Below are 57,671 nucleotides of genomic sequence, written 5' to 3' on the forward strand. Positions count from 1 at the left end.
TGACAGGACTTTTTACCTTACCTGTCGCTTCGACCTACAATGTCTGGGGGCAGCTGATCTGTATGTTCTTGATTCAGATTGGTGGTTTGGGTCTCATGACCTTTATCGGAATTTTCTATATCCAGGGCAAGCAAAAACTCAGTCTTCGAGGTCGAGAAACGATTCTGGAGAGCTTTAGCTTCGAAGAAACCCAGTCTCTGAGGGATTTTCTACGTTCCATCTTCGTGACGACTTTTCTAGTAGAAGGCTTCGGAGCCTTTCTGCTAAGTTTTCGTTTTGTCCCCGAGTTTGGTTGGGGACGGGGACTTTTTACTTCCATTTTCGTAGCTATTTCAGCTTTCTGTAATGCTGGTTTTGATAATTTTGGAAGTACAAGTTTAGTAGCTTTTCAAACTGATCCTTTGATTAATTTAGTGATTGCAGGATTGATTATTACGGGTGGTCTAGGTTTCATGGTTTGGTTCGACTTGGCTACCCAATTAGGAAAGAAGAAAAAGCGTCGTCTTCGTTTCCATACTAAGCTAGTCCTCTTCTTAACAGCGGGGATTTTATTTGCTGGAACAGTTTCAACCCTCTTGATAGAGTGGAACAATTCGGGAACGATTGGCAATCTCAGCTTCCCTGATAAATTGCTGGTTAGTTTCTTCCAAACTGTCAGCATGAGAACAGCCGGTTTTGCTTCTATTGATTTTACTCAGGCTAGACCTGTTACCTTGATGATCTATATTTTGCAGATGTTTCTGGGTGGGGCACCTGGCGGTACAGCAGGGGGACTAAAAATCACAACCTTCTTTGTCTTGTTGGTATTCGCACGCAGTGAACTTCTAGGGTTACCTCATGCAAATGTGGCTCGGAGAACTATTGAACCTCGGACAGTTCAAAAATCATTCAGTGTGTTTATTGTTTTCTTATTGACTTTTCTGGTTGGCTTGATTTTACTAGGAATAACAGTAGAAGGGAATCCGAAATTTATCTACCTGATGTTTGAAACTATTTCAGCGCTTGCCACGGTTGGAGTAACAGCTAATTTGACACCAGAGTTAGGTAAGCTAGCGCTTAGCGTCATCATGCTATTGATGTTTATTGGGCGAATCGGACCTCTGACGCTATTAGTTAGTTTGGCTGAGTATCGACCAGATAAGAAAGATATGATCCACTATATGAAAGCGGATATTACCATAGGATAAGAAAGGATAAACTATGTCAGATCGGACAATCGGAATTTTAGGCTTGGGTATTTTTGGGAGTAGTGTTCTGGCTGCTCTCGCCAAGCATGATATAAATATTATCGCTATTGACAACCATGAGGAACGAATCAATCAATTTGAACCAGTCTTGGTGCGTGGTGTTGTTGGAGATATCACCGATGAAGAGCTCTTGCTATCAGCTGGAATTGATACCTGCGATACCGTAGTCGTCGCAACTGGTGAAAATCTAGAGTCTAGTGTTCTTGCAGTCATGCATTGCAAGAGTCTGGGTGTACCGACTGTTATTGCTAAGGTTAAAAGCCATACAGCAAAAAAAGTCCTTGAAAAAATCGGTGCAGATTCAGTCATTTCACCAGAGTTTGAGATGGGGCGTTCGTTGGCACAGACGATTCTCTTTAATAACAGTGTGGATGTCTTTCAGTTGGACAAGAATGTCTCGATTGTCGAGATGAAAATTCCACAGTCCTGGGCAGGGCAGAGTCTTAGTCAACTAGACCTTCGAGGACGGTACAATCTCAATATCCTCGGTTTTCGTGACTACGAAAATGCTCCCTTAGATGTACAGTTTGGACCAAATGATTTATTAAAATCGGATACCTATATCATGGCGGTGATTAATAACCAATATTTGGATACCCTAGCAAGCCTTAGTGAGTAAAAGAGGAATGACTATTCTTTTTTTCAACGACTATTGAGTCAATATAAGTATTTTATAAGAGGGATTTAAGAAAAATTTTAACTTTTTCTTAATCCTTTTTAATTTTAGGAGATTATACTAGAGTCATCAAATAAAGAAAAACTCTAAGGAGAATCCTATGAAATTCAATCCAAATCAGAGATATACTCGTTGGTCTATTCGCCGCCTCAGTGTAGGTGTTGCTTCAGTTGTTGTGGCTAGTGGCTTCTTTGTCCTAGTCGGTCAACCAAGTTCTGCACGTGCTGATGTCGTCAATCCGACTCCTGCCCAAGTCGTGCCAGACGCTACTTCGGTGAGTGAAAAGAGCGACTTACCAGCAGAGGTTCTCAAAAAAGCAGTCGATGTAGATCTTTCTTCAGAACAGTCTGCTCCAACACCTAAAGCAAGTGTGGATACGACAAGCTCTCCAGAAAAAGCGGATGTGACTGCTAAAGACCAAGTGGTAGCACCCAAAGAAGAAGTGCAAGCCCGACCAGAATCTAAGAAACAAACAGAAGATGCGGTTAAACCTGCGGCAAGTGAAGCTCAATCAGCAACCACTCCAGCTGAAGTCCAAAAAGGCGTGGCTGACAATACTAAAGACACAGTAGATGTTCCAGCTACTTACTTGGATAAAGCCAACTTCCCAGGTCCATTCACAGCCGGTGTTAACCAAGTTATCCCATATGAATTCTTCGCTGGTGACGGTATGTTGACTCGCCTTATCTTGAAAGCCTCAGACAAGGCCCCATGGTCAGACAACGGTTCAGCTAAAAATCCAGCTCTCCCACCAGTAGAGAAATTGGGCAAAGGTCTTTACTTCTACGAAGTGGACTTGGCAGGTACTCAAGGTAAATCAGATAAAGAGCTGCTTGACCTTTTGAAACAAAATGGTACGAAAAGCTACAAGGCAACCATCAAGGTGTACGGTGCCAAAGATGGCAAAGCTGATTTGAGCAACCTCGTAGCAACTAAAGAATTGACAGTGAACTTGAATGGCTTGACTACTCCAGCTGAAGTGCAAAAGGGCGTGGCTGACAATACCAAAGACACAGTAGATGTTCCAGCTACATACTTGGACAAAGCTAATTTCCCAGGTCCATTCACAGCCGGTGTTAACCAAGTCATTCCATATGAATTCTTCGCCGGTGACGGTATGTTGACACGCCTTATCTTGAAAGCCTCAGACAAGGCTCCATGGTCAGACAATGGTTCGGCTAAAAATCCTGCTCTCCCACCAGTAGAGAAATTGGGCAAAGGTCTTTACTTCTATGAAGTAGATTTGGCAGGAACTCAAGGTAAATCTGATAAAGACTTACTTGATCTCTTGAAACAAAATGGAACTCACAGCTACAAGGCAACTATCAAGGTTTATGGTGCGAAGGACGGCAAGGCAGACTTGAGCAACCTCGTAGCTACAAAAGATTTGACAGTGAACTTGAATGGACATCAGTCTCTTGTTCCGATGCAGTCAGGTTCCGTCCCATCTTCTAATGGTTCAGCTATGACGGCTCCAATGATGAATAGTCATCAAGATGCGTCCAATATGAAATCTCACATGCCAGCTGCTAGTCAGGATAAGATGATGCCTAACAAAGAGCAGGACAAAACCATGAATACCAGACAACCTATGGCAACACCAAGTATGAAACAAGATCAAGTTTCAGCAGCCACAAGCAAAATGCCTGATGAAGGCAAGATGGCATCTAATAACAAGATGTCAAGTCCGATGATGGCTGATCAAATGAAAGGCAAAAAAGACATGCTTCCATATACTGGAGAAGACCAAACATCAATGGCTCCTATTGGCTTCCTTGGACTCGCCTTGGCTGGACTACTAGGTGGCCTCAGTTTGAAAGCTAAAAAAGAGGAAAATGACTAGTCTAGCTACAGACTTTCTATCTAGGATTTGAAAAACCCAGATATAGTTTAGAATGTTCGTAAAGCGATTAAAATAGTGTTATACTATTGTAGTATAGCACTGTTTTTTTCAAAGGAGAGATAGATGGGAAAGACCATTTTACTCGTTGACGACGAGGTAGAAATCACAGATATTCATCAACGCTATCTGGTTCAGGCAGGGTATCAGGTTTTGGTGGCTCATGATGGAGTAGAGGCCTTGGAAATCTTCAAGCGAAAACCGATTGATTTGATTATTACAGATATCATGATGCCTCGGATGGATGGTTATGATTTGATTAGTGAGGTTCAGTATCAATCTCCAGATCAGCCTTTTCTCTTTATCACGGCTAAGACCAGTGAGCAGGACAAGATTTACGGTTTGAGCTTGGGGGCAGATGACTTTATTGCCAAGCCATTTAGCCCTCGTGAGCTGGTTTTACGTGTCCACAATATCTTGCGTCGCCTTCATCGTGGAGGTGAGACAGAGGTCATCAGTCTCGGGGATTTACGGATGAATCACGGTAGTCATGAGGTCTATATCGGAGGTGTATCGCTTGATTTAACAGTCAAATCCTTCGAACTTTTATGGATTTTAGCAAGCAATCCAAAGCGGGTTTTCTCTAAGACAGATCTCTATGAAAAGGTCTGGCAAGAAGACTATGTGGATGATACCAATACCCTGAATGTTCATATTCATGCTCTTCGACAGGAGTTGGCTAAACATGCCAGTGCAGAAACGCCTACCATCAAAACGGTTTGGGGCTTGGGCTACAAAATTGAGAAAGCACGAGGTAGTCAATGAAATTAAAAAGTTATATTCTAGTGGGTTATATCATTTCAACACTCCTAACGATTATCGTAGTTTTTTGGGCAGTCCAGCGAATGCTAATTGACGAAAGAGAAATTTATTTCCTAGTGGGGATGACTCTCGTGGCTAGTTTTGTCGGTGCTGGGATTAGTCTCTTTCTCCTATCACCAGTCTTTACTTCATTGGGCAAACTCAAGGAACATGCCAAGCGAGTAGCGGACAAGGACTTTTCTTCAAATCTGGAGGTTCAAGGGCCTGTGGAATTTCAGCAATTAGGCCAAGCCTTCAATGAAATGTCCCATGATTTGCAGGCGACCTTTGATTCCTTGAAAGAAAGCGAACGAGAAAAGGGCTTGATGATTGCCCAGCTATCGCATGATATCAAGACTCCAATCACTTCAATCCAAGCGACGGTAGAAGGGATTTTGGATGGGGTTATCAAGGAAGGAGAACAAGCACATTATCTAGCAACTGTTGGGCGCCAGACGGAAAGACTCAATAAACTGGTTGAGGAGTTGAATTTTTTGACTCTAAATACAGCTAGAAATCAGGTCGAAACAATCAGCAAGGACAGCATTTTTCTGGACCAACTCTTGATTGAGTGCATGAGTGAATTTCAGTTCTTGATTGAGCAGGAGGAGCGAGATGTCCATTTGCAGGTAATCCCCGAGTCTGCCCGAATTGAGGGAGATTATGCCAAACTTTCTCGTATCTTGGTGAATCTGGTCAATAACGCTTTTAAATACTCTGCTCCAGGAACCAAGCTGGAAGTGGTAGCTAAACTGGAGGATAGCCAGCTTTCAATCAGTGTGACCGATGAGGGACAGGGCATTGCCCCAGAGGATTTAAAAAATATTTTCAAACGCCTTTATCGTGTAGAAACTTCTCGTAACATGAAAACAGGTGGTCATGGCTTAGGTCTTGCGATTGCGCGCGAATTGGCCCATCAATTAGGTGGAGAAATCACAGTTACCAGCCAGTACGGCCTAGGAAGTACCTTTACTCTCCTTCTCAACCTTTCTGCTAGTGAAAATAAAGCTTAACCCCCCCTTTACAAATCTAGCCATTCATGGTAAAATGGATTTTGTGTGAAATATCAGCAGGAAAGCATGAAGCTCGTCAACAGGTGTCTTATAATAAGTAACCTTGGCTGTTTAGGCGAAGGGCATCTGCACGAATCAGGGCTTTCTAAGTGACTATTTCCACCGAAATATTATTTATATCAGGAGGACATTCACATGTCACGTTATACAGGACCATCTTGGAAACAAGCTCGTCGCCTTGGCCTTTCACTTACAGGTACAGGTAAAGAATTGGCACGTCGTAACTACGTACCAGGACAACACGGACCAAACAACCGTTCTAAATTGTCAGAATACGGTTTGCAATTGGCTGAAAAACAAAAACTTCGCTTCACTTACGGTGTAGGTGAAAAACAATTCCGTAACTTGTTCGTACAAGCTACAAAAATCAAAGGCGGAATCCTAGGTTTCAACTTCATGCTTCTTTTGGAACGCCGTTTGGATAACGTTGTTTACCGTCTTGGTCTTGCGACTACTCGTCGTCAAGCTCGTCAATTCGTAAACCACGGTCATATCCTTGTTGACGGAAAACGCGTTGATATCCCATCATACCGCGTAACTCCAGGTCAAGTGATCTCAGTTCGTGAAAAATCATTGAAAGTTCCAGCAATCCTTGAAGCAGTAGAAGCTACTCTTGGACGTCCAGCATTCGTATCATTCGACGCTGAAAAATTGGAAGGTTCATTGACTCGTTTGCCAGAACGTGATGAAATCAACCCAGAAATCAACGAAGCCCTTGTCGTTGAATTCTACAACAAGATGCTTTAATTTTAAGAAATATCTTACTGAAAGCCTACAACAGTGGGCTTTTTGCTTTGTCTTAAAACGTTGATTTCTGGGTTTGTTCAGTTATTTGTTCAGTTATAAACTTTTTAGTGCAGTTTCATAGAATGAGACTGCTTTTTTTGCGTTCTCTTTTGAGAGGTGGCTATAAATGTCCATAGTCATGGATAAAGTGGAATGTCCTAAACGGTGCTGAAGTTCCTTGTAAGGTATTCCAGAGTTAAGCAAGAGACTAGCGTGAGTATGTCTGAAACCATGAAAGCCTATATTAGTTACCTTTGCCCGTTTAAAGTGAGTTCTTAACCGAGTCTGTAAGGTTCGATTATTAGGGTACTCATGAATAAAGTCAGAAAATACCACAGTTTCAGAGCGCCCAAGTTGCCAAGCTTCTTGTACTTGTCTGTGTTTGTACTGCTTCAGCATACTAACAGTCGCTTGATCTATATCTATATCCCTAAGACTTGATTTTGATTTTGGACTATTAGTTTCTTGTTTGTAATTTAAAGTCTTTGTGATATGCACAACGGCATTATCTAAGTCAATATCAGACCAGGAAAGAGCTAAAGCTTCATTGATACGACAACCAGTAGCAAGTAAGAATTTATAAAGTGTATTCTCGTAGTAATAACGAAACTTATTCAAGTTTAAACTATCGAGATAATCAAGAAATTTTTTTAATTCCTGGTTATCAAAGTGCTTTACTTTTTCTCGATTTGCTTTTTGTGTGTTGCGAGGTAATATTACCTCACGAGCAGGATTAAAAGATATAGCTTGCATAACTACACCATACTGTAAAATACGCTTATTTAGAGCGTGTAAGCTATCGTAATATAGAAATGCCCCCTCTTCCCCTTTATTGGTTTTGTCAGCAAGTTTGTTGACTATGCTTTGAATAAGTGGGGTAGTTAGTTTATCCAGCTTGTAAGCACCGAATAAAGGTAAGATATGGTTATCTAGTAACCTTCTAACGTTTAACTGTGTGTTAGGTTTTACTGTATGTTTGTAGCTTTCCCACCAGAGAGCAGCAAGCTCTTTGTAAGTTGTAATGGTTGACGCCTGAAACCTGGTAGATCCATTTTGTAAAAAAGCAATTTCAGCTTCTTTTGTCTTTTGCTTAAGTTCTTTTTTTGTCCTTCCAGTTATGCTTGTTTTTACATCTTTGCCAGTAACTTTATCAATACCAAGATAGACATTAGCACGATATACTATTGAACCGTCTTTTTTTGTGATTTGTTTGATTTGCATTGTATTCCTTTCCATCAGCAGGCAAGCAATTAGAAAAGGTTTTGAGTTTAGTCCATGCGAGGGGCTATGAGAACCTCCTTATTTTCGATTTTAAGCAGTCAGACGGTAAATTGTACCAGAATAAGAAACAAGGCGGATATGGTGCTTATTATTCGCTTTTTTCTTGGTTTGTAAAATGATATTCATCTTTTTCATCTAATGGAAAGGGATATATCTGGTTTACTCCAAAAGTTTCATCAGAAGAGACTAGCAAGTTAAATATTAGGACTAGATTTCTATCCTTTACTTTCATATCTTCGTCTGATACAAATTGGACAAATCTTTTAAAGCGATTTTCTTGTTTTTTGAAATGGAGTTCATCAAATTCTTTTACAGTTGGGAGTTTTCGGTGTAATTCTTGAAGTTTCTCCCACTCTTCTTCCTGATTTAATAAATAAGCAAGAGGTACACCGAAATAATCAGCTAGTTGAGCAGCATTTTTGAGAGTAATTTGACTTTCTCCATTTTCCCACCGAGATATAGTTTTTTCATTTATTTTTAAAAAGTTGGCTATTTCTTTCTGAGACTTCTTTTTTTCTTTTCTTAATTCTTTCAATCTATTCATTATTCATAATACCTTTCGTTGCTAATTATAACATTTATTTTTAAAAAAAGACAAAAATGTCTGTAAAAAATTAAAAAAATGCTTGACGTGGACAAAAATGTCTGATATTATAAAACGTGTAAAGGACAAAAATGTCCGTTCTCTCCAACCTTTTACACTTTCAATCTATTTATGGAGGGATATTTTTAGAGAGGAGGAAACCTATGGGGAAACTAAGAGGTTATCGAGTTATGTTAGGACTGACTCAGCAACAAATGGCGGATAAGCTAAAAATTTCTTTGCAGTCATACAACAACAAAGAATTAGGTAAAACGCTATTCAATGACAAAGAACGCCTAGAGATTAAGTCAATGGTTGCAGAAATCGAACCAGACATAACAATAGACGAACTATTTTATAGTTAGAAAGGAGCGAACTAATGGACAACGATTTTAAGACAGTTACAAATGCCAAGGGGCTAGAAATTCCCAAGTATTTCAAGGATTTTAAAAAGCTAGTTGAGAAAGACAGACAACTAGCCGAGTATCTTTGTATGAACTACGAGGGCTTAGAAAGTGAAGACCTGGGCGCATTTCTTGAAACAGTTGAGCAGGGACTCAGCTGGATTCTTGATCTTATCGAAAGTAAAGACTTGCTATATAAACCCAAGTCAGGGACAAAAGCATGAAACAAGATAACAAAAAAAGTCACTTGCTCAAATTTTGGACGAGGCGAGCAAGCGACGAAATCTAGGGTATAGATATTTTTTCTATACCTTGATTATAGCATAGAAAGACAAGGTACACAATGAGAAAACAACATCAAGCAGTAAAATTCAAGGATATTGCTGAAAAATTGCCTGAACTGGAGGGCAAAAACTTAGAAGAAATCGCAGGAGTGTTAGGCTACCGTAACCTAGATAGTTGCAAGGTTAATCTTTACAATCTCAGACAAAACAAGCGACTAGGTTTTAAAGTAGAAAAAGGAGTTTACACTAAGTTTGAACTCTTGGACGATACTGTAAAAGAAGAACTAGAAGACAAGGAACTTGGGGAACGTGGTCGCTATTTGAAGAGTGTAGACCGCTACAAGGCTATGTTAAATGCCTTTTCTATAGCCTTTGATAGCACAGTTAAGGCAGAAACTAGACAAAAAGCAGAACATGACGGACTGAAAGCCTTGGATAGGATTCCAGATAAATACTATGCCTTACTTTATGACATGATGGAGGGCTAGAAGTGGAAGAAAAAACACATTTTGCTAGATTCATGCGTAGAGCTATGGAGTTAGCAAGGCAATTACATAGTAAAGAAATCCAACGTGATGAATTTGATAGAGCCTGGAAAAGATTAGGCGATCAAATCGAAAACGAAACAAAGAAAAACTAAAAAACCGAAAAGCAGGCAAGCAATTAGAAAAGGTTTTGAAAATCAAGTGCTGACAGGGCGAGTCTAGGCACTTGTTTAGAAAAAATGTGGGTGATTACCCACGAAACACCGCTACAAGCGTACGGCAACATGGGGAAAACGCCCAGCGTTTGGAGTGGTGCTAATCATGTATAGGAAACAGGCAAGAAAAAGGAGTAGTAGACTATGACAGAAACAACATACGATATTATCGCTAAAAACTTGGATAGAATTAGTATGGAATTACACCAAGCAGACGAAAACAATGATTTTTTAAGAATAGGACTCTTATCAGGACAATTAAAAACTATCAAAGAAAATTTACACCGCTTACTTTGGATTGAACTTCCTGAATTGAATGAATGCCATAAAATAGAGGCAGTCTCTAAAAGCACTACGGGAATGTTTTTCCACCCTGGTATTTTTGAAATGGACGCTATGCGACAATCCTTCTTTAAACGTCAAGCTAAGCACTTTTTTGACAACGAAGCAGAGCAACAGGCGTATATAGAACATGCTGAAAAGGAGTATTTAGAGGCTACTGTAACCTTGAAGGATATCATTTTTAAGTCTAAAAATGGGACTCAGAAAGTAAGTAAAGACTGTCTTATAGAGCAGTTTGAGGAGGCGATGAAATGAACGAGCTAGACTTAAGCAACACACAGGCGATTTTTGTTTCCGTGCTATTGATTGGCTTACTGGTTTATCTAAACCGCCGAGACCGTAAAAAAAGCGCCCAAATGGAGCGAGGAAGTACACAGACGATAGAAACACCTAGCGAGGGTTTAAGCCCTTATTATGGGCGATATATTCAACTTGCAGGGGTGAGACCATGGGGGTGATGATATGTTTGAAAAGATGATTGAGGAACTCAAAACAAAAATATTAGAAGCTATCGAACGTTACCTAAAAAGCCGTGAAAAAGTACCGCCGAGACTCACGGGCTTAATTACAGCTCAGGAAACAATGGAAGAGTTAAGCATAAAGTATAAAACACTTCAAAAGTGGGAAGCTGCAGGTTTAAGGCGTTACCAACCTCCACTGGATACCAGAAAAACATACTATAAAGTGACAGATATTCTAAAATTTTTGGGGGTGGATGAATGAGAGTGATGGAGTTGATTTTATCCGCTGATAAATTATCATTATTCGCCTTTCTCAAGTCTAACCCTACCCAAGTATGGAAGAATGGCAACTACTATAAGTTTGTGTACTACGAGCCGATAGGTGAGGGGCTGACGGATTTTCACTACAAAGGCTTATATTTAGCTATCAGAGACGATAAAAACCATAAGGAAGGCTGGGAACTAACTAGATCATTGGAAATTGCTTTGGCTAGTCCTGACTTGCTGACGATCCTGAAAGATTTAGAAGTAAACAAATTGACAGAGCAACGGCAGGGGCTTGGCGTGGAGCTGAAAGGTTGGGTTTTTGACCTGATTTGTAACGGGATTTATACCAGATATGAGACTTCGGTCTTTATTCGTTTACTATTTGTGAATGGCTACAGTTTTAGTCAGCTGGTGGACTTGTTTTCTGCAATCGTCAAACGGAAAGAACTAGCCAGCTATTTCCTAGAAGTAGCAACTAAATTCTATAAGGAGGTAGCTTTTGAATAGTGAAGAAATTGTAAATAAAATCATTGAAGAGAATCAGCCAAGAGCATCGCCTACCGTGGTGGACTTGACCCAAGCAAGGGAGACCAACGAGGAAAACAATAGCCTGAATCTAACACCTAAAACCAAAGGGAAAGGCTTTGCCATAACCTTGGACAATCTCAAGAAGATTTTAAGTGGAGATAGCAAGCTGAAAGGGGCTATACAGTACAACACCTTTACTTATGAAATTGATGTGACAAAACCAACAAAGTTGAACGGTAGAACCTTAAGCGGTACAATCGATGATCTGATTATCAGAGAGATAAGGGCTTATATTGCTACCAAGTATAAGATGGATTATAAAAAAGGGGATATCGCTGATATTTTGGAAGTAGTAGCTGGAGAGCATAGCTACAACCCTTTAAAAGACTACCTGGAATCATGCGAAAGCGAGTATAAAGAACTAGTGAATCAGCGAGATCCGTTTGATATTCTAAGGCATTATCTCAATATCAAGGATGACGAATATAACCGTATTATCATTGACTTGTTTTTTCGTGGAGCAGTTGCAAAGGTGTTTGATCCCACTATTAAGTTTGACTTTGTGCTGGACTTGACCGGAAGGCAGGGAGTGGGAAAGACTCAATTTTTTGAGGGGCTTTTTACTCACAAGTATTTTACAACCGTTGAAACTTTCACAGATAAGGATGACAAGGCTAGGATGGTGAGAAACTGGTGTGTGTTTGATGATGAAATGGTGGCCAGTAAAAAGGCTAGTTTTTCAGAATTAAAGAAATTCATCACAGGAACCAAGCTAGAGTTTAGACCGCCTTACGCTTCAAGCGATAGGCGACGTCCTAAGAGTTTTATTATTGTGAGGGCGACCAATGATCATGATTATTTAAACGACCTGACAGGGGAAAGGCGCTTTCTGGTTGCTGAGGTACACAAAGACACCGCCTATAAGGGCAGGAAGTGGACAGAGAAAGACCGTAGACACTTTTGGGGTGCTATGGTGTTAGCCTGGAGATCTAACCAGGTGTTGAACCTGACAGATGAACAGGAAAAACTAGTAAACGATGTAAGAAGTCGTTACAAGTTTGTAGATGAAACCCTTGAAGATTTGGAGCGTTATTTAGCTTTACCTTTTCCTGAAAAAATGTACCGTTACCCAGTTACAGACAGAACCAGGTATTACTATATTTATGACATGATGAACGAGGGTTATTTTAGAAATAGTAAAGGTGGAACAGTTGAACTTGACACAGACACCTATGGCGAACTAGTAGAACGTGACAAGATGACTATAAACCTATTCTTCCAAGAAGTCTATCTAACTGACAAAGCACCACCAAAGGATAAAGCAAAGGTTAAAAAGTACATGCAAAATAAAGAGGGATGGGAACACAAACGATCTTTAAAATTTGGAAAAAGTGTTAAGCCTGGTTACTCAAAACCTAAAAGGTAGTTAGGGTAGTCACTAACTCAAAAAATGACTACCTTTAAGAGAGTGGCTAGAACCTTTAAACAAAAGGATTTAAAAACAAGGGTAGTTTTTAAGATTTTACTGACTACCCCCTAAACCCTTGATGTGATTGACTTTTATATTAAAAAGTAGTTATTTTAAATTATTTATAAGTATATAGAGTAAATAGAGTTAAGGTGTTTATTATTATTTTTTTGAGCGAGAGGTGACTACCTGACTACGCTTTTTGCAAACCCTTGGGACTGTAAGGAGGAGGTGGTAGTCACTAGATACCCCAAAATGACTACCTTTTTAGAGAAAAGAGGATATATGAACGAATTACATAAAGGTTGGATTTACTTCCTAAATCGTGGTATAATTAAGAGTGTAAAGTTACCAGAATATGGTGACATTCGGTTGATAATTGCAGATGGTATTGTGACCATGGTAGAAACCAAAACACAACAAAAATTTTAAATACTGACTTGAAAACAAGAGGTAGGACATAAGACGTAAATTACGTTTTTTGTTCTACCTTTTTTACTTAAGAATGAAAGGAAATAAAAAATATGACAATGAGACTTAAAGGACAAACAAGAAACGAATATATGCAAGCTAGAGAAGCGTTTATGAATGCAGTAAAAACTAATGCTCCACAAGATCAGCAAACAGAACTTTATGGTGATATGTTAGACAAAATGCAGGAACATATGATCGAAGAAGCTAAAACCGCATCATATTTAGGAGATGGCTTTACATCACAGCCTAATACTTTAAAGGGCAATGAAATGGTATTCTTTAATGAGTTTGATAAGAATATCCCTAAAGGGGTGGAAAAACTTCTCCCAGAGGAGACGATTGACAGAATTTTTGAAGATATAAAATCAGAACACCCTTTACTTGAAAAAATTGGACTAAAAAACCTAGGGATCCGACTGAACTTTTTGACATCAGAGCGTAGCGGTGGAGCAGTCTGGGGTAAGATTTTTGGAGAAATCAAAGGGCAACTAAAGGCCAGCTTTGGAAGCAGACAAGAAACTCAGCATAAATTAACGGCTTTTATCGTGATCCCGAAAGATTTCAAAGAACTCGGGCCAGCTTGGATTGAAAACTTTGTCAGAACACAATTGACAGAATCCTTTGCGGTAGCATTGGAAGAAGGGTTTTTAAATGGTGATGGTGATAATAAACCTCTAGGACTAACAAGAAAATTGACGGGAGTAGCTCAAGGTTCAAATATTACTTACCCTAAAAAAGAAAAACAAGCTTTAAAATTAACTTTTGAAAATCCTAAAGAAACCGTAAACCAGGTATCAGAGATCTTCAAATTTCACTCTGTAAAGGCTGATGGAGTTAGTTTTGTCGATACGACAAATAAGATTGTTCTTGTTGTGAATTCAGAAGAAATTTGGGAGATCGAGAAGAAACTAATTAATTTCACAGACAGCGCAGCATATAACAAAGCGATACCTCTAAATTTACAAATCATTCCTTCAATCTCTCAAGAAAAAGGGAAGGCGACTTCTTTCATTCAAGGACGCTATGATGCGGTTTTAGGTGGAGGCATTAACCTACAACGCTATCAAGATACGTTGGCGCTTGAAGATATGGATCTCTATGTGGCTAAGCAATTTGCTTATGGTAAGGCTCATGATGAAAAGACTGCTGCAGTTTGGGAGCTTGATTTCTCAAAAAATCAAGAGCCAGGTATTGGAGGTTAATCGATGAATAGCATTGATGTTATCAATCTCTTCCTTTTGTATCAGGACTATAATCTAGTTTATGTTAATCCATTTCATGAACTCATGAAGAATCTTTTTCATAAACTGAATGAAGCAGAAGCTACAGAATTCTTCAGTAAGCAAGAGGAAGTTAAAAAAGAAATACTAAACGAAATTGAAGAGTATAAACAAGACTACACTTCGATTTTAAGCGATATGTTTTTGACAACACGTCAAAAAGAAAATCAGTTAGAAAATGAATTTAAACAGCGAGAAAAAGCCATCAGGGAAAAGTCATTAGCATATTTTAAAGATTGGAAGGAGTTTTCTCAGAACAAAATTTCACCTTTAGTTACTGATATGGCATCAACACTACAAGAAGAAAATAGTCTTTATCGTTCTGATATCTTTGAGTTTTTAGATAAGCTAAAGAGCTTTTACACTATCGAATCTCACGAGGTAGCTGCTGATGGATTTTTGAGAAGTAAACTCTTAGAGGAATATCAATTCAAGAATGTTGATAAGAAGTTTAAAGACAAGTACTATTACATTAACAAAGGGCAGCAACGATACTATGAGCAGGCCATTCTTAAAGAAATGGAACACTATAATCTTTCTCCAGATATGATTTTATGGAGTGACTTACTTCTAGAAGAGTTAGTACAAGATGATAAAATCAAGGGACATAGTGTTGAAGAATTTACAGAGTATATCTCTGGAGTGGTAGATGATTTTATAGATCAGAAAGAGCAAGAACTTATTAAACAAAGGGAAGTCTTTAATGATCTACCAGAGAAAAAGAAAAATATTATTTCTAAATTCTTTGGGCAATAAACAAAAAGAAGATGGGTTCGCGCCTATCTTTTTCCTTGTTCTTTTATGAATTCCTTGTTTTAAGGAAACAGTGAATTCATATTACAGTATCTTATAAAACACTTGATAGAGTAAGGAAGTAACTCACTAAGCGAATTCAATAGAATGTGTAAAACAATGAATTGGTAATTAAAATTATAGAAAGAATATGTAAAGAAATTGACTCAAAAGACAAGATTAGACACAGGAAATAAAAAAAGAAGTTTTTAAAGATATTGTGTAATTTTTAAATTTTCTTAAACACCCCCCGGTCAAAAAAATCGGAAATTTTCAAAGACGCGGGTAAGCGGCCTGCACAAGACTGTCCAAATTTTTAACAAAAAATTAAGGGGGTGGGGGGTAGGTCAGAAAAACTTACTTAAAAATAGAAAACCAACAATTTTTTTGTTATACTTGCATCAGGTATTGAAATATAAGATAAAAAAATATAGAATAATTTCCTATATAATGGGCTATAAAAAAAGCACGTCTTAACCGTGCTAGTTTCTTGCCTGCTGAACTCATTAAAAATAGAGTTTCATGTTCAGTGATTTGTGGAGTAAGACAGAAACTCCTAGACATTAAAAAGAAACATGAAAACAACTAGACACCCTAATATCAACCATTAGGAGAATATAAAGCAACTTGCTGAATAGTCAAAAAAGCGATACAACAAAATGCTTTAATTTTAAGAAATATCTTACAGAAAGCCTACAACAGTGGGCTTTTTTCTTTACATGAAAATTAGACTGTGAAAAACTAGTCACCTTTATGTGAATTACAAACTTATAATCCATAACATTACAGACTCAAAAAAACACAAGACAGAAACCAAAGCCCTTCTTTCCCCCTTTCTCTGCTATACTACAAGCAGAGAAAGGGGGAAAGCAAATGCTTGAAAAGTATTATGAGAAGGTAAAAGGAATTGTCCATAGATGTCGAAAAGATTACTATCTCCACCTGTGGGAAAAAGAGGATTGGGACCAAGAAGGACTGATCTGTCTCTATGAACTCCTCGAAGCCCATCCAGAATTAGTGGAAGAGGAAAAGAAACTCTACGTCTACTTCAAAACAAAATTCCGCAATCGAATCCTAGATAGCGTCAGAAAGCAAGAGAGTCAAAAACGTCGCCTAGACCGAATGGCCTACGAAGAAGTAGGGGAGATTAGCCATCGCCTACCAGAAGGAGGATTGTGGCTGGATGATTACTACGCCCTTCATGAATTGTTGAATACTTATAGAAGAAAGTTACCAGAAGATAAGCAAGAAGCCTATGAACGCCTCTGGGCAGACGAACGATTTAAAGGCCGCAAAGCCCTTCTCAGAGAGCTGAAGGAAACATTACAAGACTTCTAAAAAAAATTAAAAAAAGGTGTTGACAAAGTAAGAAAAGTCGGTATAATAGTAAGAGTTGAAAATAACAACTCCGGTCCGTTGGTCAAGGGGTTAAGACACCGCCTTTTCACGGCGGTAACACGGGTTCGAATCCCGTACGGACTATAGTATGAAGCAGATGAAACACTAGATGAAAAAAATTAAAAAAAGTTTCAAAAAAGTGTTGACAAGCGAAAGCGACTGTGATATACTAATATAGTTGTCACTTGAGAGAAGTGAGTGACAAAGACCTTTGAAAACTGAACAAGACGAACCAATGTGCAGGGCACTACAACTAAGGTTGTAGTACTGAACAATGAAAAAAACAATAAATCTGTCAGTGACAGAAATGAGTGAGAACTCAAACTTTTAATGAGAGTTTGATCCTGGCTCAGGACGAACGCTGGCGGCGTGCCTAATACATGCAAGTAGAACGCTGAAGGAGGAGCTTGCTTCTCCGGATGAGTTGCGAACGGGTGAGTAACGCGTAGGTAACCTGCCTGGTAGCGGGGGATAACTATTGGAAACGATAGCTAATACCGCATAATAGTAGATATTGCATGATATCTGCTTGAAAGGTGCAATTGCATCACTACCAGATGGACCTGCGTTGTATTAGCTAGTTGGTGAGGTAACGGCTCACCAAGGCGACGATACATAGCCGACCTGAGAGGGTGATCGGCCACACTGGGACTGAGACACGGCCCAGACTCCTACGGGAGGCAGCAGTAGGGAATCTTCGGCAATGGACGGAAGTCTGACCGAGCAACGCCGCGTGAGTGAAGAAGGTTTTCGGATCGTAAAGCTCTGTTGTAAGAGAAGAACGAGTGTGAGAGTGGAAAGTTCACACTGTGACGGTATCTTACCAGAAAGGGACGGCTAACTACGTGCCAGCAGCCGCGGTAATACGTAGGTCCCGAGCGTTGTCCGGATTTATTGGGCGTAAAGCGAGCGCAGGCGGTTAGATAAGTCTGAAGTTAAAGGCTGTGGCTTAACCATAGTACGCTTTGGAAACTGTTTAACTTGAGTGCAAGAGGGGAGAGTGGAATTCCATGTGTAGCGGTGAAATGCGTAGATATATGGAGGAACACCGGTGGCGAAAGCGGCTCTCTGGCTTGTAACTGACGCTGAGGCTCGAAAGCGTGGGGAGCAAACAGGATTAGATACCCTGGTAGTCCACGCCGTAAACGATGAGTGCTAGGTGTTAGACCCTTTCCGGGGTTTAGTGCCGCAGCTAACGCATTAAGCACTCCGCCTGGGGAGTACGACCGCAAGGTTGAAACTCAAAGGAATTGACGGGGGCCCGCACAAGCGGTGGAGCATGTGGTTTAATTCGAAGCAACGCGAAGAACCTTACCAGGTCTTGACATCCCTCTGACCGCTCTAGAGATAGAGTTTTCCTTCGGGACAGAGGTGACAGGTGGTGCATGGTTGTCGTCAGCTCGTGTCGTGAGATGTTGGGTTAAGTCCCGCAACGAGCGCAACCCCTATTGTTAGTTGCCATCATTCAGTTGGGCACTCTAGCGAGACTGCCGGTAATAAACCGGAGGAAGGTGGGGATGACGTCAAATCATCATGCCCCTTATGACCTGGGCTACACACGTGCTACAATGGCTGGTACAACGAGTCGCAAGTCGGTGACGGCAAGCTAATCTCTTAAAGCCAGTCTCAGTTCGGATTGTAGGCTGCAACTCGCCTACATGAAGTCGGAATCGCTAGTAATCGCGGATCAGCACGCCGCGGTGAATACGTTCCCGGGCCTTGTACACACCGCCCGTCACACCACGAGAGTTTGTAACACCCGAAGTCGGTGAGGTAACCATTTGGAGCCAGCCGCCTAAGGTGGGATAGATGATTGGGGTGAAGTCGTAACAAGGTAGCCGTATCGGAAGGTGCGGCTGGATCACCTCCTTTCTAAGGATAAGGAATGCACATTGGTCTTGTTTAGTCTTGAGAGGTCTTGTGGGGCCTTAGCTCAGCTGGGAGAGCGCCTGCTTTGCACGCAGGAGGTCAGCGGTTCGATCCCGCTAGGCTCCATTGGTGAGAGATCACCAAGTAATGCACATTGAAAATTGAATATCTATATCAAATAGTAACAAGAAAATAAACCGAAAACGCTGTAGTATTAATAAGAGTTTATGACTGAAAGGTCAGAAAAATAAGGTTAAGTTAATAAGGGCGCACGGTGGATGCCTTGGCACTAGGAGCCGAAGAAGGACGTGACAAACGACGATATGCCTTGGGTAGCTGTAAGTAAGCGATGATCCAGGGATTTCCGAATGGGGGAACCCAACAGGTACTACCTGTTACCCATATCTGTTAAGGATATGAGGAGGAAGACGCAGTGAACTGAAACATCTAAGTAGCTGCAGGAAGAGAAAGCAAAAGCGATTGCCTTAGTAGCGGCGAGCGAAACGGCAGGAGGGCAAACCGAAGAGTTTACTCTTCGGGGTTGTAGGACTGCAATGTGGACTCAAAGACTATAGAAGAATGATTTGGGAAGATCAGCCAAAGAGAGTGATAGCCTCGTATTCAAAATAGTCTTTGTACCTAGCAGTATCCTGAGTACGGCGGGACACGTGAAATCCCGTCGGAATCTGGGAGGACCATCTCCCAACCCTAAATACTCCCTAGTGACCGATAGTGAACCAGTACCGTGAGGGAAAGGTGAAAAGCACCCCGGGAGGGGAGTGAAATAGAACCTGAAACCGTGTGCCTACAACAAGTTCGAGCCCGTTAATGGGTGAGAGCGTGCCTTTTGTAGAATGAACCGGCGAGTTACGATATGATGCGAGGTTAAGTTGAAGAGACGGAGCCGTAGGGAAACCGAGTCTGAACAGGGCGAATTAGTATCATGTCGTAGACCCGAAACCATGTGACCTACCCATGAGCAGGTTGAAGGTGCGGTAAGACGCACTGGAGGACCGAACCAGGGCACGTTGAAAAGTGCTTGGATGACTTGTGGGTAGCGGAGAAATTCCAAACGAACTTGGAGATAGCTGGTTCTCTCCGAAATAGCTTTAGGGCTAGCGTCGACATTAGAGATTCTTGGAGGTAGAGCACTGTTTGGGTGAGGGGTCCATCCCGGATTACCAATCTCAGATAAACTCCGAATGCCAATGAATTATGGTCGGCAGTCAGACTGCGAGTGCTAAGATCCGTAGTCGAAAGGGAAACAGCCCAGACCACCAGCTAAGGTCCCAAAATAATTGTTAAGTGGAAAAGGATGTGGGGTTGCACAGACAACTAGGATGTTAGCTTAGAAGCAGCTATTCATTCAAAGAGTGCGTAATAGCTCACTAGTCGAGTGACCCTGCGCCGAAAATGTACCGGGGCTAAAACAATTTACCGAAGCTGTGGATACCTTTATAGGTATGGTAGGAGAGCGTTCTATGTGTGAAGAAGGTGTACCGTGAGGAGTGCTGGAACGCATAGAAGTGAGAATGCCGGTATGAGTAGCGAAAGACAGGTGAGAATCCTGTCCACCGTAAGACTAAGGTTTCCAGGGGAAGGCTCGTCCGCCCTGGGTTAGTCGGGACCTAAGGAGAGACCGAAAGGTGTATCCGATGGACAACAGGTTGATATTCCTGTACTAGAGTATGTAGTGATGGAGGGACGCAGTAGGCTAACTAAAGCAGACGATTGGAAGTGTCTGTCTAAGCAGTGAGGTGTGAATTGAGTTAAATGCTTAGTTCTATAACATTGAGCTGTGATGGGGAGCGAAGTTTAGTAGCGAAGTTAGTGACGTCACACTGCCAAGAAAAGCTTCTAGCGTTTAAACATACTCTACCCGTACCGCAAACCGACACAGGTAGTCGAGGCGAGTAGCCTCAGGTGAGCGAGAGAACTCTCGTTAAGGAACTCGGCAAAATGACCCCGTAACTTCGGGAGAAGGGGTGCTGACTTTAAGTCAGCCGCAGTGAATAGGCCCAAGCAACTGTTTATCAAAAACACAGCTCTCTGCTAAATCGTAAGATGATGTATAGGGGGTGACGCCTGCCCGGTGCTGGAAGGTTAAGAGGAGTGCTTAGCGGAAACGCGAAGGTATGAATTGAAGCCCCAGTAAACGGCGGCCGTAACTATAACGGTCCTAAGGTAGCGAAATTCCTTGTCGGGTAAGTTCCGACCCGCACGAAAGGCGTAATGATTTGGGCACTGTCTCAACGAGAGACTCGGTGAAATTTTAGTACCTGTGAAGATGCAGGTTACCCGCGACAGGACGGAAAGACCCCATGGAGCTTTACTGCAGTTTGATATTGAGTGTCTGTACCACATGTACAGGATAGGTAGGAGTCTAAGAGATCGGGACGCCAGTTTCGAAGGAGACGCTGTTGGGATACTACCCTTGTGTTATGGCCACTCTAACCCAGATAGGTGATCCCTATCGGAGACAGTGTCTGACGGGCAGTTTGACTGGGGCGGTCGCCTCCTAAAAGGTAACGGAGGCGCCCAAAGGTTCCCTCAGAATGGTTGGAAATCATTCGCAGAGTGTAAAGGTATAAGGGAGCTTGACTGCGAGAGCTACAACTCGAGCAGGGACGAAAGTCGGGCTTAGTGATCCGGTGGTTCCGTATGGAAGGGCCATCGCTCAACGGATAAAAGCTACCCTGGGGATAACAGGCTTATCTCCCCCAAGAGTTCACATCGACGGGGAGGTTTGGCACCTCGATGTCGGCTCGTCGCATCCTGGGGCTGTAGTCGGTCCCAAGGGTTGGGCTGTTCGCCCATTAAAGCGGCACGCGAGCTGGGTTCAGAACGTCGTGAGACAGTTCGGTCCCTATCCGTCGCGGGCGTAGGAAATTTGAGAGGATCTGCTCCTAGTACGAGAGGACCAGAGTGGACTTACCGCTGGTGTACCAGTTGTCTTGCCAAAGGCATCGCTGGGTAGCTATGTAGGGAAGGGATAAACGCTGAAAGCATCTAAGTGTGAAACCCACCTCAAGATGAGATTTCCCATGATTTTATATCAGTAAGAGCCCTGAGAGATGATCAGGTAGATAGGTTAGAAGTGGAAGTGTGGCGACACATGTAGCGGACTAATACTAATAGCTCGAGGACTTATCCAAAGTAACTGAGAATACGAAGTGTGAAGGTTTTCTTGGAATTTGATAGATATTCAATTTTGAGTAGGTATTACTCAAAGTTAAGTGACGATAGCCTAGGAGATACACCTGTACCCATGCCGAACACAGAAGTTAAGCCCTAGAACGCCGGAAGTAGTTGGGGGTTGCCCCCTGTGAGATAAGGAAGTCGCTTAGCTAAAGGGAGTTTAGCTCAGCTGGGAGAGCATCTGCCTTACAAGCAGAGGGTCAGCGGTTCGATCCCGTTAACTCCCATTTTAGCGGGTGTAGTTTAGTGGTAAAACTACAGCCTTCCAAGCTGTTGTCGCGAGTTCGATTCTCGTCACCCGCTTTGAACATATAGTTCATTTACCAAGTTGTTTAACTTGGGCGCGTAGCTCAGGTGGTTAGAGCGCACGCCTGATAAGCGTGAGGTCGGTGGTTCGAGTCCACTCGTGCCCATTGAAATATGGTCCGTTGGTCAAGGGGTTAAGACACCGCCTTTTCACGGCGGTAACACGGGTTCGAATCCCGTACGGACTATTTATTGGAGGATTACCCAAGTCCGGCTGAAGGGAACGGTCTTGAAAACCGTCAGGCGTGTAAAAGCGTGCGTGGGTTCGAATCCCACATCCTCCTTTATTATTAACGCGGGATGGAGCAGCTCGGTAGCTCGTCGGGCTCATAACCCGAAGGTCGTAGGTTCAAATCCTGCTCCCGCAATAAGGCTCGGTAGCTCAGTTGGTAGAGCAATGGATTGAAGCTCCATGTGTCGGCGGTTCGATTCCGTCTCGCGCCATTTAAATATTTTGGAAGGGTAGCGAAGAGGCTAAACGCGGCGGACTGTAAATCCGCTCCTTCGGGTTCGGGGGTTCGAATCCCTCCCCTTCCATAACCTTAACTACGGGCATAGTTTAAAGGTAGAACTAAGGTCTCCAAAACCTTCAGTGTGGGTTCAATTCCTACTGCCCGTGTTTTAAAATTATGGCGGGTGTGGTGAAGTGGTTAACACACCAGATTGTGGCTCTGGCATGCGTGGGTTCGATCCCCATCACTCGCCTATTTTATATTATTGGGGTATAGCCAAGCGGTAAGGCAAGGGACTTTGACTCCCTCATGCGTTGGTTCGAATCCAGCTACCCCAGTTACTATTTGCCGGCGTGGCGGAATTGGCAGACGCGCTGGACTCAAAATCCAGTGTCCGCAAGGACGTGCCGGTTCGACCCCGGCCGCCGGTATAGTAATAACGACAAGGTTTTCGAGCCTTGTCTTTTTATTTTTTCTTCCAATTTTTTCTTTCAGAGTTACTTAAAATTACTTAAAATTTTTTTTTTGCTAAATTAGGAAGAAAATATTTAACATATTTTGTATTAAACTTGATTCGTTTTATGTAAAAATATACAATAGGTATATACTATTCAAGGAGAGATATCATGTTATACAATCAAGAAAATTATTCAATGCTCGAAGTTGAACAAGCAAAAAGCGATATTAAATCTCTAGCGAAAGAAAAGTCAAAACTTGTTAAACTTGATTTTAATAATCCAAAAGATGTATCTGAATTTTTCGATAAAGAATAATTTTTACTTTTCGATGTTAGAAGTATTTTTCTAGGTAATAAAGAGGTTCTCGTGGTTTATACAATAGATGAAATTAAGGCTAAGATTGAGCCTATTGCTAAACGATATAACGTATCAAAAGTCTACTTGTTTGGTTCCTATGCAAGAGGAGAAGAAGACGAAAATAGTGATATAGATATTGCTTTAGAATTAGGAGATATAACGAAATTTATGGATGTATACGGGCATCTTTCGACCATCTTTAGTGGAAATGTAGATATTCTTTTAGTTAGTGATTTATTGTCACCTAAAACCAATATTGGCTCATTGGTGAAAAAGAATTTTTTAAATGATAGAGTTCTCATCTATCAAAAATTGGAGGAAGCTATGGTAGAAAATTTAGTTAATAATCCTCGTATGAGAGATATAACCGAGTATAATGAAGTCACTCAGAATGCAATTAAGGAAAGTTTAGAAAAGTATAAAACGGAGGGAATAACTAAAAGTTCCGAAAGTATAGATAATTATTTTGAAAGAATGGTTCGTGAAAATACCAAGTAATTTTTGGTAGAGCTTAGTTATTTTATTTTCAATAAGAAAAAGAACAGCACTTATTTTGTTAGATTGAATTCACTCAAAAGGTAATTAAAGAAAGTGAAAGGAGGAAGGAATCATGATTAAAGAGTTTGGTGTTACAAATTTAGAAGTAACCAAAGAAGATATTTCTAAAAATCCTAACAATCCTATTCTGCGGATGTATGATGATGAAGAGTTGATTGGAACGTTTAGTATTCTTACAGGTGAAATTATAGAAAATTTGGATTTAGCAGATTATGATATACGATTTGCACAAAGACAAATTGAATTAAATCGTGATAACTATCTTGAAATGTGGAAGGACTACGTGGGGATATTACATGCCTAAGTATCCTTTTTTGTAGAACTGAGTTTTTAATATTTTTAATAAGAAAAAGAACAGCACTTATTTTGGCTGTTCTTTTTATAATAGATTATCTAGTTTATCTGCTAAATCTTTTTGTTTACTTGGGTATAAGTGTGAGTAGGTATCAATTGTTGTGGTTATAGAAGCGTGTCCTAATCTCTCTTTTACAATTAAGTAGTCTTCTCCTTGGTTTATTAAAAGAGAAGCGTGAGAGTGTCTAAAATCATGAATCCTTATTTTCTTTAAAGAACTATCTCTAGCTAGAATCTTTTTATATTGTTTTTCAATAGAATTTTTTGTTAGAGTGATTGGACTATCCTGAAAGATTTGGAGTTTTTCAGTATCAGTTGAAAATTCTCTTAGTCTTTCTGTCTGTTCTTGTTTCCATTCTTCTAGTGTTTCTATAAGCTTTTTATTAATAATGATTCTTCTAGTACCGGATTTAGTTTTTGTAGAACTAATGTGTTCTTCACCTTTATTCACGTACATTGACTTACTAACATGTATTGTACTTGTAGAAAACTCTATATCTTTCCAAGTAAGAGCGAGTGCTTCTCCAAGTCGTAAGCCAGTAAAGAAAAGTACTGTAAATAGTAGTTCAAGATTATATTCGTCGTTCTTGAATAGTGAAAGAAAATGTTTAAATTCTTTAACTGTCCAAAATTGCATTTTTCTTTTTTCTATCGGTAATTTTTTCAATAAACCTACTGGATGTTCTTTGTAATATCCTTTTCTTAATCCAACATCTAGTATTTTCTTTAATAGAACAATGATTTTATTAATAGTATTTGGACTCAATTTTTTCTCAGAATTTTTAGCATTCTTTTCTCGTAAATGTTCCCTAAACTGATATATATCTTCATAAGTTAGTTTATCTATATTATCGACTTTTGAAAAATAGTCTTTGATATGTTTATTATAATTGTTTTCTTGAGTATCAATATAGCTCTTTTTTCTATTGTTTATTTCATCCTCTTCTTTTAACAATTGATAAAGCATATCTATTGTTATTTTTGCGCCAAAATTTTTCTCTTTTAGTTCTACGCTTCTTAAGTATCGCTCGGCTTCCAAAGCCTCTTTTTTGGTTTTGAATCCTTTTCTAACAATTCGTCGTTGTATTAGTGTTATAGGGTTCGTTCCACTAGAAACATCAGCAATCCATGTACCATTTTTGCTTTTACGAACGGCCATTTACTATGCTTCTTTCTGTAATTCTATTCCTAGTAGTTCTTCAGCTATGGTTGCAGGAATTGTTCCGATTCGTTTATTGTTATAGATAGCAAAGCCACGATTGACTAATAGTACTTTCCCAGTATGTATAATTTTTCTAGCAGTACCAGGACTAAATCCAAGTTCAATTAAATCATCTTTTGTTACTGTTTTAATCATTGGTTCTCCTTAATTTATTTTATAAACTAAGGGGAGCGACGAACTCCCCTTGATTCAGTAGTTATTTTTGTTTCTTGTCAACTAAGTGAATAGCATCAGCCTTATAATACATCGTTTTGCTAATCATTGAAGCTCGAAGGTTTTCAAATGTAACTGGGACTTCGTCCATTGCTTGAATATAATCATTATCAACTAATGGTTCAGGATTGTCAACGGATACTTGTGTTGATTTCTTTTTAAATGGTCCATCTTTGATAGTGATGTTATATTTCCAACCAATAATATTTTGAGTGTTAAATCGTCTTTCGCTTCCATCACTATTTTTGATAATCTCGCCATTTTCATCGGCTCTGATTTCAGTTTCAAATTTTGGAAGTACCTCATCCAATTCAAATTTAGTTCCAATGTTATTAAAATCCCAATCGTTTTGTGAAAGCATTTTTGCCATAGTTAATTTCTCCTTTTTATGTTCTCTTTAATTTTTGGTATTAAGTCTTCTCTTTTGAAGGATATTGCCCTTTCTATGAGTTGACTTGCTAACTCCGGAGGAAATTCCAAAGTATCCAATTTTTCAAAGTTCTCTTTCTCTAGTTCAAATAGTAATTCATTTTCATAGAGAAACTTATATGCTCTTAGAATGGCTCCAGAACCTTTAAAGACAAGCCACTCTAATTTATTTGACAGTTCTGTTTTTTTATTTGAAATAGTAATAGTCACCGGCTTTGATGCACCTAAAAATTTTTCCCAAGACCTTAGAGGTTTTGTAAAGTGACTATCAGTGTAAAATTTCACTTTATCCTTTAGATATCCTTTTGTAAAGTTTAGAATATCTATTTCTGATTTTAGCCATTCTTGAATGAAGTAGTGAGCTTTTTCTTTACGCAGTTCTAACTCCGTTCTTATCCAATTTTTGATAAATCTCTTGCTAACACCGAGCTTTGAAGCTTGTTCTAAGCGTTTATCATAAATTCTAAGCCGTTCATCATCAGAAGGCCTTCTTAAATATAAGGTCTGCCCTGTTTTCTCATCTCCGTATGTAGTGTAGACGTTGCTCTTACCATATAGGAATCGATTTTTCTTACAAAGTTTAGCAAGCTGATTTGGAGTGAAGTAAGGGACTTCATTAAAATCGTCTATTGCGATATCAATTCTTCTTACTGAAAATGACTTATAATTGGAATATAGATTATCTAAGAAGTGTCGTTCAGAAAGTCCTTTTGGGGTTAAAACCATATCTCGATAGAATTCTAAAGCTTGTCCTGACATGACAAGCATGAAAGAATTTTCTTCATCCCCATAATAGATACGGATATTACCATAGTTTATCTGAGAGTCATATTCATAGTATTTAAGACTGCCTTTATCTATTATAAATAGCTCTGTATCAAGAAATAAGATATCTTCAACTATTTCTTCTAGTGAAAAATCAAATGTATTGAACTGGATTTGAATCCAGTCAAAAACAGAACGTAAATTCTTGTTTTTTGCCATAAATTTTGACTCAACTTTTTGCCTAATTTCACCGCCTTAAAATCCGTGAAAAACCTTGATACTACTGCATTTTCTCAGTAATGCACCTGACTTGCAGAGGGTGGTGTTACTACACACCCTCACCAACCTTGGAAAAAGCTCTTTGTTGTTCGTCTGCACTTACGATTTGTTACGGTCTGCGGTACCATACTCGCCGACCGTAACAAACCTACTTGCCGAACTTCCTACGAGCTTTTTCCCAAGCACCAAATGGAAGTAGTTCAAGTGTTGCGAGAATTTCTTCTTGCTCTTTTTCCAATCGTTGAAATTTCATTTGCAGTTTTTTATTACTAGAATACAAATTCTTAAAATTATCATTCAAGGTAATAAAATCTTCTTTAAGGGTTTCGAGTTGCTGAGTAAGGGTGTACTCCTTATGTTTATGAATATCTCCATAAGTTTCCCTTATAGCATCTTTTAATGGCATCTCGTTTTTCAAATAAGCAATTGTCCTGAAATCCTCAACATCATTATCAGTGAAATTATAAAAACTCACAAACTGCCTACTATTCCTTGCTTGAACTTTTTTAAACTCATGACCACTAATTTCCTTTATCAAGGTTATCCATTTTTTAGCAGTACTGACAGAGTTTAAACCGTCAACCAAGGAAACAAGTTTATTTATATCCATATTCCCCCGTTATAACGGAAAGTGTGGTATAATAGTTATATAGAAATTTGGTAAGTCTTTGATTTTGTAGTGATTATCAAAGACTTTTTAATACAATCATAGGCGGTTACCTCCGATAAAATTTTTATTATTTAGAAATGTCGATTTATCCGACATATTTATAATACACTCGTTTTTAGAAATTGTCAAGAAAAATGTCGTAATTTCCGACATTTTAAATTAATTAGGAGAAAATATGAGCATTTTTGGAGATAATATAAAGAGATTAAGAAAGAATAAGGGGCTGAAACAACAAGAAATAGCCGAATTACTGGGTGTAAAACGAAATACATATAGTGACTGGGAAAATGGAAAGACGGAACCCAAACTGGAAAACGTTGTTAAATTAGCTCAAATTTTTAATACGACTACTGATGAGTTGTTAGGACAAACAATATATTCAAAAGCAAAATTAGTTAGATTTTTAGATGACTATGATGTAAGTGATATAAGAAATTGGTCGAAAGAAGAGAGAGATAGTTTTAAATTTGCCATTCTATTTGAAATAATGCAAAGAAATGATAAAATTGGTTTGCTAAACTTAAAAAATAATTTAATTGTAGAGAATAACTTAGATAAAATTGAACGAGAAGTAATTAACACTATTTTTAAAGAAGTACAATTGGAGTTTCAAGATTTTCCAAATTAATATACAATTTAATTAAAATCTTTGATGAAGTTCAAGCTAAATATGAGTATGTAGAAAATAGTTTATAATGTAATAAAAAAATAGCCTTATCTTTTTGATAAGGCTATTTTCTTTTACTCAACTTAATAGTTCACTAGAATTTAGTATCACTTATAAGAGTGTTTTAAAGTCGTATAGTACTCCAATTCATCATTGATTCTCATCACATAAAAAATGACAATCTGAAGTAACTCTAAATAATTTTGTAAATGTTCTTCTTCTTTTTTATAAACAAATTTACCATGAGAAAATTTATTTCTTATCTTTAATCCGTTACCATATTTTTTATCATCCAAAATATAAGATAAATAATTACTTTCATATTCAGAAAAAAGATTATCTGAATATTCACAATACCCTTTCTTACAAAGGTCTTCTGCAATGTCTAGTATCAATCTATCTTTATAGTATAGGCAATACGTACCTGACTTCCATAATTTATTCAAAATGTTAATTTCTTGGAAATTTGAAAACTTTATTATATCGTTTGATAGTTTTAAAAAATTCTTTTCTATTAGAATATTTATTTGTCTTACCTGATAATCATCAAAATCTGTAATCTTCACACCTTCTTTTATATGTTTGAAGAAGGTTTTATGTTCTTTTTTCGATGAAATTAAGCTAAGTGGACTTTGGTCAGAAAAAAGCGCAGAGAACAAGGCGGAATTATCAGGATTATTGCTCAATTTTAAAAATTTTTTCTCATTGAATGATTTTAATGAAGCATAAGAGGAGGATTTAGATTTAATCTCTAATAAATCTTGGTTGATTTCCCCATTTCTAACAAATAGTTCGTATTGGTCTAAGATACTATCCATTTCACAAATTATCGATTTTCCTCTTTCGTAATAAGAAGATTCTTTATTGGAAGCATGGAAATGAAAACCTTTTATATCTAACTCTGTTTCAAGGTAAATATTGAAATACCATTCTATTATCTCTTCAACATCAATTTCATTTTGTTTTAAGTAATCAAAATATGCCCGAAATAACAAATTGTGACAAAGTTTTAATTGAGGAAAATAAGAATCATAATGAGCGTTTGATTTGTGAGAAAAGTAACGAGTGAAACTGAATGTTTCTTCATTCGCAACTAGCCAAGGCAATCCCGTTTCATGATTAAAGAAGCCAAGTAAATAAATATAATTATTTAATAATGTCGGAAAATCAAGATGTTCATCTAGTATAATTTTATTTAAAAGAATACCATTTTTAATAGGCTCATATAATTTATCAGAATCTAAAGACTCGATACCAACTGATATGGAGTATTGGAACCCTTCATTAGTTTCAAAATGTTTTTCCCAAAATTTATCACTTTTTCTTTTAGCTAAAAGCTTAATTTCATCATCAAACTCATATTTGCTTAATTTTTTATACTCAACAATTGATTGTAAATAGTTGGGGTTAATACTATCTGTCTGACAGTATTCTCTTGCTAGATTATTTATCTCTTCATTTGTGATACCTAATTTAACGTATAAACCATTAGAATCTGTGAATTTTCCTGATTGATGATTCAAGAAAAATTCTATATTTCTGGACAGAGAGAGAAAATTTTCTTTGATAACTTGCGGAAATAGGTCAATCAGTTTTGTAATATTTTTAAGATTTATTGTCTGGATATTATATTTTTTAATGTATGATTCAAACTGACTAACATCATCTTTATTAATTTTTTCTAAGTCTAGTACTAATTCCCAGAAGACATCTTTATAAAAAACATCAATGCTATCATAGTCTATTTCAAAAATGGTAATTGGGAAATTCATAGATAAATCACTTTGAAATTTTTTAATTAGATGTTTGAATTCAGAAAATTCATTTTCTGTTCTTAACAGTTTTAGGATTAAATAGGTTTCAATTAAACTATTAATTTCATCAGAAGGTCTATACGTTTTAATATAGTCCAGAGCCATATCGTATTGATATGGTTCTATTTCAATGTTAGGGGTATGAAATCTTTGGTTTGACATATACGTGGCACTCCTTTCTATTAATTAGGTTTTTATACCATCGAAGTTTTTTGTTAAATCATAATTTCCCATATCTGCTTTAGTATTATAATGATGAGCTTGTAGGATATAGTTACTTAATGTTAGTATACCATTAAATTATTTATTTATAAGATATTTTTAGTGTCATAGAACATCAAATTGAGACTTCTTTTCAGTCACCTAAAAGTTACTAAAATTTAAAAAAAGAATCTATTTTATAAAATTGAAAAGTCCTAAAACATTATTAAATCAAGATTTTAAGTTTCAAAAAATGTGGGAATTGAACCCAAAATTTCTTTCTTCAAAAAAGTATTTTTGATATACTATATTTAATTAGAATACAAAAAATTTTGGAGATTAGGAGATAAATAAGTGGATAAACAAACCATTTTTTACTGCTATAGAATGACTCATGATTATGGAATCAATCCTTGTGTTTTTACAGAAAATTATGATACAACACCCCATCTTCTTACCGAAGGAGGGTGTATGCTTCAGTTAAGAAGGAATATTAAAAAGAACTGGGCTGAAAAAATAAACTCGAAGTCTGTAGATGCTTACATAATGGCTGTAGCAGGGCATTCAAACGATGGGAAACAATGGAGAGATGAGCAAGGAATGTTTATCACTCCAAAATATAATCATCTAATTTTTGTTGCTAAAATTAGTGAAATTTTAACAATGAAAGAATATTTACTATCTCCAAAATCTAATAATAGAAGAGATGCTTATACTTATCAATGGATGATTGAAAAGAATGGATTAAACCAATCAAGTTTTATGAATGAAGTAGTGATTCTTGCAGACCGTTTTAATTATTTTGGTAAGTCTCCACTTAAAATTCCCAAAGAAATTTTAGATTTTTTTCCGATGGGAGAACGAGCGAGAATAAATGGAAAACCATTCCCAAGATGGAATGCCAAAAATGGATTTTATAACTCGGAAGAGAGATTTACTGATGTATTAGAATTAATGGAATTTGCTGAGACTATACTTGGTTCACAAAACAAAGTAATGGATTTGCCTTATCACCCATTCTTTATACGAGGAAAAGAATTTTGAAAATAATTTTATCAAGAAAAGGATTTGATTCATCTAATGGTGGTATCCCTAGTCCTATACTACCTGATGGAACCCTACTTTCATTACCAATACCTGCTAAAATGGACACTATATCTTTTGACGATTTAAACTATAATGGGGTATTATATTCAGATATATTAAAACAATTAAAAGGGAAGGAAGATAAAACAAACCATTTTAATTGCCATCTTGACCCGGACATAAGAGAAAATGTTAGGAATAATTCTGTTTCTAATTGGAGACCAGCATTTGGTCAAATTAAAAGTTCTCAGGGAATATTACGAAATCAGAATGTTTCTATCGGTGACCTTTTTCTATTTTTTGGATGGTTTAGACAAACTGAAGGAGATATTCATAATGGAACATTGCGTTTTAAGAAAAATGCTCCTGATTTAAATATCATTTATGGTTATTTGCAAATTGGTGACATGACGAATGATAAAGAATGTTTGCAGAATATGTACCCATTTCATCCTCATTCTTTAGAACATATGAGTAGTTTGAAATCTAATATGCTATATATACCAAGTGAAAACTTATCGTTTTTACCTCAAAAAAAAGGCTATGGTAATTTTAATTTTCATGATGGTAGAGTATTAACAATGAGTGGTAAATCAAGAAGCATCTGGAAAGAAATACCGGCACTTATGCCTGAGAATATAAATGGTAATCATAAAAATTCTGCTAAAGATTGTGGTTTAAAATATTCTGGTATATGGCAAGAAAAAGTTTTGTTAGAAAACGAACTATCAAATTCTTGGGCTAAAGAGTTATTTATGTTATAATAATAAAAAACACTTACCCTAATTAAAGGAGAAAATAAAATGGTTACATTAACTGTTGAAAAAGATTGGACTGGGAAATACACGTTTACAGTTTCGAATGGATTTGATAGTCAAAGTTTGACACCAGGAACATATGTTTCAGATTTTCAAATTAACCAAGCTAAACAAAACATCCAGTATGCCGGAAGTATTGATGATGGTATTAGAGTAGTAAAAAATGCTTTAGGAATTTTCTAAAAGAAAAATATTAGAGTCATTTATACAAAAATTAGACCTAATTTATGTCTAGTTTATTAACATTCCATATACCTCAAATGAACGTACAACTGTCTTGAGTACCTCTAGATGAATATAACCTGTTTGAACACTTCGTCTATTCTCCGATGATGCTCTTAGAACGATAAGGTATGGGGTGTTACCTAAAAGTTACTGAAATTTGGAAAAAGTGCCTATTTTATAAAATTCAAACGTCTTAAAACCTTATTAAATCAAGGTTGTAAGTTTCAAAAAATGTAGGAATTGAACTCAAAATCCAGTGTCCGCAAGGACGTGCCGGTTCGACCCCGGCCGCCGGTATAGTTTAAAAGACAAGGTTTTCGGATCTTGTCTTTTTTGTTGAATAATTTATTAAAATTTCACTAAAAAAGGTCTATACCATTTACAAATTGTTTTGAAAGGTTTATAATGTAATTGACATAATAAATAGTAGATTATTTCTTAAGGGGGTTATCATTATGCCTAAGTATATTAAAGCTGATCAATTTTTCTATCCACATGGTATTCGTCGTGGAGGTTATTTGGAACTTATTGATGGCAAGTTTGGTAAGCATGTTGAAGAGATTTCTGAGGATGCCGAAATTATCGACTACTCTGGTTACAGCATTGCACCGGGTCTAGTTGATACTCACATTCACGGTTTCGGTGGTGTTGATGTTATGGATAACAATATTGAAGGTACACTTCATACGATGAGTGAAGGTCTTCTTAGTACTGGTGTTACTAGTTTTCTTCCAACTACTCTTACTTCATCATTTGAACAGTTACTAGCGGTTACTGAGAACATTGGTGCACGCTATCAAGAAGCATCTGGTGCTAAGATTCGTGGTATTTATTTTGAAGGACCTTACTTCACCGAAGAATTTAAGGGGGCTCAAAATCCTGCCTATATGAAAGATCCACGTATGGATGAATTCCGCGCTTGGCAAAAGGCTGCTAATGGTCTTCTTAATAAAATTGCTCTTGCACCTGAACGTGATGGTGTTGAGGATTTTGTACGTACAATTACTGGTGAAGGTGTAACTGTTGCTCTTGGTCACTCTAATGCTACCTTTGATGAAGCAAAAAAAGCTGTTGATGCTGGAGCTAGTGTATGGGTTCACGCATATAATGGAATGCGTGGCTTAACACACCGCGAACTTGGTATGGTTGGTGCTATGTATGAGTTACCACACACTTATGCAGAATTGATTTGTGATGGTCATCACGTGGATCCTAAGGCTTGCGAAATTCTTCTTAAACAAAAAGGAACTGAAAATATTGCCCTTATCACTGACTGTATGACAGCAGGTGGTTTGCAAGATGGTGATTATATGTTAGGGGAGTTTCCAGTTGTAGTTGCAAATGGGACTGCTCGCCTTAAATCTACAGGTAACTTGGCAGGTTCCATTCTCAAACTTAAAGATGGTTTGAAAAATGTCGTTGAGTGGGGAATTGCAAATCCTCATGAAGCAGTCATGATGGCTAGTCTGAACCCAGCTAAATCAGTTCATATCGATGACGTCTGTGGACAAATTCGTGAAGGCTACGATGCAGACTTTATCGTGCTAGATAAAGATTTGGAATTAGTAGCAACTTATCTAGATGGAGAAAAACGCTATCAAGCATAATCTAAAAAGTAGAAACGACTTTAGTTTCTACTTTTTTTAATAAATTCGTGAACACTTTCACATATTACTTGATTTTTATATTGAAAAGGCTTACAATTATGATATAAACAATACAAATAAAAAAGCGGAGGATTGCTTATGAAAGCTTATACTTACGTTAAACCAGGCCTTGCGTCATTTGTTGATGTTGACAAACCAGTTATTCGCAAGCCAACAGATGCTATTGTGCGTATCGTTAAGACTACTATTTGTGGTACAGACCTTCATATTATTAAAGGGGATGTTCCTGCTTGTAAGAGTGGAACAATCTTAGGACATGAAGGAATTGGTATTGTAGAGGAAGTTGGAGCAGGAGTTTCAAACTTCAAAAAAGGCGATAAGGTTTTGATTTCTTGTGTTTGTGCATGTGGCAAGTGTTACTATTGTAAAAAAGGAATCTATGCTCACTGTGAAGACGAAGGTGGATGGATTTTTGGACATTTGATTGACGGTATGCAAGCAGAATATCTTCGTGTGCCTCATGCTGATAATACTCTTTATCATACTCCATCTGACTTGTCTGATGAAGCCTTAGTTATGTTATCTGATATCTTGCCAACTGGCTATGAAATTGGTGTCTTAAAAGGGAAAGTTGAGCCTGGCTGTAGTGTAGCTATCGTTGGTTCAGGGCCAGTTGGGTTGGCAGCTCTTTTGACGGCACAATTCTATTCACCAGCTAAATTGATTATGGTGGACCTAGACGATAACCGTTTGGATACTGCAGTTTCTTTCGGTGCTACTCATAAGATTAATTCTTCAGACCCTGAAAAAGCAATACAAGAAATTTATGATTTGACAGATGGTCGAGGTGTAGATGTCGCTATTGAGGCGGTAGGAATTCCTGCAACGTTTGATCTCTGTCAAAAGATTATCGGTGTAGGTGGAACAGTAGCCAACTGTGGTGTGCATGGTAAACCAGTTCAGTTTGATTTGGACACTCTTTGGATTCGTAACATTAATGTTACTACTGGGTTGGTTTCTACCAATACAACTCCTCAGCTTTTGAAAGCCTTAGAAAGTCATAAAATTGAACCTGAAAAATTGGTAACTCATTATTTCAAACTTAGTGAAATAGAAAAGGCCTATGAAGTATTTAGTAAGGCCGCCGATCATCATGCAATTAAAGTGATCATTGAAAACGATATTTCAGAAGGTTAATCTTGTTTTTAAATCCAGTTATTCGTTTTAGAATAGCTGGATTTTTTGAAAATGTTATATAATTCGTGAAAATGAGCAAAATTCTTTCATTGTTCTCAAAATTTCGCTATAATATACGGTACAAAGGAAGTTAATCTATGTATCGAGTTATAAAAATGTACGGAGATTTTGAACCGTGGTGGTTTATAGAAGGCTGGGAAGACGACGTCATTGCGAGCAAAAAATTTGATAACTATTATGACGCCTTGAAATATTATAAGTCTTGTTGGTTTGAGTTAGAAAAGGAGATTCCTCTTTACAAAAGTAGGGGAGACTTGATGACTATTTTTTGGGATCCAGAAGATAAACGCTGGTGTGAAGAATGCGATGAATTTCTTCAGCAATATCATTCCTTGGCTTTACTGGAAGATGGTCAAGTTATACCAGATGAAAAATTCAGACCGGGTTATGAAAAACAAACTGGTTTAGAAATCCACCGGACGTGTCGCATCAAAAAAGATGGAACAACTTTTTAAGGAAGTTGTTCTTTTTTTTGTATTTTCTTCGAATAATTAACTGAGGAGGGAATATGGTACAAGCACTTGCACAAGAATTGATTAGTCTCGCAAAAAAGGATGGAGCTCAGGATATCTATTTTATTCCCAAGGACAAGGGTTATGAGTTGCATATGCGAATAGGTGATGAAAGGCGTTTGATTAATAGCTATGACTTTGAAAAGTTGGGCGCAGTGATTAGTCATTTTAAATTTATTGCGGGGATGAATGTTGGAGAAAAGCGTCGTAGTCAGCTTGGGTCCTGTGATTATCAGCATGATGGCAAGGTTTCTTCACTCCGCTTATCGACGGTAGGAGATTATCGTGGTCATGAGAGTTTAGTTATTCGCCTTTTGCACGATGAAGAACAAGAGTTGCGCTTCTGGTTTCAAGACCTTAAGGAACTAGAAAAGGGCTTTAGGCAACGCGGCCTTTATCTATTTGCAGGACCTGTAGGAAGTGGCAAAACTACCTTAATGCATGAATTAGCTAAGTCATTGTTTAAGGGACAACAAGTCATGTCCATTGAGGATCCAGTCGAGATTAAGCAAGAAGAGATGCTGCAATTACAACTCAATGAAGCTATTGGATTGAGTTATGAAAACTTGATAAAACTTTCTTTGCGACACCGACCAGATCTTTTAATCATTGGAGAAATCCGGGATAGCGAAACAGCCCGTGCTGTTGTAAGAGCGAGCTTAACGGGAGCTACAGTGTTTTCGACCATACATGCAAAGAGTATTCGTGGGGTCTATGAGCGTCTTTTAGAACTTGGTGTTAGTGAAGATGAACTCGCAGTTGTTTTACAAGGTGTTTGCTACCAGAGACTAATCGGGGGAGGAGGAATTATTGATTTTGCAAACCAAAATTATTCAGAACACCAGGCAGAAAAGTGGAATGAGCAAATTGATCAGCTTCTTAAAGACGGACATATCACTGCCCTTCAAGCTGAAACGGAGAAAATTAGCTACCAGTAAGCAGAAGAAAATCATCACTCTCTTTAACAATTTGTTTTCTAGTGGTTTTCACTTGGTAGAAATCATTTCCTTTCTTGATAGAAGTCTTTTGTTGGAGAAGGAATATGTTTCGCAGATGCGCCTAGGACTATCGAAAGGAAAATCTTTCTCGGAAATGATGGGGAATTTAGGTTTTTCGAGTGCGATTGTCACTCAGCTTTCATTGGCTGAAGTTCATGGAAATCTCCATTTGAGTTTGGGGAAAATTGAAGAATATTTGGATAATCTTGCTAAGGTCAAGAAGAAGTTAATTGAAGTTGCGACCTACCCACTTATTTTGCTAGCTTTTTTACTGTTAATTATGCTAGGATTGCGGAATTATCTCTTGCCCCAACTGGATAGTAGTAACATAGCTACCTTAGTGATTAGTAACCTGCCACAGATTTTTCTCGGACTTATTCTGGCACTAAGTCTTGCATCTTTAACAGGACTGATATTCTACAGAAAATCTAAGAAGATACAAGTCTTTTCTTATCTGGCTAGAATCCCCTTTTTAGGTGTGTTTGTTCAGTACTATCTAACTGCTTATTATGCTCGGGAATGGGGAAATATGATTGGACAAGGTTTAGAGTTGGCACAGATTTTCCAGATGATGCAGGAGCAAGGGAATCTTCTTTTTAGGGAAATAGGACACGATTTAGAGCAGACCCTACAAAGTGGGCAGGAATTTTCTAAAGTTGTGCAAGATTATCCTTTCTTTAGAAAGGAGTTGGGATTAATCATTGAATATGGAGAGGTCAAGTCTAAGTTGGGAAGCGAATTGGAAATCTATGCGGAAAAAACTTGGGAGGCATTCTTTACCAGAGTCAATCGTACTATGAATCTAGTACAACCTATGGTTTTTATTTTTGTGGCCCTACTAATCGTTTTATTGTACGCAGCTATGTTGCTGCCCATGTATCAAAATATGGAGGTAAATTTTTAGATGAAAAAGATGATGATGAAATTAAAAGAAGCTAAGGTAAAAGGGTTCACCCTGGTAGAAATGTTGGTGGTGTTGCTTATCATTAGCGTCCTACTCTTACTGTTTGTGCCAAATCTTACTAAGCAAAAGGATGCAGTCAATGATAAGGGGAAAGCAGCTGTCGTCAAGGTGGTAGAAAGCCAAGCTGAACTCTATAGTCTGGATAAAAATGAAGATGCTAGTCTAAGCAAATTACAGGCAGATGGACGTATCACTGCTGAGCAAGCAAAAGCTTACAAAGAGTATCATGATAAACAAAAGACAAGTCAAACAGTTGCGGATTAGGGCTTTTACCATGCTAGAAAGTCTATTGGTTTTAGGGATAGTCAGCATTTTGGCTTTGGGTTTGTCAAGTTCAGTTCAATCCACTTTTGCGGCGGTGGAAGAGCAAATTTTCTTCATGGAGTTTGAGGAACTTTATCGAGAAACCCAGAAACGAAGTCTGGCTAGTCAACAAAAAATGAATTTAATGTTAGAAGAGAGGAGCATTAGTAATGGTTATCAAAAGTTAGCCATTCCTAAAGGGATTCAGCTTCAGTCACATCAGTCAATAACATTTGATAAGGCTGGAGGTAGTTCCTATCTGGTTAGCATCAGATTTCAAACAAGGAAAGAAGTAGTTCGCTATCGACTAAATATAGGAAATGGAAAGATTAAACGTATTCAAGAAGCAAAAAATTAAGGCTGTTATTTTACTAGAGGCAGTGATTTCACTAGCCATTTTTGCAAGTATTACAACCCTCTTGCTGGGACAAATTCAAGAAAGTAGAAAAAGAGAAGCAGAGCTTCTAAAACAGGAAGAAGTTTTGCGAGTGGCTCGTATGGCTTTGCAGACTGGACAAAAGCAGTTGACTGTCAATGGCCTTACGGTTCATGTTGTCTCGAATGAGCAAGGTTTGGAGGTACACCATGGAACGGAGAAATTACTGGAGATTCAAGATAAGTAGAGTCAGAGCGTTTACTCTTTTAGAATCCTTGGTTGCCCTTATCGTTATTAGTGGTAGCTTGCTTCTTTTCCAATCTATGAGCCGACTCTTGGTTTCAGAGGTTCGCTATCAGCAGAGAAGCGAGCAGAAGGAGTGGCTCTTATTTGTGGATCAACTAGAAGCGGAGTTGAATCGAGCCCAGTTTGAAAAAGTTGAGAATGATAGACTTTATCTCAAACAAGATGGTAAACCTATTTCCATGGGTAAATCAAGGTCAGATGATTTTCGGAAAACAGATGCCAGTGGACGTGGCTATCAACCCATGGTTTATGGCCTTAAATCAGCACATATTTACCAAAAAGGGCAAAATGTTCATTTCAATTTTCAGTTTGAAAAGGGACTAGAGAGGGAGTTTATCTATCGTGTTGAAAAAGAAAAAAGTTAGAGCAGGCGTTCTTCTTTATGCCCTTGTAATGGCAGGTATTTTTAGTCTTCTGTTGCAATTTTATCTGAACCGGCAAGTAGCTTATCATCAGGATTATGTCTTAAATAAAGAGAAACTGGTGGCTTATGCTATGGCTAAGAGAACCTATGAAAAAGCTACTTCTGAAAATGGAGAGCAGTCCTTTAATGTAGGGAAGTCAACTTATCGAAATGACGAAAAATTCTTCACAACGACTATTTCTACAGAAAAAAATCAATTTGAATTTCGTTTTCCACCTTTGAAAAAGACCGACGACAAAACGAAGAAAACAGAAAAAAAGTCTAAAGAAGGAAGTGAGGAGAAAAAAGAAGAACAGGTTAAAAAAGAGATGGCTATGTCTTCCAAATTAGCACCTTCAAAGAACGGCACAGAGTAGTTTGGACGAGGTTTTTGCTTGAAATCATGCTATAATAGATACATATGGAGGACGGAAAATGGCAAGTGTAAAATTGTATCTAGTGCGTCATGGGAAAACAATGTTTAATACGATTGGGCGTGCTCAAGGCTGGAGTGATACTCCCCTAACAGCTGAGGGAGAGCGAGGTATTCATGAATTGGGAATTGGCCTGCGTGAGTCTGGCTTAAAGTTTGAGCGTGCTTACTCGAGTGACTCAGGGCGGACCATTCAGACTATGGGAATTATCCTTGAGGAACTTGGTTTAACAGGGCAAATTCCTTATCGTATGGATAAGAGAATCCGTGAGTGGTGCTTTGGTAGCTTTGATGGTGCTTATGATGGGGACCTATTTATGGGCATCATTCCTCGTATCTTTAATGTCGATCATGTGCATCGTTTGTCCTATGCGGAACTAGCTGAAGGCTTGGTAGAAGTGGATACTGCAGGCTGGGCTGAAGGCTGGGAAAAACTAAGTGATCGCATCTGGGAAGGTTTTGAAGCCATTGCCAAGGAAATGGAAGCCAATGGTGGAGGAAGTGCTCTCGTTGTCAGTCATGGAATGACAATTGGAACTATTGTTTACCTCATTAACGGCATGCATCCACATGGTCTGGATAACGGAAGTGTGACGATTCTAGAGTACGAAGATGGTCAGTTCTCAGTCAAGATTGTTGGGGACCGTAGCTACCGTGAAATTGGACGAGCTCAATTAGACGAGCAAGCTAGTTCAGAACAATAAAATTCAGCACTAAATTTAGAAGAATTTTTAAAGGATTGATAGAATGCTAATGTCGTGCTTGCATAAGCTTGCGAGAGCTGAGTGCTTTGACAATAGCATTCTTTTTTGTTAGAATAGCATCAACATGAAAGCATAAGAAGGGACTGACAGAGTTGTCGTTCCCTTTTATCTATCTTAGAAGGGGGAAATATGCTGTTTCAGAAAATAAAAACTTATAAATGGCAGGCACTGGCTTCCTTGGTCATGACAGGATTAATGGTAACGAGTTCACTCTTGCAACCACGTTATTTGCAGGAAGTTTTAGAGGCACTGCTAACAGGTGATAACGAAGCTATTTATCATATTGGTTTTTGGTTAATCCTTGTTGCCTTGATTGGTTTGATTGCAGGTGGCATCAATGTTGTGTTAGCCGCCTACATTGCTCAAGGAGTTTCGTCAGACTTACGGGAGGATGCCTTTCGTAAGATTCAAACTTTTTCATACGCTAATATTGAGGAATTTAACGCAGGGAATCTTGTTGTTCGTATGACCAATGACATCAACCAGATTCAAAACGTAGTCATGATGACCTTCCAAATTCTCTTTCGACTACCACTTTTGTTTATCGGTTCCTTTATTCTAGCAGTTGTCACCCTACCTTCTCTATGGTGGGTGCTAGTTCTCATGGTCGTTCTGATTGTTGTCATAATGGGTTTTATGATGGGAGTGGTGGGACCACGCTTTTCAAAGTTCCAGACCTTACTAGAGCGTATCAATGCCATTGCTAAAGAAAATTTGCGTGGTGTGCGCGTGGTTAAGTCTTTTGTAAGAGAAAAAGATCAGTTTGATAAGTTTACGCAGGTGTCAGATGAATTATTGGGAGAAAACCTTTATATTGGTTATGCCTTTTCTGTTATGCAACCTGCAATGATGTTGATTTCGTATGGGGCTGTTTTTCTCTCAATTTGGCTTGTAGCAGGTATGGCAGAGTCAGATCCATCAGTCGTTGGTTCCATTGCTTCCTTTGTGAACTATCTGAGTCAGATTATCTTTACCATCGTCATGGTTGGATTTTTGGGGAATTCAGTTACTCGTGCCATGATTTCCTTCCGTCGTATTCGTGAAATCCTGGATACAGAACCGGCTATGACCTTCAAGGATGTGGAAGATGAAGAATTGGAAGGAAGTCTCAGTTTTGAAAATGTGACCTTCACCTATCCAAATGATGAAGAACCTATCCTAAAAGATGTATCCTTTGATATCGCAGCTGGTGAGATGGTTGGGGTTGTTGGAGCAACTGGTGCAGGGAAATCAACCTTGGCTCAGTTGATTCCACGACTGTTTGATCCTCAGCAAGGTTCAATCAAAATTGGCGGAAAGGACATTCGTACAGTTAGTGAAGGGACACTTCGCAAAACAGTTTCTATCGTTTTACAGAGAGCCATTCTTTTTAGTGGAACCATTGCAGATAACCTCAGACAAGGAAAGGGAGATGCGACAGTTTCAGAAATGGAACGCGCAGCTCGCATCGCCCAGGCCAGTGAATTTATTAGTCGTATGGACTTGGCCTTTGAAAGTCCAGTTGAGGAACGTGGGACCAACTTTTCTGGTGGTCAAAAACAAAGAATGTCCATTGCGCGTGGGATTGTCAGCAATCCTAAAATCTTGATATTTGATGATTCTACTTCAGCACTGGATGCCAAGTCAGAGCGCTTGGTTCAAGAAGCTCTCAACAAGGATTTGAAGGGGACGACTACGATTATCATAGCGCAAAAAATTAGCTCTGTTGTTCATGCTGATAAAATTTTAGTGCTTGACCAAGGGCGCTTGATTGGTCAAGGCAAGCATGCTGACTTGGTTGCAAAAAACCCAGTTTATCGTGAAATTTACGAAACGCAAAAAGGAAAGGAGGAGTAGGATGAAGACATTTGAATTTTTTTGGAACTATTTTAAAGTTTACAAGATATCCTTTATCGTTGTCATTGCTATGATTATCATTGCAACGATTGCACAAGCCCTCTTTCCAGTTTTTGCAGGTCAAACAGTCACAGAGCTGGCTAATTTGGTTATAGCCTATCAAAATGGAAATCCAGATATGGTTTGGCAAAGTCTATTGGGACTCCTGATTAATCTTGCTTATATTTTGATAGTTTTAGTAGTGTCTAGTCTCATCTATATGGTCTTGATGAGCCGCATTATTGCGGAATCTACAAATGAGATGCGTAAGGGACTTTTTGGCAAGCTTTCTCGCTTGACAGTTTCCTTCTTTGACCGCCATCAAGATGGAGACATCCTGTCTCGTTTTACCAGTGATTTGGATAATATTCTCCAAGCTTTCAACGAAAGTTTAGTGTCTGTCATGACCAATATTGCCCTTTATATTGGCTTGCTGATTGTCATGTTCGCAAAAAATGTCACCTTGGCTTTAATCACAATTGCCAGCACTCCAATAGCTGTTATCATGTTGTTCTTTATCCTGAAGCTAGCGCGGAAATATACCAACCTCCAACAAAAAGAAGTTGGGAAGCTCAATGCTTATATGGATGAGAGTATCTCTGGACAAAAAGCAGTTATCGTTCAAGGGATCCAAGAAGATGTGATTGCTGGTTTTGTCGAGCAGAATGAACGGGTTCGAAAGGCCACTTTCAAGGGAAGAATGTTCTCAGGAATTCTTTTCCCTGTTATGAACGGGATGAGCTTGGTCAATACAGCAGTAGTTATTTTTGTTGGTTCAGCTGTCTTACTGAATGATAAGAACATCGAGACAGCAACTGCTCTGGGTTTGATTGTCATGTTTACTCAGTTTTCGCAACAGTATTACCAGCCCATTATCCAATTAGCGGCGAGCTGGGGAAGTTTGCAATTGGCCTTTACAGGTGCAGACCGTATCCAAGAAATGTTTGATGCAGAGGAAGAAATTCGTCCTCAAGATGCTCCAGCCTTTAGCGAATTAAAAGAGGGTGTGGAGATTCGTAACGTAGACTTCTCCTATCTCCCAGGGAAACCGATTCTAAAAGATGTCAGCATCTCAGCTCCAAAAGGAAAAATGATTGCAGTTGTTGGTCCGACAGGTTCGGGGAAAACAACCATCATGAACTTAATCAATCGCTTTTATGATGTGGATGCAGGTGGTATCAGCTTTGATGGTAGGGATATTCGCGAGTTTGATTTAGACAGTTTGCGAAGTAAGGTAGGAATAGTCCTACAGGATTCTGTTTTGTTCAGTGGAACTATTCGGGACAATATTCGATTTGGAGTACCAGATGCCAGTCAGGAAATGGTCGAAGCAGCTGCTAAGGCTACGCATATCCATGAATATATCGAAAGTCTACCAGACAAGTATGATACATTGATTGATGATGACCAGAGTGTCTTCTCGACCGGTCAAAAGCAGTTGATTTCTATTGCTCGTACCTTGATGACAGATCCACAGGTCTTAATCTTGGATGAGGCAACATCAAACGTTGATACTGTAACAGAAAGTAAGATTCAAAATGCCATGGAGGCAATTGTAGCTGGAAGAACGAGTTTTGTAATTGCTCACCGCCTGAAAACGATTCTCAATGCCGATCAGATTATTGTCCTTAAGGATGGTGAGGTTATCGAACAAGGAAATCATCACGAATTACTCAAGCTCGGAGGATTTTACTCCGAACTGTACCATAATCAATTTGTCTTTGAATAATACTCTTCGAAAATCTCTTCAAACCACGTCAGCGTCCCCTTGCCGTATATGTGTTACTGACTTCGTCAGTTCTATCCACAACCTCAAAACTGTGTTTTGAGCAACCTGCGGCTAGCTTCTAGTTTGCTCTTTGATTTTCATTGAGTATAAGCAAAAAAGTTGTCCTAATTTTGGGCAACTTTTTCTGATAAAAAAATTTTATCACGGACTTAAAAAATACATATTAGACAGGAGTGGGCAAGGATGATAAGATAAGATTATCAATAGAAAAGGAAAGGAAATCAATGATGGCAAGAACAGTTGTTGGAGTAGCGGCAAACCTATGTCCTGTGGACGCAGAAGGAAAAAATATTCATTCATCAGTCTCTTGTAAATTTGCTGAAAGTATTCGTCAGGTTGGCGGACTTCCTTTGGTCATTCCGGTTGGTGATGAGACACTTGTCCATGACTATGTAGAAATGATTGATAAGCTCATCTTGACTGGGGGACAAAATGTTCATCCTCAGTTTTATGGTGAGGAAAAAACAATTGATAGCGACGACTATAACCTAGCTCGCGACGAGTTTGAGCTAGCTCTTCTACAAGAAGCCTTGCGTCAGAACAAACCAATCTTAGCCATTTGCCGTGGCGTTCAGCTTGTCAACGTTGCTTTTGGTGGGACACTCAATCAGGATATTGAAGGTCATTGGCAAGGTCTACCTTTTGGGACTTCACATTCTATTGAGACAGTGGATGGCAGTGTAGTGTCTAAATTATTTGGTAAAGAAAGTCAGGTTAACTCAGTACATCGTCAGAGTATTAAAGACTTGGCACCCAATTTCCGCGTGACGGCTGTGGATCCACGTGATCAAACTGTTGAAGCAATCGAATCTATCGACGAGCACCGTATTATTGGTCTCCAGTGGCATCCAGAATTTTTGGTCAATGAAGAAGATGGCAACTTAGAATTATTTGAGTATTTATTGAATGAATTATAACGACTGGAAACCTAGTCGTTTTTTTGTCTTATTTCGTTCAAATTTTAATATTGTAACATTTTTTACGCAAATGTTTAAATTATGATAAAATTTGGAAAAATTCAGTATAAAAACTTGAAAAAATCTAAGGTAAGGGTTATGATAGAAGAGAAGAAATTTTGGAGGAATATTATGTCACATATTAAATTTGATTATTCAAAAGTATTAGATAAATTTGTTGCACCACATGAACTAGATTATATGCAGCCTCAAGTGACTGCAGCAGATTCTGCTCTGCGAAATGGTACAGGTCCTGGGGCAGAAATGACTGGCTGGTTGAACTTACCTGAAGAATATGACAAAGATGAATTTGCTCGTATTCAAAAGGCTGCTGCTAAAATCCAATCTGATAGTGAGGTATTGATCGTAATCGGTATTGGTGGTTCCTATTTAGGAGCTCGTGCAGCTATTGATTTCTTGAATAATTCATTTGTAAACTTGCAAAGAAAGGAAGAACGCAAGGCACCTCAGATCCTCTATGCTGGAAACTCTATCTCTTCAAGCTATTTGGCTGATTTGGTAGACTATGTATCAGACAAAGATTTCTCAGTAAACGTGATTTCTAAATCAGGTACAACAACTGAACCGGCTATTGCTTTCCGTGTCTTCAAAGAACTCTTGGTTAAGAAGTACGGTCAAGAAGAAGCTAACCAACGTATCTACGCAACTACAGACCGCGCTAAAGGTGCAGTTAAGGTTGAAGCAGATGCTAATGGCTGGGATACTTTTGTAGTGCCTGATAGTGTAGGTGGTCGTTTTACAGTATTGACAGCAGTGGGGCTCTTGCCAATCGCAGCTGCAGGAGCTGATATCAGCAAGTTAATGGAAGGAGCAAATGCTGCTCGCAAGGCTTATGCTTCTGATAAGTTGGCTGAAAATGAAGCATATCAATATGCAGTTGTACGCAATATCTTGTACCGTAAAGGTTATCTGACAGAAGTTCTAGCTAACTATGAACCATCTCTGCAATACTTCTCTGAGTGGTGGAAGCAACTGGCTGGTGAGTCAGAAGGGAAAGACCAAAAAGGGATTTATCCAACTTCAGCTAACTTCTCAACAGACTTGCACTCTCTGGGACAATTTATCCAGGAAGGTACCCGTATCCTCTTTGAAACAGTTATCCGTGTAGATAAACCTCGCAAAAATGTGCTGATTCCTGAATTGGCAGAAGACTTGGACGGTCTTGGCTACTTGCAAGGAAAAGATGTTGACTTTGTCAATAAAAAAGCTACAGATGGAGTGCTGTTAGCACACACTGATGGTGGAGTTCCAAATATGTTTGTGACACTGCCTGAGCAAGATGAGTTCACTTTGGGCTACACTATTTACTTCTTTGAGTTGGCTATTGCTCTTTCTGGCTACCTGAATGGTATCAATCCATTTGACCAGCCTGGAGTTGAAGCTTATAAGAAAAACATGTTTGCTCTTCTTGGGAAACCAGGCTTTGAAGAGCTGGGTGCTGAGTTGAATGCACGCCTTTGATTCTCATATGCTTTGAGTTCATTTAGAATATAAAAAGATCCACAAGTTCATTTCTTGTGGATTTTTAGTACAAGCCTCTTAATTAGTTTATTATTTTTTTTAAAAGTGTAAAAAAGAGTGTCTTAATTCTTTTATGAAAGCGCTGTATAATTGCCTTGTAAATAAAATTTGAGAGGTATCAAAATGAATGATTGGTTAAACATAAAAGGCAAAACAGTTCTTGTGACTGGCGCGTCATCTGGGATCGGTAAGGCAATCGTTGAAGAATTGCTGGAATTAGGAGTCAATGTAGCGAATTTTGATCTTAGCGACAACGATTTGCGTCACCCGAATCTATTATTTGTAAAAGTTGATGTAACTTCTCGCTCTGAAGTAGAAGAGGGTGTTGCCAAAATAGTTGAAAGATTTGGCAATATTGATGCGGTAGTCAATAATGCAGGGATTAATGTTCCCAGATTATTAATTGATGCAGAAAATCCTAAAGGTCCTTACGAGTTAGACGATGAAACGTTTGAAAAAGTAACAATGATTAATCAAAAAGGTTTGTATTTGGTTAGTCAGGCAGTAGGACGTATTTTAGTGAAAAATAGAAAAGGTGTAATTGTGAACATGGCTTCAGAAGCAGGTTTGGAAGGTTCTGAAGGACAAAGTGCCTATGCTGCAACAAAAGCAGCAGTCTATAGTTACACTCGTTCATGGGCGAAAGAGCTGGGTAAGCATGGTGTACGTGTGGTTGGAATTGCTCCAGGAATTATGGAAGCTACGGGGCTTCGAACTCTTTCTTATGAGGAAGCTCTTGCTTATACCCGTGGAAAGACGGTAGAAGATATTCGAGCTGGTTATGCTTCAACTTCAACAACTCCTTTGGGACGAAGTGGTAAACTACGGGAAGTAGCTGATCTTGTAGCATTCTATATTTCAGATCGTTCTAGCTATATAACTGGAGTCACTACAAATATTGCTGGAGGGAAAACTCGCGGTTAAAAAAATGAAGGTGAGGAAGAGAGTTGACCTTAGTAAATCGATGGTATAACATTTTAGAAAAAATGGTCTCACAGCCAACTTATTCCTTGGTAGATATGCGCTCAGAGCTGGATATTAGTATGCAAACCTTGCAAAAGAGTATCCAACAATTAAATGATGTTTTGGCTCCTAATATCCAGATTATCTCACAAGATGATAAGTTAATGTTAGAAGTGTATGACTATACAGAGTTGGAAAGGATTTTATCTGGTAGTTTAAAACAGGAGAGTGACTTCAATTCTTCCAGTAAAAGAATTGCCTATTTACTAAAACGTTTAATTAAGTCAAACTCCCCTCTTCTTATTGACGACTTGGCTGAGGAAGCAGGTGTTAGTAGAAGTACCCTTAATAAGGATTTAAAACAAGTAAAATCTTTGGCAGAGAGTTACTCTATCACTATTTCAGGAAAGCCCAACCGTGGGCTGGAGGTCTTGGGGGACGAGCTGAATTTGCGCTTGCTCTATATTCACCAAGTGGCCCCTTACTTTGAAGGAAGGACACTCACCGAGGCAACATCTTCTTTTCTGGAGACGCTACTCCAGGAGTATAAAATCCCGAAAGAAACAAAGGAACTCCTTCGAAAGACCATTTCAATTATGGTGGAGCGTATTCATGCATCTAGGGTGTTGAGTTGTCCTATTCCTTACTATAGGAATGATTTAACAGAGACCCCTTTGGTTGAGAAATTAATCTATCATATTGTGATGACTTATAAGATTTCCCTCAGTCAGTTTGAAATAGACTTTTTGTGTTTTCCTTTTAATGTCCGTTTTATTGACACTTTAAGCAAGCCGTCTTATCAATCTGAACAGCTTGCAAACATTTTTCAAGGGATTGTCAAGAAAGTCAAAGAAACAATGTTGGTTAACTTTGATGATGAAGAATTATTTGAAGAAATCAAGTCTCATCTAGGCCCCTTAATCAATCGACTGATTTTCCATGTGCAAGCTAATGATATATTTCATGGCGAGGTTCAAACTCAATATCCTTTTGCTTTTGAAATGGCGAAAATTGCTGGAGAAGAACTATCTGCAATTTTTGGTTCTGAATTGGAATTATCTGAAATCGGATATCTGGCTTTGTATTTTGAAATGATTTTAAGAAAGCAAAACTCTGTTGTAAATGGTTCTCGCAAGCAGATAGCAGTAGTTTGCACAACAGGAAGAGGAACTGCTGCGATGATTATTCAGCAACTCAGACGAATCCTTGGAAATGATGTAGACATTACTCAGTATTCTGAAGAGGATTTTAATCTGGATTTGAATCAGGACTATTTCGCGATTTTTACGACAGTTCCTCTAAAATATAAAGATTCTAAATCTCCAGTCATTCAAGTTAATCATCTTTTTGATGATCAATGGCTGCGGGAAGAATGGCAGAGGGCCAATGCTTTTCATCAAAAAAATCTAGAAACAGTCAGCTTACGTTTTCTTCGGTTGAGTCCCCAAAAAACCTATCAGCAATACTTGCTAAATATGGTTGCAGAGTTAGAGAAACTTCAGATGATTGATGAAGGTTTTAGAAATCGGATAATTGATAGGGAGAAAAAACAATCAACCATTTTTGGTGGAGGAATTGCCTTCCCCCATACAATTAACCAGGGTTATGCAAAGACTATTTTAATGTTTGGAAAGCTAGAAGAGCCTTATCAAAAAGGAGATGATTGGATTGAATTTATCTTTCTAGTCGCCATTCCCTCAGAAATTGAAAGCAAAATGGAGAGTGAATTGCTGGAATTGTATGACGATATTTTTCGAATTGCAGGAGAGCCTTCTCTAAAAGAAGCTTTGAGGGCTGTAGAAACAGAGACAGAGTTTCTATCATTTTCTAAGAGCAAAGGAGTATTTTAATGAATTCGCTAATAATTTTCGCTGTATTTGTCATGGCAGCTTATATATTTCAAATGTTCCTCGGCTGGCAGCAACTCAAAGACTTCAATAAGACCTATACGATGCTCCGAAGACTGGGGCGCGTAGCGATTGGCAGGAAGTCCGGAAGAATCAAATCCGGTACGATTGTCATGTTCGCGGTTGATGAAAACGGTCGGGTTCTTAAAGCTAGCAAAATGCAAGGAGTCACAATCTTAGCACGTTTTCAAAATATGGACGATTATGTTGGAGAAGACATCCATTATTTTGACAAGTATAATCCTCTTGTGAGAAAAGAAAATAAGTTGATGCAATCAGCCATAGAAGATGCTAGAAAAGTCTATCTTTGGCATGAGGCAGGTATTGAGAAAGAGACAAGTTCATCTGATTCTTTTCTGGGATTCGGCTTTTATGCGAATTACTTACAATTATCTATTAAACAGTTATTTAAAAAAAATAAGAAAGGGAGTTCCTTATGAATCACATTACAAATTTTGCAGAGAGTTTTATGAAACTCTTCCAATTAGGTGGAGAAACCTTTATTAGCTGGATGACAAATATTGTACCGCTTGTCTTAATGCTATTGATTGCAATGAATACCCTTATCGCTTTCTTGGGAGAAGAGAAGGTCAATTCCCTGGCTAAGATTTCTGCCAAAAATCCTGTTAGCCGGTATATGATTTTACCTTTCATTTCAGCCTTTATGCTGGGGAATCCGATGGCAATCAGTATGGGACGTTTCTTACCAGAATATTATAAACCTAGTTTTGTAGCAGCTCAGATGCAGTTCTGCCATACTTCAAATGGTGTATTTCCGCATATCAATCCTGGGGAATTGTTTGTATGGATGGGAATTGCAACAGGAATTCAAACTTTAGGTTTAAGTCAAATGGACTTAGCCATTCGTTACATGCTTGTTGGGCTTGTCATGAACTTTGTAGGCGGTTGGGTGACCGATTTTACAACTGCTTATGTAGCAAAACAGCAAGGTGTTACCTTGAGTAAAACATTTGATTTATAGAAAGAGTGAAATTATGTCATATAAGAGTATAAAAGTTGTTAAAGGAAATGGCGGTTTCGGAGGACCTTTGGTCATTACACCTAGTGAAGCTAAGCATAAATTCATCTATATTACTGGTGGCGGAGAAAAGCCAGATATTGTAGATAAAATTGCTGATTTGACCGGTATGGAAGCTGTTAATGGGTTTAAAACTTCTATCCCAGATGAGGAAATTGCTTTAGCAATCGTGGATTGTGGCGGTACTCTTCGCTGTGGTATTTATCCTAAAAAGGGAATCCCTACAATAAATATTGTCGCTACAGGGAAAAGTGGGCCTCTAGCTCAATATATAACCGAGGAAATCTATGTGTCAGCAGTTGGCCTTAATCAAATTTCTGCTGCTAATGAAGACGAAAAAGCGACAACTGTGGTAACTGAAAAGCCAACTTACGATACTAGTAAAAAAATTACAGAGCAAAAAGCTGAAACAAGTATTGTAGCACGAATTGGGATGGGGGCTGGTAAGGTCGTTGCAACTTTCAACCAGGCTGCTCGTGAAGCCATCCAAACAATGCTCAATACAATAATTCCTTTCATGGCCTTTGTTTCCTTGCTGATTGGGGTTATTCAAGGATCTGGTGTTGGAAATTGGCTGGCAAAATTAATGGTTCCCCTAGCGGGGAACATCTGGGGACTCGTTTTAATTGGCTTTATCTGTTCCTTACCATTCCTATCTCCTTTGTTAGGTCCCGGAGCTGTTATTAGTCAGATTATTGGAACTTTAATTGGAGTCGAAATCGGAAAAGGGACTATTCCGCCCCAAATGGCTCTGCCAGCTTTATTTGCTATCAACACTCAAAACGGTTGTGATTTCATTCCTGTAGCACTCGGCCTATCTGAAGCCAAGGCTGAAACAGTTGAGGTTGGTGTCCCTTCGGTACTTTATTCACGCTTTCTCAATGGTGTTCCGCGGGTGCTAGTTGCTTGGATAGCTAGTATTGGTCTTTATCAGTAGACCTTTGATAGACGCATGTAAACAGAGTAGCTATATTATGTTAAACTTATCTATAAGCCTAAGTTTATGACAAATTAGAGAAAGTATGAATAGAAATCAGATGAAGAAAATTTTTGAAACTAAAGTAATTCAAGTAGGGTCTGAAGCTCAGAATATGATTCAAGATGCCAATATGCTCATTTTATTTGGAGAAGAAGCACCGGAAGATTTATCAGAGTATTGTTTTAAGATTGATAATAAAAATCTGCTAGGTTCAATACTAGAAGGTGGCAAGCTGGTGGTAGATAATCAGGAATATTCGATTAGTTCCGTAGGAAATGTAGTAGAAAAAAATTTAACTGGACTGGGACATATCACGATTTCTTTTGATGGTTCAAAAGAGGGGAGCCTTCCTGGTACACTCCATGTTGTAGCAGATCAAGCGGTAGTAATTGATAAAGATTCTACCATTCAGATTTTTGAAACTGCTTAACCATAATAAAATTTCAAATCAAGCAATTTAGAAAAATAAAAGTCTAAAAAATTGATTCAGAGCCTGGACAAAAAGTCCAGGCTTCTGGGTCTAAATTAGAAAAAATAGATGACGCAGTGGTTGATTGGCAAGTCAATCAAACTAGCCAGTCAGTGCAAGGGAATTTCCAGCAAATGCATCCACAAGGGGTGCTTGAACAGAAGGGAAAGACCAAAAAGGTATTTACCCAACTTCAGCTAACTTCTCAACAGACTTGCACTCATTGGGTCAATTTATCCAAGAAGGAACTCGTATCATGTTTGAAACCGTTGTCCGTGTTGACAAACCACGTAAGAACGTGATCATTCCTACTTTGGAAGAAGACCTTGACGGACTTGGTTACCTTCAAGGAAAAGACGTTGACTTTGTAAACAAAAAAGCGACTGATGGTGTTCTTCTTGCCCACACTGACGGTGACGTACCAAACATGTACGTGACTCTTCCTGAGCAAGATGCTTTCACTCTTGGCTACACTATCTACTTCTTCGAATTGGCTATCGCCCTTTCAGGTTACTTGAATGCTATCAACCCATTTGACCAACCAGGTGTTGAAGCTTACAAACGTAACATGTTTGCCCTTCTTGGTAAACCAGGATTTGAAGAATTGAGCAAAGAACTCAACGCTCGTCTATAATAGAGCTGAAAAGAGTGGTTTTACCACTCTTTTTGCTTTTTCTTGAAAAGAGAAATTGGACTCTGGCACGACTTGTGATATAATATAGAGAGCAAAAAGGCAGACGCCTAGAGACTATATAGGAGAAGATATGTCAAAAGATATTCGTGTGCGTTATGCACCAAGTCCAACAGGACTACTACACATCGGAAATGCCCGTACAGCATTGTTTAACTACTTGTATGCACGCCACCATGGTGGAACTTTTATCATCCGTATCGAGGATACTGACCGCAAGCGTCACGTCGAAGACGGAGAACGTTCGCAGCTTGAAAACCTTCGTTGGTTGGGCATGGATTGGGATGAAAGTCCAGAGACTCATGAAAACTACCGCCAATCAGAGCGTTTGGAACTCTATCAAAAATATATCGACCAATTGCTTGCTGAAGGGAAAGCCTACAAATCTTACGTCACTGAAGAAGAGTTGGCAGCTGAACGTGAACGCCAAGAAGCAGCTGGTGAAACACCTCGTTACATTAACGAATACCTTGGTATGAGCGAGGAAGAAAAAGCAGCTTATGTTGCAGAACGTGAAGCCGCAGGTATTATCCCAACTGTTCGTTTGGCAGTTAATGAGTCTGGTATCTATAAGTGGCATGATATGGTCAAAGGTGATATCGAATTTGAAGGTGGCAATATCGGTGGGGACTGGGTTATCCAAAAGAAAGATGGCTACCCAACTTACAACTTTGCCGTTGTGATCGATGACCACGATATGCAAATTTCTCATGTTATTCGTGGAGATGACCACATTGCTAATACACCAAAACAACTTATGGTTTATGAGGCACTTGGTTGGGAAGCTCCAGAGTTCGGTCATATGACCTTGATCATCAACTCTGAAACTGGTAAGAAGTTGTCTAAACGTGACACCAACACCCTTCAGTTCATCGAAGATTATCGTAAGAAAGGCTACCTGCCAGAAGCAGTCTTTAACTTTATCGCTCTTCTTGGCTGGAACCCTGGTGGAGAAGACGAGATCTTCTCTCGTGAAGAACTCATTAAGCTCTTTGATGAAAACCGCCTCAGCAAGTCTCCAGCAGCCTTCGACCAGAAGAAAATGGACTGGATGAGCAATGAGTACATTAAGAATGCGGACCTTGAGACTATCTTTGAAATGGCTAAGCTATTCCTCGAAAAAGCAGGACGTTTGACAGACAAGGCTAAAAAATTGGTGGAACTCTACAAACCACAAATGAAGTCAGTTGACGAAATCGTTCCATTGACAGACCTTTTCTTCTCAGACTTCCCAGAATTGACAGAAGCTGAACGAGAAGTCATGGCTGGTGAAACAGTGCCAACGGTACTTGAAGCCTTCAAAGCCAAGCTTGAAGCTATGTCAGATGACGAGTTTGTGGTAGAAAATATCTTCCCACAAATCAAAGCAGTCCAAAAAGAAACAGGTATCAAAGGGAAGAATCTCTTCATGCCAATCCGTATCGCTGTTTCAGGTGAGATGCATGGTCCTGAATTGCCAGATACCATCTACTTGCTTGGACGTGAAAAATCAATCCAACACATTGAAAAAATGTTGGCTGAAATTGCGAAATAATCTGGCGAAATTAAATTTCGTTCTAGATATTTGTAGAAGTAAAAACTGAGAGAATCACATGGTTCTCTCTTTTCTATTGCCAAAGCAGAATCATATTTAATTAATACTCTTCGAAAATCTCTTCAAACCACGTCAGCTTTATCTGCAACCTCAAAGCCGTGCTTTGAGCAACCTGCGGCTAGCTTCCTAGTTTGCTCTTTGATTTTCATTGAGTATAAATTTTTAAGTGACGCTTTAAAAAGAGTTCTTTTTATATGTACTTATTTGAAAATGCAAAAGTTTTAGTGTATAATACTAAGTGACAGGGCAAGGGAAAGAAGTCAGTGATATGGTAAAATTCTTTACAAACAGACTCGAATTAGCCCAGACATCGTCTATGTTGTTTGTTGAGTCGACTTATTTTTTCTTTGCGTTTTGCTGGACACAGGAAGAAATTCATGAGTTCATGCAACTATCATCCATAACGATGCCTTCGTTTTCGATTCGAAGTTTATATGCGAGACTTTAGATTTAGATGTATGTCTTACTAGAGGTGCATATTTTTCTCTTTCTTCTCCCAAAAATAGAAAGAAATCGACCTTGCTCTGTTTACCTTGCGTTAAGCAAGGTTTTTTTGTGGAATAGTAGTGGGCGATTTACGATTTTTCTATCAAGTGGTATAATATTAACTATCCTGATGAATTGAGGAACTCAAATGAAAGAATTTAACAAATCAATCAAATTAGAGCATGTGGCTTATGATATTCGTGGACCAGTTCTTGAGGAAGCCATGCGTATGCGAGCAAATGGAGAAAAAATCCTCCGTTTGAATACAGGGAACCCAGCTGAGTTTGGTTTTACCGCACCAGATGAGGTTATCCATGATTTGATTATGAATGCGCGTGATAGTGAAGGTTATTCAGATTCAAAAGGTATCTTTTCAGCCCGCAAAGCTATTATGCAGTACTGTCAGCTCAAAAAATTCCCAAATGTAGGTATTGATGATATCTATCTTGGAAATGGTGTTAGTGAGCTAATTGTTATGTCCATGCAAGGTCTCTTGGACAATGGCGATGAAGTCTTGGTTCCAATGCCTGACTACCCACTTTGGACAGCTGCAGTTAGCTTGGCTGGAGGAAATGCCGTTCATTACGTCTGTGATGAAGAAGCTGAATGGTATCCAGACCTAGATGACATTAAGTCTAAGATTAGTTCAAATACTAAGGCTATCGTTTTAATCAATCCAAATAATCCAACGGGAGCCCTCTATCCCAAAGAACTCTTGTTAGATATTATTGAGATTGCTCGTCAAAATGACTTGATTATCTTTGCAGATGAAATCTACGACCGTATGGTTATGGATGGCAATGTCCACACACCAGTAGCTAGTTTGGCTCCAGACCTTTTCTGTGTTAGCATGAATGGTCTGTCTAAATCGCACCGTATCGCTGGTTTCCGTGTGGGTTGGATGGTCTTGTCTGGACCTAAACATCATGTAAAGGGCTATATTGAAGGTCTCAACATGCTTTCAAACATGCGCCTTTGTTCCAACGTCTTGGCTCAACAGGTTGTTCAAACTTCACTCGGTGGTCACCAATCGGTGGACGAATTGCTCTTGCCAGGTGGTCGTATCTACGAGCAAAGAAATTTCATTTATAATGCCATTCAAGATATTCCTGGTTTGTCAGCGGTTAAACCTAAAGCGGGTCTTTATATCTTCCCTAAAATTGATCGCAATATGTATCGTATCGATGATGATGAACAGTTTGTTCTTGATTTCTTGAAGCAAGAAAAAGTACTTTTGGTTCACGGACGAGGCTTTAACTGGAAAGAGCCAGATCACTTCCGTATCGTTTATCTGCCACGTGTAGATGAGTTAGCCCAAATCCAAGAAAAGATGACCCGTTTCTTGAAGCAGTATCGTAGATAAGAACGATCTAGGTTTCGAGTACAATCAGCAAATTTTATCTCAGAGAAATCAAATGTTTTGATGATTTTAACATTGTTTCTCTGAGTTTTTTCATGTTTTTAAAAAATGTATTGATTATCTGCAATATCCTGAGAAGTTTGAATCTGTTGATTTAGATAATGAAGTATCTGCGATTGAGCTTCTTTAATGTTGTGCATATAAATAAAAATGAAGCAAGAGTGAAAAATTGAATGGGATAGGGTAGACGAATAAAATGTTAACTACGAAAAAGATTATTGCAGAATTTGATAAAAGTTCTAATGATATTAAATTCCTTGAATTTAACAAAAAACTAACGGATAGTATAGAAAGACCACAAGAACTGAAGTTTATCTTAGAACATTTTTCTTATGTAACTGTGAATGGTTATTTAAAAATCTTGGGGAATGATTCAGAGAATGGATTCAGCTACTGTAATGAATTGTTTTCAAAATGTTATAACTCGAGTCGTTGTTTGATAGCTTATGATATCTTGGGTGGTCTATTTGCAATAAATATTGAAAAATTAAATGCAATAGAATATTTCGCTCCCGATACATTAGAATGGGAGGATTTGGAGATAGATTATAAGGACTTTTTATTTTGGGTGACGACAAATCAGTTAGACACATTTTATCAAGAACTGATAGTACCAGATTTGTTCACATTAGATTTATCGCTTGAATCAAATGAAGTTGTTTTGACCTATCCTTTTATTTGGTCAATGGAGTACACTCCATCAGGTGCAGATAGAAAAATAGTTCCCTTTAAAGAATTGTTAGAAATGAATGCTGATTTTTATAGACAGTTAAGGATGTGATAAATAAAGGGTACAATGCATGAAAAAGATATTTGAAATTAGTACATACAGTAAAATAGTATTAAATGGGAAATAATCATTAATGTAAACTGTTATTATTAAAGGCTTCCAAAGCAAAAAGCTTTTTTGTATAAATGTGTATTACGAATGTGTGACTGATAGACAAACATTAAAATATATGATAAACAAAAATAGAAAAAAATTAAAAGGAGAATTCTTATGTCAGCAATTTCATCAGTGGGCCTCACCTATTGCTTGACAAAAGAAGAAGGCAAATAGTGTAGATAACAAGTCTCACAATGAAATGAGGTCGGGCAAAAAGTCTTTAAAATAAAAGAAAAGCATATTATTAGATGTTTAAAAACCGTGATTTAACGCGATTCTTGAATTTTAAAATTTCGATGTATTGCAATAAAAATTAACCGAAAAACTACATTCTTTGTGAAATAAATTAGATGTTCGGATATATAGAGAAACGCTCTAGACAATATGACTAGAGCGTTTTTGTGTTGTTTTAAGAACGCATATAAATTTTAGTAACTTGTTATTTATTTTATCAATGTACATTTGG

Annotated in this window: 58 protein-coding genes, 14 tRNA genes, 3 rRNA genes and 1 pseudogene (1 of these 76 running past the window's edge); 68 read left to right on the plus strand and 8 right to left on the minus strand. The window is 38.5% G+C overall.

Features of this window, described 5'->3' with window-relative positions; genetic code table 11:
* From RRU92_RS03155 to rpsD, 6 genes are all read left to right on the plus strand, one after another.
* Positions 1–1,187: the 3' portion of a TrkH family potassium uptake protein gene (locus RRU92_RS03155; protein ID WP_315640389.1), read on the plus strand. 193 nt of this gene lie to the left of the window's left edge; the window shows 1,187 of its 1,380 coding nt (coding positions 194–1,380); the start codon falls outside the window, past its left edge; its stop codon occupies positions 1,185–1,187.
* A 13-nt stretch (positions 1,188–1,200) separates the two neighbouring features.
* Complete coding sequence (locus tag RRU92_RS03160) at positions 1,201–1,866, plus strand: potassium channel family protein (RefSeq protein ID WP_075232388.1); 666 nt, start codon at positions 1,201–1,203, stop codon at positions 1,864–1,866.
* A gap of 157 nt (positions 1,867–2,023) precedes the next feature.
* Positions 2,024–3,766, plus strand: a complete 1,743-nt coding sequence (locus RRU92_RS03165; RefSeq protein ID WP_315640390.1) for an SSURE domain-containing protein — start codon at positions 2,024–2,026, stop codon at positions 3,764–3,766.
* A 123-nt stretch (positions 3,767–3,889) separates the two neighbouring features.
* Entirely contained in the window at positions 3,890–4,588 is a 699-nt protein-coding gene (locus RRU92_RS03170; RefSeq protein WP_315640392.1) for a response regulator transcription factor, read from the plus strand.
* A complete protein-coding gene (locus RRU92_RS03175; protein ID WP_315640394.1) occupies positions 4,585–5,637 on the plus strand; it encodes a HAMP domain-containing sensor histidine kinase in 1,053 nt (350 codons plus the stop codon). The genes RRU92_RS03170 and RRU92_RS03175 overlap by 4 nt, the downstream gene beginning before the upstream one ends.
* Positions 5,638–5,832: 195 nt before the next feature.
* The gene (gene rpsD, locus RRU92_RS03180; protein WP_000092756.1) at positions 5,833–6,444 is read left to right on the plus strand and encodes a 30S ribosomal protein S4; all 612 of its coding nucleotides are present in this window, start codon (positions 5,833–5,835) and stop codon (positions 6,442–6,444) included.
* A gap of 93 nt (positions 6,445–6,537) precedes the next feature.
* Here the strand turns inward: rpsD and RRU92_RS03185 are convergent, their stop codons facing one another.
* Together RRU92_RS03185 and RRU92_RS03190 are read right to left on the minus strand one after the other, a co-directional pair.
* Positions 6,538–7,704 carry a site-specific integrase gene (locus RRU92_RS03185; protein WP_315640399.1) on the minus strand — a complete coding sequence of 389 codons (1,167 nt, stop codon included), beginning with the start codon at positions 7,702–7,704 and terminating at the stop codon, positions 6,538–6,540.
* Positions 7,705–7,852: 148 nt separating this feature from the next.
* Complete coding sequence (locus RRU92_RS03190) at positions 7,853–8,308, minus strand: helix-turn-helix transcriptional regulator (RefSeq protein ID WP_315640400.1); 456 nt, start codon at positions 8,306–8,308, stop codon at positions 7,853–7,855.
* 203 nt (positions 8,309–8,511) lie between these two features.
* Here RRU92_RS03190 and RRU92_RS03195 point away from each other — a divergent pair, with 203 nt between their 5' ends.
* The 33 genes from RRU92_RS03195 to RRU92_RS03355 all read left to right on the plus strand — a co-directional run bounded on the left by RRU92_RS03195 (position 8,512) and on the right by RRU92_RS03355 (position 24,247).
* The gene (locus RRU92_RS03195) at positions 8,512–8,712 is read left to right on the plus strand and encodes a helix-turn-helix transcriptional regulator (RefSeq protein WP_315640401.1); all 201 of its coding nucleotides are present in this window, start codon (positions 8,512–8,514) and stop codon (positions 8,710–8,712) included.
* A gap of 14 nt (positions 8,713–8,726) precedes the next feature.
* On the plus strand, positions 8,727–8,975 hold the full coding sequence (locus RRU92_RS03200; protein ID WP_315640403.1) for a hypothetical protein: 249 nt from the start codon (positions 8,727–8,729) through the stop codon (positions 8,973–8,975).
* A gap of 119 nt (positions 8,976–9,094) precedes the next feature.
* Positions 9,095–9,523, plus strand: a complete 429-nt coding sequence (locus tag RRU92_RS03205; RefSeq protein ID WP_315640404.1) for a hypothetical protein — start codon at positions 9,095–9,097, stop codon at positions 9,521–9,523.
* Positions 9,524–9,525: 2 nt separating this feature from the next.
* Positions 9,526–9,675 carry a hypothetical protein gene (locus tag RRU92_RS03210; protein ID WP_315640405.1) on the plus strand — a complete coding sequence of 50 codons (150 nt, stop codon included), beginning with the start codon at positions 9,526–9,528 and terminating at the stop codon, positions 9,673–9,675.
* A gap of 204 nt (positions 9,676–9,879) precedes the next feature.
* A complete protein-coding gene (locus tag RRU92_RS03215; protein WP_315640406.1) occupies positions 9,880–10,332 on the plus strand; it encodes a hypothetical protein in 453 nt (150 codons plus the stop codon).
* Entirely contained in the window at positions 10,329–10,535 is a 207-nt protein-coding gene (locus RRU92_RS03220; RefSeq protein ID WP_315640407.1) for a hypothetical protein, read from the plus strand. Before RRU92_RS03215 ends, RRU92_RS03220 begins: the two co-directional genes overlap by 4 nt.
* Positions 10,536–10,539: 4 nt before the next feature.
* On the plus strand, positions 10,540–10,800 hold the full coding sequence (locus RRU92_RS03225) for a hypothetical protein (protein ID WP_315640409.1): 261 nt from the start codon (positions 10,540–10,542) through the stop codon (positions 10,798–10,800).
* Complete coding sequence (locus RRU92_RS03230) at positions 10,797–11,312, plus strand: hypothetical protein (RefSeq protein ID WP_315640410.1); 516 nt, start codon at positions 10,797–10,799, stop codon at positions 11,310–11,312. The genes RRU92_RS03225 and RRU92_RS03230 overlap by 4 nt, the downstream gene beginning before the upstream one ends.
* Positions 11,305–12,759: a virulence-associated E family protein gene (locus RRU92_RS03235; protein WP_315640411.1), complete on the plus strand. Its 1,455-nt coding sequence runs from the start codon at positions 11,305–11,307 to the stop codon at positions 12,757–12,759. Before RRU92_RS03230 ends, RRU92_RS03235 begins: the two co-directional genes overlap by 8 nt.
* Positions 12,760–13,086: 327 nt before the next feature.
* The gene (locus tag RRU92_RS03240; RefSeq protein ID WP_315640412.1) at positions 13,087–13,233 is read left to right on the plus strand and encodes a hypothetical protein; all 147 of its coding nucleotides are present in this window, start codon (positions 13,087–13,089) and stop codon (positions 13,231–13,233) included.
* A gap of 92 nt (positions 13,234–13,325) precedes the next feature.
* Positions 13,326–14,477, plus strand: coding sequence for a phage major capsid protein (locus tag RRU92_RS03245; protein WP_410530773.1), 1,152 nt, complete (start codon positions 13,326–13,328; stop codon positions 14,475–14,477).
* 3 nt (positions 14,478–14,480) lie between these two features.
* A complete protein-coding gene (locus tag RRU92_RS03250; protein WP_315640413.1) occupies positions 14,481–15,311 on the plus strand; it encodes a hypothetical protein in 831 nt (276 codons plus the stop codon).
* Positions 15,312–16,220: 909 nt separating this feature from the next.
* Complete coding sequence (locus RRU92_RS03255; RefSeq protein ID WP_315640415.1) at positions 16,221–16,685, plus strand: sigma-70 family RNA polymerase sigma factor; 465 nt, start codon at positions 16,221–16,223, stop codon at positions 16,683–16,685.
* 72 nt (positions 16,686–16,757) lie between these two features.
* Positions 16,758–16,829, plus strand: a tRNA-Glu gene (locus RRU92_RS03260).
* 242 nt (positions 16,830–17,071) lie between these two features.
* A 16S ribosomal RNA gene (locus RRU92_RS03265) occupies positions 17,072–18,617 on the plus strand.
* 50 nt (positions 18,618–18,667) lie between these two features.
* Positions 18,668–18,740 (plus strand) — tRNA-Ala (locus tag RRU92_RS03270).
* Between the two features lie 125 nt (positions 18,741–18,865).
* Positions 18,866–21,769 (plus strand): 23S ribosomal RNA (locus RRU92_RS03275).
* 77 nt (positions 21,770–21,846) lie between these two features.
* A 5S ribosomal RNA gene (gene rrf, locus RRU92_RS03280) occupies positions 21,847–21,962 on the plus strand.
* Together the 16S, 23S and 5S rRNA genes with 14 tRNA genes alongside form the textbook arrangement of a ribosomal RNA operon.
* A 4-nt stretch (positions 21,963–21,966) precedes the next feature.
* Positions 21,967–22,039, plus strand: a tRNA-Val gene (locus RRU92_RS03285).
* 5 nt (positions 22,040–22,044) lie between these two features.
* Positions 22,045–22,115 (plus strand) — tRNA-Gly (locus tag RRU92_RS03290).
* A gap of 36 nt (positions 22,116–22,151) precedes the next feature.
* Positions 22,152–22,225 (plus strand) — tRNA-Ile (locus RRU92_RS03295).
* Positions 22,226–22,234: 9 nt separating this feature from the next.
* Positions 22,235–22,306: transfer RNA gene (locus tag RRU92_RS03300), tRNA-Glu, on the plus strand.
* A 6-nt stretch (positions 22,307–22,312) separates the two neighbouring features.
* A tRNA-Ser gene (locus RRU92_RS03305) sits at positions 22,313–22,402 on the plus strand.
* A 10-nt stretch (positions 22,403–22,412) separates the two neighbouring features.
* Positions 22,413–22,486: transfer RNA gene (locus RRU92_RS03310), tRNA-Met, on the plus strand.
* Between the two features lie 3 nt (positions 22,487–22,489).
* Positions 22,490–22,562: transfer RNA gene (locus RRU92_RS03315), tRNA-Phe, on the plus strand.
* A 12-nt stretch (positions 22,563–22,574) separates the two neighbouring features.
* Positions 22,575–22,655, plus strand: a tRNA-Tyr gene (locus tag RRU92_RS03320).
* 11 nt (positions 22,656–22,666) lie between these two features.
* A tRNA-Trp gene (locus tag RRU92_RS03325) sits at positions 22,667–22,737 on the plus strand.
* A gap of 13 nt (positions 22,738–22,750) precedes the next feature.
* Positions 22,751–22,823: transfer RNA gene (locus RRU92_RS03330), tRNA-His, on the plus strand.
* Between the two features lie 13 nt (positions 22,824–22,836).
* A tRNA-Gln gene (locus tag RRU92_RS03335) sits at positions 22,837–22,908 on the plus strand.
* Between the two features lie 9 nt (positions 22,909–22,917).
* Positions 22,918–23,001, plus strand: a tRNA-Leu gene (locus RRU92_RS03340).
* Between the two features lie 195 nt (positions 23,002–23,196).
* Complete coding sequence (locus tag RRU92_RS03345; RefSeq protein ID WP_006144804.1) at positions 23,197–23,343, plus strand: hypothetical protein; 147 nt, start codon at positions 23,197–23,199, stop codon at positions 23,341–23,343.
* 51 nt (positions 23,344–23,394) lie between these two features.
* Positions 23,395–23,883, plus strand: coding sequence for a nucleotidyltransferase family protein (locus tag RRU92_RS03350; protein ID WP_223339732.1), 489 nt, complete (start codon positions 23,395–23,397; stop codon positions 23,881–23,883).
* 112 nt (positions 23,884–23,995) lie between these two features.
* Positions 23,996–24,247: a hypothetical protein gene (locus RRU92_RS03355; protein WP_315640417.1), complete on the plus strand. Its 252-nt coding sequence runs from the start codon at positions 23,996–23,998 to the stop codon at positions 24,245–24,247.
* 75 nt (positions 24,248–24,322) lie between these two features.
* Here the strand turns inward: RRU92_RS03355 and RRU92_RS03360 are convergent, their stop codons facing one another.
* From RRU92_RS03360 to RRU92_RS03380, 5 genes are all read right to left on the minus strand, one after another.
* Positions 24,323–25,456, minus strand: coding sequence for a site-specific integrase (locus tag RRU92_RS03360; protein ID WP_315640418.1), 1,134 nt, complete (start codon positions 25,454–25,456; stop codon positions 24,323–24,325).
* Positions 25,457–25,459: 3 nt separating this feature from the next.
* Entirely contained in the window at positions 25,460–25,654 is a 195-nt protein-coding gene (locus RRU92_RS03365; RefSeq protein ID WP_006144810.1) for a DUF3173 domain-containing protein, read from the minus strand.
* Positions 25,655–25,715: 61 nt separating this feature from the next.
* The gene (locus RRU92_RS03370; RefSeq protein ID WP_061416638.1) at positions 25,716–26,102 is read right to left on the minus strand and encodes a hypothetical protein; all 387 of its coding nucleotides are present in this window, start codon (positions 26,100–26,102) and stop codon (positions 25,716–25,718) included.
* 2 nt (positions 26,103–26,104) lie between these two features.
* Positions 26,105–27,145, minus strand: a complete 1,041-nt coding sequence (locus RRU92_RS03375; protein WP_315640419.1) for a replication initiation factor domain-containing protein — start codon at positions 27,143–27,145, stop codon at positions 26,105–26,107.
* A 208-nt stretch (positions 27,146–27,353) separates the two neighbouring features.
* Positions 27,354–27,815 carry a hypothetical protein gene (locus RRU92_RS03380; protein ID WP_006144815.1) on the minus strand — a complete coding sequence of 154 codons (462 nt, stop codon included), beginning with the start codon at positions 27,813–27,815 and terminating at the stop codon, positions 27,354–27,356.
* 235 nt (positions 27,816–28,050) lie between these two features.
* Here RRU92_RS03380 and RRU92_RS03385 point away from each other — a divergent pair, with 235 nt between their 5' ends.
* Entirely contained in the window at positions 28,051–28,503 is a 453-nt protein-coding gene (locus RRU92_RS03385; protein WP_315640420.1) for a helix-turn-helix transcriptional regulator, read from the plus strand.
* Positions 28,504–28,649: 146 nt separating this feature from the next.
* Here RRU92_RS03385 and RRU92_RS03390 read toward each other — a convergent pair whose 3' ends face one another.
* Positions 28,650–30,518 carry a hypothetical protein gene (locus RRU92_RS03390; protein ID WP_315640421.1) on the minus strand — a complete coding sequence of 623 codons (1,869 nt, stop codon included), beginning with the start codon at positions 30,516–30,518 and terminating at the stop codon, positions 28,650–28,652.
* A 426-nt stretch (positions 30,519–30,944) separates the two neighbouring features.
* Between RRU92_RS03390 and RRU92_RS03395 the strand changes: the two genes are divergently transcribed.
* The 28 genes and pseudogenes from RRU92_RS03395 (at position 30,945) to RRU92_RS03530 (ending at position 57,100) form a co-directional block, all read left to right on the plus strand.
* On the plus strand, positions 30,945–31,601 hold the full coding sequence (locus tag RRU92_RS03395; RefSeq protein WP_045760166.1) for a hypothetical protein: 657 nt from the start codon (positions 30,945–30,947) through the stop codon (positions 31,599–31,601).
* The gene (locus RRU92_RS03400; RefSeq protein ID WP_315640422.1) at positions 31,598–32,407 is read left to right on the plus strand and encodes a hypothetical protein; all 810 of its coding nucleotides are present in this window, start codon (positions 31,598–31,600) and stop codon (positions 32,405–32,407) included. The genes RRU92_RS03395 and RRU92_RS03400 overlap by 4 nt, the downstream gene beginning before the upstream one ends.
* 39 nt (positions 32,408–32,446) lie before the next feature.
* Complete coding sequence (locus tag RRU92_RS03405; protein WP_315640423.1) at positions 32,447–32,644, plus strand: hypothetical protein; 198 nt, start codon at positions 32,447–32,449, stop codon at positions 32,642–32,644.
* A 497-nt stretch (positions 32,645–33,141) separates the two neighbouring features.
* Entirely contained in the window at positions 33,142–34,293 is a 1,152-nt protein-coding gene (nagA, locus tag RRU92_RS03410; RefSeq protein ID WP_315640424.1) for an N-acetylglucosamine-6-phosphate deacetylase, read from the plus strand.
* 138 nt (positions 34,294–34,431) lie between these two features.
* Entirely contained in the window at positions 34,432–35,490 is a 1,059-nt protein-coding gene (locus RRU92_RS03415; protein ID WP_315640425.1) for a zinc-dependent alcohol dehydrogenase family protein, read from the plus strand.
* Between the two features lie 137 nt (positions 35,491–35,627).
* Positions 35,628–36,005 (plus strand): DUF1033 family protein, encoded by a 378-nt coding sequence (locus RRU92_RS03420; protein WP_315640427.1) that lies wholly within the window; start codon positions 35,628–35,630, stop codon positions 36,003–36,005.
* A 53-nt stretch (positions 36,006–36,058) separates the two neighbouring features.
* Positions 36,059–37,000 (plus strand): competence type IV pilus ATPase ComGA, encoded by a 942-nt coding sequence (gene comGA, locus RRU92_RS03425; protein WP_070676995.1) that lies wholly within the window; start codon positions 36,059–36,061, stop codon positions 36,998–37,000.
* Positions 36,921–37,964, plus strand: a complete 1,044-nt coding sequence (gene comGB, locus RRU92_RS03430; RefSeq protein ID WP_315640429.1) for a competence type IV pilus assembly protein ComGB — start codon at positions 36,921–36,923, stop codon at positions 37,962–37,964. The genes comGA and comGB overlap by 80 nt, the downstream gene beginning before the upstream one ends.
* Positions 37,965–38,288, plus strand: coding sequence for a competence type IV pilus major pilin ComGC (gene comGC, locus RRU92_RS03435; RefSeq protein ID WP_315640431.1), 324 nt, complete (start codon positions 37,965–37,967; stop codon positions 38,286–38,288). It abuts the gene before it with no gap.
* Positions 38,251–38,685, plus strand: coding sequence for a competence type IV pilus minor pilin ComGD (gene comGD, locus RRU92_RS03440; RefSeq protein WP_075230215.1), 435 nt, complete (start codon positions 38,251–38,253; stop codon positions 38,683–38,685). Before comGC ends, comGD begins: the two co-directional genes overlap by 38 nt.
* Positions 38,648–38,950, plus strand: a complete 303-nt coding sequence (gene comGE, locus RRU92_RS03445) for a competence type IV pilus minor pilin ComGE (protein WP_315640434.1) — start codon at positions 38,648–38,650, stop codon at positions 38,948–38,950. Before comGD ends, comGE begins: the two co-directional genes overlap by 38 nt.
* Positions 38,913–39,374 (plus strand): competence type IV pilus minor pilin ComGF, encoded by a 462-nt coding sequence (gene comGF / locus RRU92_RS03450; protein WP_315640436.1) that lies wholly within the window; start codon positions 38,913–38,915, stop codon positions 39,372–39,374. The genes comGE and comGF overlap by 38 nt, the downstream gene beginning before the upstream one ends.
* Entirely contained in the window at positions 39,352–39,789 is a 438-nt protein-coding gene (gene comGG / locus RRU92_RS03455; RefSeq protein ID WP_315640437.1) for a competence type IV pilus minor pilin ComGG, read from the plus strand. Before comGF ends, comGG begins: the two co-directional genes overlap by 23 nt.
* Before the next feature lie 58 nt (positions 39,790–39,847).
* Positions 39,848–40,549 (plus strand): histidine phosphatase family protein, encoded by a 702-nt coding sequence (locus RRU92_RS03460; RefSeq protein WP_315640440.1) that lies wholly within the window; start codon positions 39,848–39,850, stop codon positions 40,547–40,549.
* Positions 40,550–40,738: 189 nt separating this feature from the next.
* On the plus strand, positions 40,739–42,445 hold the full coding sequence (locus tag RRU92_RS03465; RefSeq protein WP_315640441.1) for an ABC transporter ATP-binding protein: 1,707 nt from the start codon (positions 40,739–40,741) through the stop codon (positions 42,443–42,445).
* A 1-nt stretch (position 42,446) separates the two neighbouring features.
* A complete protein-coding gene (locus RRU92_RS03470) occupies positions 42,447–44,213 on the plus strand; it encodes an ABC transporter ATP-binding protein (RefSeq protein WP_311522999.1) in 1,767 nt (588 codons plus the stop codon).
* Between the two features lie 287 nt (positions 44,214–44,500).
* Positions 44,501–45,190: a gamma-glutamyl-gamma-aminobutyrate hydrolase family protein gene (locus RRU92_RS03475; protein WP_153225705.1), complete on the plus strand. Its 690-nt coding sequence runs from the start codon at positions 44,501–44,503 to the stop codon at positions 45,188–45,190.
* Positions 45,191–45,361: 171 nt separating this feature from the next.
* Entirely contained in the window at positions 45,362–46,711 is a 1,350-nt protein-coding gene (locus RRU92_RS03480; protein ID WP_000018239.1) for a glucose-6-phosphate isomerase, read from the plus strand.
* Positions 46,712–46,894: 183 nt separating this feature from the next.
* On the plus strand, positions 46,895–47,695 hold the full coding sequence (locus tag RRU92_RS03485) for an SDR family oxidoreductase (RefSeq protein WP_001000838.1): 801 nt from the start codon (positions 46,895–46,897) through the stop codon (positions 47,693–47,695).
* 62 nt (positions 47,696–47,757) lie between these two features.
* Complete coding sequence (locus RRU92_RS03490) at positions 47,758–49,584, plus strand: BglG family transcription antiterminator (protein WP_315640901.1); 1,827 nt, start codon at positions 47,758–47,760, stop codon at positions 49,582–49,584.
* Positions 49,584–50,081, plus strand: coding sequence for a transcriptional regulator GutM (locus RRU92_RS03495; protein WP_001086645.1), 498 nt, complete (start codon positions 49,584–49,586; stop codon positions 50,079–50,081). The genes RRU92_RS03490 and RRU92_RS03495 overlap by 1 nt, the downstream gene beginning before the upstream one ends.
* A complete protein-coding gene (locus RRU92_RS03500; RefSeq protein WP_001015684.1) occupies positions 50,078–50,623 on the plus strand; it encodes a PTS glucitol/sorbitol transporter subunit IIC in 546 nt (181 codons plus the stop codon). The genes RRU92_RS03495 and RRU92_RS03500 overlap by 4 nt, the downstream gene beginning before the upstream one ends.
* A gap of 13 nt (positions 50,624–50,636) precedes the next feature.
* Positions 50,637–51,617, plus strand: a complete 981-nt coding sequence (locus RRU92_RS03505; protein WP_000120696.1) for a PTS glucitol/sorbitol transporter subunit IIB — start codon at positions 50,637–50,639, stop codon at positions 51,615–51,617.
* A gap of 100 nt (positions 51,618–51,717) precedes the next feature.
* The gene (locus RRU92_RS03510) at positions 51,718–52,089 is read left to right on the plus strand and encodes a PTS glucitol/sorbitol transporter subunit IIA (protein ID WP_033585537.1); all 372 of its coding nucleotides are present in this window, start codon (positions 51,718–51,720) and stop codon (positions 52,087–52,089) included.
* Positions 52,090–52,285: 196 nt separating this feature from the next.
* Positions 52,286–52,762, plus strand: a pseudogene (pgi, locus tag RRU92_RS03515) (glucose-6-phosphate isomerase); the annotation flags it as partial.
* Between the two features lie 130 nt (positions 52,763–52,892).
* Positions 52,893–54,353, plus strand: coding sequence for a glutamate--tRNA ligase (gene gltX / locus RRU92_RS03520; protein ID WP_315640446.1), 1,461 nt, complete (start codon positions 52,893–52,895; stop codon positions 54,351–54,353).
* 694 nt (positions 54,354–55,047) lie between these two features.
* Entirely contained in the window at positions 55,048–56,262 is a 1,215-nt protein-coding gene (locus RRU92_RS03525) for a pyridoxal phosphate-dependent aminotransferase (protein WP_045762715.1), read from the plus strand.
* 253 nt (positions 56,263–56,515) lie between these two features.
* Entirely contained in the window at positions 56,516–57,100 is a 585-nt protein-coding gene (locus tag RRU92_RS03530; protein WP_315640449.1) for a DUF2625 family protein, read from the plus strand.
* Positions 57,101–57,671 lie beyond the last annotated feature (571 nt).

This window comes from Streptococcus sp. DTU_2020_1001019_1_SI_AUS_MUR_006 (assembly GCF_032340315.1).
GTDB lineage: Bacteria > Bacillota > Bacilli > Lactobacillales > Streptococcaceae > Streptococcus.

Coding starts and splice junctions, on each gene's coding strand:
- RRU92_RS03175 (WP_315640394.1), top strand. CDS start 4,585: ATGAAATTAAAAAGTTATATTCTAGTGGGTTATATCATTTCAACACTC.
- RRU92_RS03170 (WP_315640392.1), top strand. CDS start 3,890: ATGGGAAAGACCATTTTACTCGTTGACGACGAGGTAGAAATCACAGAT.
- RRU92_RS03160 (WP_075232388.1), top strand. CDS start 1,201: ATGTCAGATCGGACAATCGGAATTTTAGGCTTGGGTATTTTTGGGAGT.
- comGF (WP_315640436.1), top strand. CDS start 38,913: ATGGAACGGAGAAATTACTGGAGATTCAAGATAAGTAGAGTCAGAGCG.
- RRU92_RS03365 (WP_006144810.1), bottom strand. CDS start 25,654: ATGATTAAAACAGTAACAAAAGATGATTTAATTGAACTTGGATTTAGT.
- RRU92_RS03490 (WP_315640901.1), top strand. CDS start 47,758: ATGGTCTCACAGCCAACTTATTCCTTGGTAGATATGCGCTCAGAGCTG.
- RRU92_RS03250 (WP_315640413.1), top strand. CDS start 14,481: ATGAATAGCATTGATGTTATCAATCTCTTCCTTTTGTATCAGGACTAT.
- comGB (WP_315640429.1), top strand. CDS start 36,921: ATGAGCAAATTGATCAGCTTCTTAAAGACGGACATATCACTGCCCTTC.
- RRU92_RS03205 (WP_315640404.1), top strand. CDS start 9,095: ATGAGAAAACAACATCAAGCAGTAAAATTCAAGGATATTGCTGAAAAA.
- RRU92_RS03375 (WP_315640419.1), bottom strand. CDS start 27,145: ATGGCAAAAAACAAGAATTTACGTTCTGTTTTTGACTGGATTCAAATC.
- RRU92_RS03195 (WP_315640401.1), top strand. CDS start 8,512: ATGGGGAAACTAAGAGGTTATCGAGTTATGTTAGGACTGACTCAGCAA.
- RRU92_RS03245 (WP_410530773.1), top strand. CDS start 13,326: ATGACAATGAGACTTAAAGGACAAACAAGAAACGAATATATGCAAGCT.
- RRU92_RS03360 (WP_315640418.1), bottom strand. CDS start 25,456: ATGGCCGTTCGTAAAAGCAAAAATGGTACATGGATTGCTGATGTTTCT.
- RRU92_RS03220 (WP_315640407.1), top strand. CDS start 10,329: ATGAACGAGCTAGACTTAAGCAACACACAGGCGATTTTTGTTTCCGTG.
- RRU92_RS03380 (WP_006144815.1), bottom strand. CDS start 27,815: ATGGATATAAATAAACTTGTTTCCTTGGTTGACGGTTTAAACTCTGTC.
- rpsD (WP_000092756.1), top strand. CDS start 5,833: ATGTCACGTTATACAGGACCATCTTGGAAACAAGCTCGTCGCCTTGGC.
- RRU92_RS03485 (WP_001000838.1), top strand. CDS start 46,895: ATGAATGATTGGTTAAACATAAAAGGCAAAACAGTTCTTGTGACTGGC.
- RRU92_RS03470 (WP_311522999.1), top strand. CDS start 42,447: ATGAAGACATTTGAATTTTTTTGGAACTATTTTAAAGTTTACAAGATA.
- RRU92_RS03510 (WP_033585537.1), top strand. CDS start 51,718: ATGAAGAAAATTTTTGAAACTAAAGTAATTCAAGTAGGGTCTGAAGCT.
- RRU92_RS03200 (WP_315640403.1), top strand. CDS start 8,727: ATGGACAACGATTTTAAGACAGTTACAAATGCCAAGGGGCTAGAAATT.
- RRU92_RS03185 (WP_315640399.1), bottom strand. CDS start 7,704: ATGCAAATCAAACAAATCACAAAAAAAGACGGTTCAATAGTATATCGT.
- RRU92_RS03345 (WP_006144804.1), top strand. CDS start 23,197: ATGTTATACAATCAAGAAAATTATTCAATGCTCGAAGTTGAACAAGCA.
- RRU92_RS03500 (WP_001015684.1), top strand. CDS start 50,078: ATGAATCACATTACAAATTTTGCAGAGAGTTTTATGAAACTCTTCCAA.
- RRU92_RS03530 (WP_315640449.1), top strand. CDS start 56,516: ATGTTAACTACGAAAAAGATTATTGCAGAATTTGATAAAAGTTCTAAT.
- RRU92_RS03505 (WP_000120696.1), top strand. CDS start 50,637: ATGTCATATAAGAGTATAAAAGTTGTTAAAGGAAATGGCGGTTTCGGA.
- RRU92_RS03465 (WP_315640441.1), top strand. CDS start 40,739: ATGCTGTTTCAGAAAATAAAAACTTATAAATGGCAGGCACTGGCTTCC.
- RRU92_RS03475 (WP_153225705.1), top strand. CDS start 44,501: ATGGCAAGAACAGTTGTTGGAGTAGCGGCAAACCTATGTCCTGTGGAC.
- RRU92_RS03215 (WP_315640406.1), top strand. CDS start 9,880: ATGACAGAAACAACATACGATATTATCGCTAAAAACTTGGATAGAATT.
- RRU92_RS03395 (WP_045760166.1), top strand. CDS start 30,945: ATGACTCATGATTATGGAATCAATCCTTGTGTTTTTACAGAAAATTAT.
- RRU92_RS03225 (WP_315640409.1), top strand. CDS start 10,540: ATGTTTGAAAAGATGATTGAGGAACTCAAAACAAAAATATTAGAAGCT.
- RRU92_RS03525 (WP_045762715.1), top strand. CDS start 55,048: ATGAAAGAATTTAACAAATCAATCAAATTAGAGCATGTGGCTTATGAT.
- RRU92_RS03415 (WP_315640425.1), top strand. CDS start 34,432: ATGAAAGCTTATACTTACGTTAAACCAGGCCTTGCGTCATTTGTTGAT.
- comGE (WP_315640434.1), top strand. CDS start 38,648: ATGGAAAGATTAAACGTATTCAAGAAGCAAAAAATTAAGGCTGTTATT.
- RRU92_RS03405 (WP_315640423.1), top strand. CDS start 32,447: ATGGTTACATTAACTGTTGAAAAAGATTGGACTGGGAAATACACGTTT.
- RRU92_RS03240 (WP_315640412.1), top strand. CDS start 13,087: ATGAACGAATTACATAAAGGTTGGATTTACTTCCTAAATCGTGGTATA.
- RRU92_RS03495 (WP_001086645.1), top strand. CDS start 49,584: ATGAATTCGCTAATAATTTTCGCTGTATTTGTCATGGCAGCTTATATA.
- RRU92_RS03390 (WP_315640421.1), bottom strand. CDS start 30,518: ATGTCAAACCAAAGATTTCATACCCCTAACATTGAAATAGAACCATAT.
- comGA (WP_070676995.1), top strand. CDS start 36,059: ATGGTACAAGCACTTGCACAAGAATTGATTAGTCTCGCAAAAAAGGAT.
- RRU92_RS03255 (WP_315640415.1), top strand. CDS start 16,221: ATGCTTGAAAAGTATTATGAGAAGGTAAAAGGAATTGTCCATAGATGT.
- RRU92_RS03480 (WP_000018239.1), top strand. CDS start 45,362: ATGTCACATATTAAATTTGATTATTCAAAAGTATTAGATAAATTTGTT.
- RRU92_RS03460 (WP_315640440.1), top strand. CDS start 39,848: ATGGCAAGTGTAAAATTGTATCTAGTGCGTCATGGGAAAACAATGTTT.
- RRU92_RS03420 (WP_315640427.1), top strand. CDS start 35,628: ATGTATCGAGTTATAAAAATGTACGGAGATTTTGAACCGTGGTGGTTT.
- RRU92_RS03355 (WP_315640417.1), top strand. CDS start 23,996: ATGATTAAAGAGTTTGGTGTTACAAATTTAGAAGTAACCAAAGAAGAT.
- RRU92_RS03370 (WP_061416638.1), bottom strand. CDS start 26,102: ATGGCAAAAATGCTTTCACAAAACGATTGGGATTTTAATAACATTGGA.
- comGD (WP_075230215.1), top strand. CDS start 38,251: ATGATAAACAAAAGACAAGTCAAACAGTTGCGGATTAGGGCTTTTACC.
- RRU92_RS03190 (WP_315640400.1), bottom strand. CDS start 8,308: ATGAATAGATTGAAAGAATTAAGAAAAGAAAAAAAGAAGTCTCAGAAA.
- nagA (WP_315640424.1), top strand. CDS start 33,142: ATGCCTAAGTATATTAAAGCTGATCAATTTTTCTATCCACATGGTATT.
- RRU92_RS03385 (WP_315640420.1), top strand. CDS start 28,051: ATGAGCATTTTTGGAGATAATATAAAGAGATTAAGAAAGAATAAGGGG.
- RRU92_RS03230 (WP_315640410.1), top strand. CDS start 10,797: ATGAGAGTGATGGAGTTGATTTTATCCGCTGATAAATTATCATTATTC.
- RRU92_RS03165 (WP_315640390.1), top strand. CDS start 2,024: ATGAAATTCAATCCAAATCAGAGATATACTCGTTGGTCTATTCGCCGC.
- comGC (WP_315640431.1), top strand. CDS start 37,965: ATGAAAAAGATGATGATGAAATTAAAAGAAGCTAAGGTAAAAGGGTTC.
- gltX (WP_315640446.1), top strand. CDS start 52,893: ATGTCAAAAGATATTCGTGTGCGTTATGCACCAAGTCCAACAGGACTA.